Consider the following 57,671-nt stretch of genomic DNA (forward strand, 5'->3'; position numbering starts at 1 on the left):
CGGCGAACAGCGTGCGAAAGCGCAGGCTGCCTTGGGTCATCAGCAGGTTGAAGCTGTAGCGCACGTCTTCGGCGGTGATCGGCTTGCCATCGGCAAAGCGCGCCTTGGGGTTGAGGAAGAAACGCAGGGACAGGCCGTCCTCCGCGCGTTCCATCTTCTCGGCCACCAGGCCATACACCGTGTAGGGCTCGTCCAGGGAACGCAGGGCCAGGGGCGCATACAACCAGCCGTCGACCTGGGAGACGCCGATGCCTTTGTCGATATACGGCAGCACATGGTCGAAACGCCCGATCTCCAGCGCCGAGCGCCGCAGGCTGCCGCCCTTGGGGGCGTTGGGGTTGGCGTAGTCGAAATGGCTGAAACCGGCTGGATACTTGGCCGGTTCGCCGTACACGGTCATGGACGGTTGGGGCGCCGCGATCACGGCGCTGCTGGCCAGCAGCAGGGCCAAGGAGGTACTGAACAGTCTGGAAAAAGCCAATCGCATTGTCAGCCTTGAACGCCGGGTGGAGAAGAATAAGGATTTGTACGCTAACGGCATCAGCGTCGCCAGTCGTCACATGCACAACGGCCCACCAAGAGGCGGGCCGTTGTTTCAAGCAGCAGCGCGGACGGGATCAGTCCTGGCGGCTGGTGACTTCCAGCAGGTGGTAGCCGAACTGGGTTTTTACCGGGCCTTGCACGGTGTTGACCGGGGCGCTGAAGACGACGGTGTCGAATTCCTTGACCATCTGGCCTGGACCGAACGAACCCAAGTCACCGCCCTGGCGGCTGGATGGGCAGCTGGAGTTGGCTTTGGCGATTTCTGCGAAATCGGCGCCGCCTTCGATTTGGGCCTTGAGTTCGTTGCACTTGTCTTCGGTGGCAACGAGGATGTGACGGGCGGTGGCTTTGGCCATGGGGATTAACTCCTTGAGTAAAAACGGTGAGCGTACCGGATTCAGGCGGTTATTTCCTGGCAAAGTTCCGCTGGGGTTCAGGTTGGGGCGTTAAGCTTGGGTATTGGCGTGAGATCTAGAGCAGACTGATATCTACCTGATGTATAGAGATCACATGTGGGAGGGGCGGTGCGACGATTCGACTTGCTCCCGATGGCGGCCTGACAGCCGACCAGGATGTTGGATCAGACCGAGTACATATCCGTTGCTGCGGTAACGGCGACCTAGGGTTCCGCCCTTACGGCGGGTCACTTTTGGAAAAGAGCCCCAAAAGTAACCAAAAAGGCTCTTGCCCCAACACTCGGCACCTCGCCTAGGCTCGGTGTGCCCGAACGCAGGCTTGAATCCGTGGGCCGCCGTCATGGGCCATCCTTGGCCCAGGACGGCTAACCCGGCGTCCTGCCGGGTTACCCACGGATTCAAGCCTGCGTTCGGCCAGCGTGGTTGACGGGGCGCCTGAGATCAAGAGCAAAAGCCACAGCCACAGCAAAAGCAGTGTTACGTCTGACGTTGCCGGAGTCATCTGATGTCAGGTCGAATAAGCCCCCATCAATTCAAGACGATATAGTCATTCTGCTGAATGATCGGCCGATGGGCGCCTTGCATCAGGTGCAGGTAGCGGCCGTCCACCAGGTCGATGGGCAGGCAGTCGTCGATATCCATCACGCCGTCGGTGTGGGCCTGGGACCAGTGGCGCAGCATTTGTTGCTTGCCCTTGCTGGTCGCCTCCCGTTTGTTGCGGGCGACCACCAGCAGGTAGTGGTGGGCTTCGCCAAAGCTGTTGGCTTCATAACCGCCAAGGTTGATGAAGTACAGGTGATGGGCGTCGGCAGCGGGGGCCAGGTGGCTGAGTTCGACCTTCCAGCCGTCGACACCATCCACCGCCATCCACGAATCGATATGCACACCCTTGGGGCTGCCGAACCAAGCTTCACGCAATTGCGGGTAGGTGCCTTCCAGGGTGTCTGCGACGGCGAACACCACATCGTGCACTTCAATTCTTGCTCGTGGGTGCTTGCCCCCGAGCATCACGACAAACAGCATTGCAGGTCCTTCCTGGCGACTTGGCAAAGGGCAACCATACTTCGATTGAACCCTTTTGTCCGGTCAATGCCACACTGTTAATCCGCGAATTCATCAGGAGGTTGTCATGCGCACCATTGATCTGGCAGGCGTTCCCGTCCCTGTCATCGGCCAGGGCACCTGGCGCATGGGCGAAGACCCGGACCGGCGTCGCGCCGAAGTCGCGGCATTGCAACTGGGGATCGACGAGGGCATGACCCTCATCGACACCGCCGAGATGTATGGCGAGGGTGGCGCCGAGGAAGTCGTCGGCGAAGCCATCAGCGGCAGGCGCGACCAGGTGTTCCTGGTGAGCAAGGTCTACCCGCACAACGCCAGCCAAAAGGGCGTGCCCCGTGCGTGTGAAGCCAGCCTCCGGCGCCTGGGCACGGACTACATTGATCTGTATCTGCTGCATTGGCGTGGCCAGTACCCCCTTGAAGAAACCGTCGAAGCGTTCGAGCGCCTGCGTGAGGCTGGCAAGATCGGCCGCTGGGGCGTCTCGAATTTCGATGTGGCCGACCTGCAGGAACTCGCATCCCCGGCCTGCGCGACTAACCAGGTGCTGTACAACATCGAAGAACGCGGGATCGAATTCGACCTGTTGCCCTGGTGGCAACAACACCATTTGCCGCTGATGGCGTACTGCCCGATTGCCCAGGGTGGGGCGTTGCTGTCCAGTCAGACCCTCAAGCAGATCGCCCGCCGCCACGAGGTCACGCCCGCCCAGGTTGCCCTGGCCTGGGTGCTGCGCCAGGACGGTGTGATCGCCATCCCCAAGGCGGTCACCCCGGAGCATGTACGGCTCAATGCGGCCGCCGCCAAGATGGTGCTCGATGAGCACGACCTGGATGCCATCGATCGGGTGTTCGGCGCACCCAAGCGCAAGCATCCCTTGGCGATGGTGTAGTTGCCTGGCAGAAACGGTGCCGTCCCTGGCACCTGTTCCTGCTCAGGTCCGACCTAACCCGCTACCGGGCTGCGCCAGTCATCGGACCCGGATGTGCCGGACACTTCGTGGGTCCACACGATCTTGCCATAGGTGAAGTGCACGTCCTCCAGGTGAGTGAAATGGGCATTGTCCGGATCCTGGCAGTGGGGCATGCGTGACTGTATGTCCACGATCTTCGCCCTCTCCAGTTCAATCGTGAAGTAGTGCTCTTGGGTGCCGGCTGGCGACGTACGGAACCACTCGAGTCGGCAGGTGACGTCTTCACCGCTGGTCAAGGCGCTGAACAGCAATGGCGATGACTTATCGAAGACCTTGCTGATCATCAGCGGCTTATGGACCCTCTGGCCCGTCGGCTGGCCGGACTGCGGGTCGCGTGGAACAATCACCTGATGGGAGAAGGCCTGGACCAGAATCTGGTCTTCATGGCCTTCCTGGTAAATATTGCCCACCGAGTCCTTGGTAAATGTGCCTGCCGTAATCAAGCCTTGCTTGGAGCCAGTGACGGAAAGATACGCGGGTGTTGGCATGACGGGTTTCCTTGTCTGATTGATGAGGTAGTTCCAACGGTTAATCGTACCGGTTGGGAATGTGGCTATTACAAGAAGCGTGCCGGAAAGTGTGGGAACCAATACGGACTTGGCATGCTGTGGATATAGGCGTTGGATTTAAACGGGTGTTATGGTTTTTTTGGCTGTTTTGCGGAAAATGTTTGCGCATAAGTGCGCATTTAGTTGCTCATGTTGAAACGTCGCTCAGTAGTTGGTTTTCCGCTGGGGTTAGGTGAAATATATCTCTGTAGCTGCGCAAAAGCCTGCATATGCCTTGGTTTACGGGTGGTGTAGGAAATGTCTTAAGTGTGAGTCTGTTGCTTGCTGGATGTTATTGTCGTGGCTAAGGTTTACGAACTTCGCGGCGATTCAAGCGAAGGTTGATGGCAATCTAGTGTGAAAGTTAAATGCACTTAGTTTGTCGCTCGTGCCTTGGATAGTCGAGTGCGCTCCTAAATGGTCCATTCAGAAAAACTCTGCGCTTATTACCTCGAGGTTGCCCGGCAGCCCTGTTTGCCAGCGAACTTTGCCGGCAGTGATATGCGCTATTCAAATGAATATGAAACCCTGGAGTCCGAACTGGCAAAGTTGCAGTCCATGCATGGCGCCGGCCAGCCGGACTGGCAAAAGCTCCTGGAAATCAGCGAATGCCTGTTGCGTGAGCAGTCCAAGGATCTGCGCGTGGCCGTCTGGCTGACCTGGGCGCTTTACCACCGCGAGTCCTTTGCCGGACTGCTGGCTGGCCTCGGGTTGCTGCGCCATCTGTGTGAGCACCATTGGTCGGCGGTATACCCTGGAAAGCTGCGCACCCGCAGCGCAGCGTTCGGCTGGCTGGTCCTGCGCCTTGAGACACTGCTTGTCCAAGACCTTTCGGTTCAAGGCCCGCAACCCTTGTTCCAATCTATGCTTGAACACCTCACGCGCCTTGATGAACTCTGGACTGCACATTTGGGAGGCGACGCGCCGCTGTTGCTGCCGATTCGCAAACAATTGGAGCAGTGGTTGGCGCTTGCTGTGCAAGGCCATCCCCCTATCGCCGGGTTGAACGCCGCCGTTGCGCAAGTGCAACCCGCTGCTACGCCATCCTCAACGGCCAAACCGACGGTAAACAACGAAAAAGATGCGCATGACTTGCTGTTTGCCTTGCAGGAACAAGCTCGTCCGTTGTGTGCCTGGTGGTTACGCCAGGACGCCGCCGACCTACGGGCCTTGCACCTGAGTCGAACGCTGGCCTGGCTGTCCATCGTCCGCTATCCGGATGCCAACGGTGAGCGAGTCACCGCGTTGTGCGGGCCTGCCCCCGACAGACTCAAGTACTACCAGCAACGTTTTGCCCAAGGCCATCACGCCGAGCTGCTGCCTGAACTTGAGGCCGGCCTCTCAGGTGCGATGTTCTGGTTCGACGGGCTGTACATGCTCTGGCAATGCCTGGAAGCCCAGCAGGCGGAACTGGCCGTGAGCGAGTTGGAAGTGAGTTTCGCCCTGCTGTTGCAACGATTGCCGGACTTGCCGGCGTTTCGCTTTCAAGGGGGCGCTCCTTTTGCCGACGACGCCACTCGCGGCTGGATCGCATTGCATGTTTCCCATCACCTGCAAACCCCTGAGGCGCCCCGCGTGGGGGGCGATGCCGAGCCCTGGGAGATCGCCTTGCAGGATGTGCTACCGCGGCTGCGCAAGGATGGGCTCAAAGCCGCGGTACATGAGCTCAATCAAGGTCTGCATGCCGCTCGCAGCGATCGCGCCCGCTTTTATTGGCGGTTGGCCCTGGCGCGCTTGTGTGCACACGCTGGCAAACATGAACTGGCGAAGATCCAGCTCGAACAACTGGACCTCGAGCTGCAGCGCTCGGGCCTGGAGCGCTGGGAGCCGGAGCTGGCGTTTCAAGTGACACGCCTCTTGCACCGCTGCTGCGACCTGCTGCCACAAAACCATGCCGTGCGCGAGCGCAAGGAAGACACCCACCGCAGGCTGTGCCTCTTCGATCTGGAAGCGGTACTTGAATAGGCTTACGAGCCGCTTGAAAAGGAGATTTACCATGGCCAAAGAATGTTCGGTAGCACCCAAGGAACGCATCAATATCACCTTCAAACCCGCCATCGGCGGTGCGCGGGAAGAAGTCGAGCTTCCGTTGAAACTCCTCGTGCTGGGGGACTTCACCCAGCGTGAGGACCTGCGCAAGCTTGAAGATCGCAAGCCCATCACCCTCAACCAGAACACCCTCGATGAGGTGTTGGCCAAACAGGCGCTGAGCCTGACGCTGAATGTCCCCAATCGCCTCCAGGACGGCGCCGAGGTCGAAGACCTGGCCATCCAGTTACGAATCAATTCGATGAGGGATTTCAACCCGGCGAACCTGGTGGAGCAGATCCCCGAGTTGCACAAGCTGATGGCCCTGCGTGAGGCGCTGATGGCGCTCAAGGGACCACTGGGAAATACGCCGAGCTTTCGCAAAGCCATCGAACAGGCCCTGGCCGACGACGAATCCCGTGCCCGAGTATTGGCGGAGCTGGGCCTGAGCGGCCGGACCGCCTGACATTTTTCAGTAAAAGGACACTGGCGCCATGACGACTCAACACACCTCGATACCCGTACTCATCACTGACGAGCACAGCATTCTCGACAACATCATCGCCCAGACTCTGTTGAGTGCGGATGATGAGGCCTACGGCATAGCCAGGCGTGGCGTCTCGGCATTTATCGAAGAGCTGATCAAGCCGCAGAACAGCGGGGAACCGGTCAAGAAACACCTGGTTGACCGGATGATTGCGGAGATTGACGAGAAGCTCGGTCGGCAAATGGATGAGATTCTGCACCACCCGCGCTTCCAGGCCCTGGAATCCTCATGGAAAGGCCTGCAGTTGTTGGTCGAGCGCACCAACTTTAGAGAAAACATCAAGATCGAACTGCTGAATGTCTCTCGGCAAGACCTGTTGGATGACTTCGAAGACTCACCCGAGGTGATCCAGTCCGGGCTCTATAAGCACGTCTACAGTGCGGAGTACGGTCAGTTCGGCGGTCAACCTGTGGGCGCAATCATCGCTGACTTCTTTCTTTCCCCCAGCGCCCCCGATGTGAAGCTGATGCAATACGCTTCCAAGGTCGCCTGCATGGCCCATGCACCGTTTATCGCGGCCGCCGGGCCGACTTTTTTCGGCTTGGAAAGCTTCACCGATCTACCTGACTTGAAGGATCTCAGGGATCATTTCGAAGGTCCGCAGTTCGCCAAATGGCATAGCTTTCGCCAGAGCGAAGATGCCCGTTATATCGGGCTGACGGTGCCGCGATTCCTGCTGCGCACGCCTTACGATCCCCTTGAATGTCCGGTCAAGACCTTCGCCTACCGGGAAACCGTGGTGAACAGCCACGAGCACTACCTTTGGGGTAATACCGCCTACGCCTTTGCCACACGATTGACCGACAGTTTTGCGCGGTTTCGTTGGTGCCCGAACATTATCGGTCCGCAAAGCGGCGGCGCAGTGGAGGACTTGCCCTTGCATCACTTCCACAGCATGGGCGAAATCGAAACCAAGATTCCCACTGAAGTGCTGGTATCCGACCGTCGCGAATACGAACTGGCGCAAGAGGGTTTCATTGCCTTGACGATGCGCAAGGGCAGTGACAATGCCGCGTTTTTCTCCGCCAGCTCGGTGCAACAGCCCAAGCGTTTCGGCATCAGTGCCGAGGGCAAGGAGGCCGAGCTGAATTACCGCCTGGGCACTCAGTTGCCCTACATGATGGTGGTCAACCGCCTGGCCCATTACCTCAAGGTTCTGCAACGGGAGCAACTGGGCTCGTGGAAGGAGCGTACTGACCTGGAGCTGGAGCTCAACAAGTGGATTCGCCAGTACGTGGCAGACCAGGAAAACCCCAGTGCCGAAGTGCGTGGGCGGCGGCCATTGCGGGCGGCACGTATCGTTGTCAGTGATGTCGAGGGCGAGCCTGGCTGGTACCGCGTCAACCTGAGTGTGCGACCGCACTTCAAATACATGGGGGCGGATTTCACCCTGTCCCTGGTTGGCAAGCTCGACAAAGAATGAGCAGGGGCCAAGGGATGACCCGTAACCAAAGCCTCTTCGAGCGACTTGAAAGTCCGGCCGCAAAATCATCATGTGCAGTGACGTCCGTCGCAGCTCATCTGGGAAAGATGCTCAGCATCCGCGCTGGCAGTGTGCAGACACTGGAGGATTACGGTATGCCGGATCTCAATGACACGAGCCAGAGTCTGCATGAGTCATTGAGCCAGTCGCGCTTGTTGATCGAGCGGTTTATCCGGGCCTATGAGCCCCGCTTGAAGGATACGCACGTGAGGGCGTTGCCTTGTGGTGACGATCCTCTGGCGCTGGCGTTTGCCATTGACGCCACGCTCTGCGTCGACGGTGTGACGCAGCCCGTGGTGTTTACCGCGCGCCTGCAGGATGCTGGACAGGTTGAGGTCTTGCCTGATGTCCTTTAACCACTATTACCAGAGCGAACTCAGTGCGTTGCGACAGCTCGGGCGGCGCTTTTCCGAGCGCAATCCTGCTCTCGCGCCCTTTTTAGGGGAGGCCGGTCAGGATCCGGATGTGGAAAGACTGCTGGAAGGCTTTGCTTTCCTCACCGGTCGCCTGCGCCAGAAGCTGGATGACGAGTTGCCTGAGCTGACTCATTCCTTGATGCATCTGCTGTGGCCCAACTACATGCGGCCCATACCTGCGTTCAGTATCCTGCAGTTCGATCCGTTGAAACATGCGGGGCCCGGTGTGATGGTCGCACGGGATACACCGGTCGAAAGCGCTGCGGTCAATGGTGAACGCTGTCGTTTTCGAACCTGCTACGCCACCTGCATCTTGCCGCTGCAACTGAGCGCGCTGGAGTACTGCGTCCAGGGAGAGCAGGCGTTGCTGAGCCTGCGCCTGGACATGGGCGGCGAAGGCAATTTCAGCGAATGTGCGTTCGATCAATTGCGCCTGCATTTGTCGGGAGACCGCTACATCAGTCAAGCGTTGTACCTGAGCCTGTTGCGCGAGGTTGAGGGTATCGAGTTGCTGCCATTGGGCGGTGATGGGCTTGCGGTCCGCGGGGCTGATGGCCAGCCCCTGCTGTTGCGATTGGGTGGCGATCAGGTCAGTCCGGTAGGGTTCGCGGAGGAGCATGCGCTGATGCCTTATCCGCAGAATACCTTTCGTGGATACCGCCATCTGCAGGAGTATTTCGCCTTTCCTGAAAAGTACCTGTTCGTCGATGTGCGTGGCCTGGATGCGTTGCAGCGGTTGCCCCAGGACGTACTCAAGCAAATCTGCAGCGTCAGGCTGTGCTTCAAGTTACGCACCCGGTGCCAGGCAACCGGATGCCCCACGCTGGACAACGTGAGGCTGTACTGCACGCCCATCGTCAACCTGTTCAAACATGATGCGGTGCCGATTCGCCTGGATGGCAAGCAGGACGAATACCTGTTGATTCCTGGGGAATATGCGCGCGCAAACGCCTGTGTATTTTCCGTCGACAAGGTCACGGGCTGGCGCCCTGGCGGGCTGGGGTATCAGGCGTACGTACCATTTGAATCCTTTGAGCACGACGGCGTTATCGATGCATCGGCAGCGCCCACCAGCTACAGCATTCGTCAGCGTGCTTCGGCGCATCATGCCGGGCTCGATACCTGGCTGGGGTTCGGAAACGGGCGGGGGCATACCCAGGAAACGCTGTCGATCGAACTGACATGCACCAATCACAACCTGCCTCGGCAATTGCAGGCAGGGGAGATCAATCAGCCCTGTGAGCAGACACCGGAGGGCTTGTCATTTCGCAATATCTGCGCGCCGACTGCGAGTTTTGCACCGCCCCTGGACCAGGACTTTCTCTGGCGACTTATCAGCAACATGTCGCTCAACTATTTGTCACTGAGCGACATCAATGTCTTGAAGGTGGTCCTCGAAACCTATGACGTGCCGCGTTACCACGATCTGCAAGCGAAAAAGGTCAGCCAGAGAAGGCTGGGGGCCTTGCGATCCATCAGCCATACGGCCGTCGACCGCTTGCACCGGGGCATGCCGATTCGAGGGTTGCGGGTCGACCTGAGCATTGATTCCCAAGGTTTTCTGGGGGCGGGCGAAGCGTTTTTGTTCGCCTCGGTGCTCAACGAGTTCTTCGCGCTTTATGCCAGCCTTAATGCCTACCACGAGCTGCGTGTCATCAGCACACAAGGAGATGTGTACCTATGGCCACCTCAGATGGGGCAGCAGCCCCTGCTTTGAAGCAACTGTGCCGTGCCATCCGTGAATATTCGCTGTTCCAGGCGATTTCGCAGGTGATCAAGCGCCTGCGCGATGCCCATCCGCTACTGGATGACAACGCACTCTATGAGCGGCTGGAGTTTCAGGCCAACCCGGGTCTTGGTTTTCCCGGTCACGATATTGACCGGTTGGAGTTTTTTGTTGAACACGATCAATTGCGTGCGCGTCTTCGCCTCAATGTCCTGGGCCTCTGTGGCGCAGGTTCACCCTTGCCGGCCTTTTACGGTGAGCAGGCGTGTGCCGATGGAGCGGGCGGCCACGCGACTCGAGACTTCCTGGACCTGTTTCACCATCGTCTGCAACGGCTGATGCTGCCGATCTGGCGCAAATACCGCTACCAGGCGTGTTTCCAGGCGCAGGCGCGTGATGCTTTTTCCGAGCAGATGTTTGCGTTGATCGGGTTGAGGGGCCAGCGCATCCGTACCGCTGCGCAGTTGGACTGCAAGCGACTGTTGCCCTACCTGGGGTTGCTTGGCCTGCGGGCGCACTCGGCGGCGGTGATCGAGACAGTGCTGCGCTACTACTTCGAGCATGAGCGCGTGTTTATAGAGCAATGGGTGGAACGCACGGTTGCCATTGCTCCCCCGCAGTTGAACCAGCTTGGCTGTGCCAACAGCCTGTTGGGCTTCGACCAGGTACTGGGAAGCCGGATCACCGACTGCAACGGTAAGTTCCGGGTGCATATACAGGATCTGGATTGGCAGCGCTTCCATGGTTTCTTGCCGACGGGGTCGGAGTATCCACTGCTGTGTTCGTTGGTGCGACTGGCTGCACGAGACCCGCTGGAGCATGACCTGCGGCTGGTGCTGGCCAAGGAGGCGATCAGGCCGTTGCACGTGGGTGAACACAATGTCTGCAGGCTGGGGTGGACCACTTGGCTGGCACACGAGTGCGCCGATGGTGCGGTCATCGTGGCCAGCAATGCTCACTAGGGAACAATGATCATGATGAATGTAGACCTGCAACAGCTGATCCTGACATTGACGCCCGCAGTCCGTCAGGACCTGGAGCGCTCGGCCGAACGTTGCGTGACGCGAGGTGGCAGGGAGGTCCTGGTGGAAGACCTGCTACTGACCCAGCTGGAACGTCCCAGGGGGCTTTTGATACGAGCCTTGGCCGACGCCGGGATCGAGGCGCAGACGCTGCAAGCAACGCTGCAGCCCAAGGGGCAGGCAAGTGCCACGCGTAATCCGGTGTTCGCCCCGGCCCTCGTGCAGTGGTTACAACAGGCGTTGATGGTTGCCCATCTGGAGTTGCGCCAGAGCGTCGTGGACCACGGTGCACTGTTACTGGCGTTGTTGCGCCACCCGCTGCAGCACGCAGGCACCGGCTATCACGCGTTGTTGAGCCGTTTGGATGCACAGCGTATACACGGGTTTGTGCTGGACCAGGGGCCTGACATCTGCCCGGCAGCAGGCGGCGAGTCACTGCTGGCGCGCTTTACCCATGATCTGACACGCCAGGCCCAGGAAGGGCGTATCGACCCGGTGCTGTGTCGCGAGGGTGAGATCCGCCAACTGATCGACATCCTTATGCGGCGGCGCAAGAACAATCCGATCCTTGTCGGCGAGGCCGGGGTGGGCAAGACCGCGGTTGTCGAAGGCCTTGCCCTGCGCATCGCCAGCACGCAGGTGCCGGAGCCACTCAAGGGTGTGCGTGTGCTGACCCTGGACATGGCACTGCTGCAAGCCGGTGCCAGCATCAAGGGCGAGTTCGAGCGGCGTCTCAACGGCGTGATTGACGAGGTGAATGCCGCGCCGACACCGGTGATTCTGTTTATCGATGAAGCGCATACCCTGGTGGGGGCGGGGGCCGGCGATGCCGCCAACCTGCTCAAGCCGGCCCTGGCCCGCGGTGAGTTGCGGACCGTCGCGGCTACGACTTGGGGCGAATACAAGAAATACTTTGAAAAAGACCCGGCCTTGGCGCGGCGTTTCCAGCCTGTGCTGGTTGGCGAGCCCAGCGTTGAACAGGCGACTTCGATCCTGCGCGGGCTGGTTCCGGCCTACGAATCCAGCCATGGCGTGCATATACGTGACGATGCCGTCGTCGCGGCGGCGCAGATGAGCGCCCGCTACCTGGCAGGGCGTCAGTTGCCCGATAAGGCCGTGGATGTGCTGGACACCGCCTGCGCACGTGCGCGCATCAACCAGTTGACGGTGCCCGAGGCATTGGAACGCCTGTGTACCGAACAGGCTGAAGGCTCGCGCCAGCGCGAGGCACTGAATCGAGACAGGGATGCGGGGCTGCCAGTTGATGAGCAGTCTGCGCAAGCGCTGGGCCTGCGCTTGGCGGCTGTCGAGAGCGAACGTCAACATCGGCAGCAGCGCTGGCTTGCACAGCGCGCACTGGAGGAGCCGGTGCGCGTATGCCCTCGCCTGGTGGCAGAGGTCATCAGTACCTGGACGGGCATTCCGGTTGAACAACTGTCCCTTGAGCACAGTGCATCGGTGCTGGGGGTTGCCGATGCGCTGCGGTCGCGCATTCTCGGCCAGGAACCTGCCATACAGGCGCTTGACCGCAACCTGCGCGCGGTGGCTGCCGGACTGAACAAGGCCGATGCGCCGGTCGGTGTGTTTCTGTTGGTGGGCCCAAGTGGTGTGGGCAAGACCGAAACGGCGCTGGCCCTGGGTGATTTGCTGTATGGCGGCGAACGTTTTGTCACCACCCTCAACATGTCGGAGTTTCAGGAAAAACACGCCCTGTCTCGGCTGATTGGCGCACCTCCCGGTTATGTCGGCTATGGAGAGGGCGGGGTGCTGACGGAAGCCGTGCGCCGGCGCCCCTATTCGGTGGTGCTGCTCGACGAAGTCGAAAAGGCCGACCCGGAGGTGTTGAACCTGTTCTATCAGATCTTCGACAAGGGGCTGGTCAATGATGGCGAAGGCCGGGAAATCGATTTTCGCAATACGCTGATCCTGATGACTTCCAACCTGGGCAGCGATTGCATTATCGACTTATGTGCAGGCGGCCGACGACCTGGCACCCAGGTGCTGCAGGACGCAATTCACCCTCTGCTGCGCGACTATTTCAAACCGGCACTGCTCGCCCGCATGCGAGTCGTGCCCTATTACCCGTTGATGGGCGCTGTGTTGCATGACCTGGCAAGACTCAAGCTTGACCGTCTTGGGCGAAGGTTGCAGTCCCGCAAGCTGGCCTTGAGCTATACGACCGAACTGGTCACGCATATGGCTGAGCGGTGCGTCCATAGCGACAGCGGAGCGCGGTACATCGACCAATGGATCGAGATCCACCTGTTGCCGCAGATGGTCGATCGACTGCTTGGGGCGGTGGCGACGGGTGAGCCGCTGTCGCGGGCCCACGCCTGCCTGGATGGTGACGGGCTGCCGATCTGTGAGTTCAGCCAATGATGAACGATGTGCTTGCCCCTTTACCCCAGCCCCTGGCATACGCCGAGACGTTGTTGGCCTGGTTCACCCGAATGGGCATTGAGGGTGACGAGACAACGCTGCCAGGCCTGTGTGTTGCCGCGGCTGCGCAACTGAGTGAATGCGAACTCGGCCAGTTATATTGGCGGGACGAGGTCACGGGTCGGCTCGACTTGATTGCCCAGTATTTGCCTGGCGCATTGCCCCTCGGCGAGGGTGCTTGCGGCGCCGACTTTCAGCATCAGCAACTGTTGCGTCACGTGCTCGGCCATCCCAGCATCCTGAGCGTGGAGAACCTGGACGACAGTGTGTACGAAAGCGGTTTTCTACCCGCGACAGCTACGCCCTGGCACTCGTTGATATGCCTGCCGCTGTTCGGTCGCCACAAGGCCGTTGCCGGTCTATTGCTGTGCGCCAGCCAGCGGCCGAAATTGCTCCTGGACTACGGACCATCGTTAAGCCAACTGGCAAGCTTCGCCTTGAGTCAACTGGCGCTGTTGCGACGTGTGCGTCCGCCGCACAACGGCTCCCAGGCCAGGCCTTGTCTACCCTCGGCGCGTATGAAGTATGGGCTGATCGGCAACAGCGCAGCCATGGAAGAAACCTACCGGCTGATCGGCAAGGTGCTGAATGCGCCCTGCACGGTGCTGCTGCGCGGGGAGACCGGAACCGGCAAGGAGGTGGTGGCACGGGCCATCCATGCTGCCGGGGCGCGCCGTAGCAAAGCCTTTGTGGTGCAGAACTGTGCGGCCTTTCCCGAGGGTCTGCTGGAGAGTGAGCTATTCGGTTATCGCAGGGGCGCCTTTACAGGCGCCGAACGTAACCATGCGGGGCTATTTGACGCCGCCGATGGCGGCACGTTGCTCCTCGACGAAATCGGCGATATGCCGCTGTCACTCCAGGCCAAGCTGCTGCGGGTGTTGCAGGAAGGCGAGGTTCGCCCGTTGGGAGCCGATGCGGCCCATAAGGTCGATGTGCGAATTATCGCAGCGACCCATCGTGATCTGGCTGCAATGGTGGCGGAGGGTAGTTTTCGCGAGGACCTGTACTACCGACTGGCGCAGTTCCCGATCGAATTGCCGGCCTTGCGCGAACGCGACGCAGATGTGCTGCTGTTGGCGCGACAGTTCTCGCAATCGGCCTGCGCTGCGCTGGGGCTCTCGCCGGTGGAGTGGTCTGCTGCGGCCTTGGATCAACTGTCGTGCCACGCTTTTCCCGGGAATGTCCGTGAACTCAAATGTCTGGTGGAGCGCGCGGTACTGCTGTGTGACGACGCAGTGGTGCTGCCTGAACACCTGTCCCTGGCGCCCGGGTCGACCCCTGCAGCCGTCGGCGCGACGTTGCGCCAGCGCCTGGAGCGGGTTGAACGGGTATTCCTGATCGACTGCCTGCACAAGAACCGTGGCAACCGGACCCGTACGGCACGTGAGTTGGGGCTCGCACGCCGCACCCTGCTTTACCGACTTACACGCTTGAACATCCCTGGCGGCGATGTCCGAGGGGGATGCTGAATGGTGCACGTATGGCTTCCACTCTTCGCCGCCGGCCTTACTTTCATTGGAGATACCTGATGCCACTTCGTACTTGGAAAGCCTGGGGGCTTGTCCTGTGCTTGTTGAGCGGCTGCAACGCCAATTACGTTTTTGATGACGCTGACTACCGTCCGCTGGGTGACCCCCAGGCGACACGTCGCAGCGATTGAACAGCGGAGCCTTGTCATGCAACTAGTGTTAGAGGTGTGCAATACCGGAAGCGGTGAGCCTGCATCCTGTAAGACATTCGACGGCGTCGGCGGCGTGATCGGCCGCGGGATCGGCTGTGACTGGGTCATCCCCGACGCCAGTCGCTTGCTCTCCAGTCATCATGGCCTGGTCAGTTACCGGGATGGCCAGTATTTTTTTACCGACATCAGCAGCAATGGCATTGGCGTGTCGGGCAGCGCGGAGCGTTTGTGCAAGGGGCAGGCACGACTGATCAGCGAGGGTGATGTCTACCAACTGGGGCCAGTGGATATCCGTGCACGACTTGTGGCGCCCGGGAGACAAAATGGCCGGCAGATGTTTTTCGGCAACGATACGATTCCGGATGACGCGTTTTTGGTGCTTGACCCCTTGCACGCACTCGATACCGAGCAGGTGCATGGCAGCTCACCCGGGGATCCGGAGGCGCTGAAACTCTCGGCTGCGAGGGCGGCCTGCGCACTGTCCCACTGCCCCCTGGAACGGGATCACTTGATCGTGCCGAGATGGGCCGAGCCAGTAACGGAAGAGGCCTCGACTCAACCCGCCCAGGTGACTGCAGCCAGTCGTGCCCCATTCTGGTCGCAGTTCGCGGACGCGATGGGCGTGCCCCTGGATACGCTCGATACCCAGGCATGCGAAGCCCTGGCGATCAAGGTGGCTGGCCTGTTCAGGCAAACCATCGAAGGGCTGCAGCAGAGTCTGCGTACTCGCGATGAGCTGAACGGCGAGTTGAACCTCGGTTGGACCGTGCCTGCCATTAAGAGTCACAACCCCTTGAAGGATTGCACCGATACCCCGTCTGCCCTGGCCTCACTGTTGGGCCTCGCTGAGCCGGGCCCGCTGCCTGCAGAGGTAGCGGTCGCCCAGGCATTCCGGGAAATGCAAATCCACCAGCTGGCCTTGGTCGTGGCTTGCCGTGCTGCAATACGTGGCGCTGTGGAGGCATTTGCACCAAGCCATCTATTGCTGTGCTTCGAGCGCCAGGACATGCCGGCCAGGTTCTCTACCGATGGAGCCCACTGGCGGGCCTACCAGCGCCATTACCGACACCTTATCGACGAGCAACCCTTGGGCGAGCAGCTGTTGCGTAACGAATTTTCCAAAGCCTACGCGGAGCAGGTGCGCCTGGTCGCCACGCTGCATGCGGCTTATCCGGGATGACTGTCATGTATCGAGCTGCCGTTCTGTCAATGCTGTTTGTACTCGGCTTGCTGACCGGGTGTGCCAGCGTCTCACCGTATTCAACCCTGACCAAGCTGGACCTGGCGTTGAGCGCCAGCGAAGGCGTCAACCGCGATCTTCACGGTCGCCCGTCTCCCATCGTGGTGCGCCTGCTGGAGCTGCGGCACCCGGTGGCTTTCGAAAACGCTGATTTCTTCACCCTCTATAGCCGCGCGGAGCAGGCGCTGCCCAAGGACTGGGTCAACAGCGAGGAGTTGGAGCTGCGCCCCGGTGAGCGGTTGGCGCTGAAGCTCAGTGTCGAACCACAGAGTCGTTATGTCGGGGTGGTGGCTGCCTACCGGGACCTTCCCCATGTGCAATGGCGGCTTGTGCTGCCCGTCGCCCGGCAGCGCCTGACGCGTGTCGAGCTGATGCTCGACGAGTCCGGGGTTCGCGTCGTTACCCCTCAAGCCCGGAGGTCGGAGGATAGACATGCAGGTTCATAAAGTCGTGTGGCAGGAGGGCATGCTGCTGCGCCCCCAACACTTGCAGCACAACGACCGTTACTACCACCAGCAACTCAACCGTACCCGTTTGCTGGGCATTGATGGTTGGGGATTCCTGACCCTTGACGTCGACGTGCAGTACCTCAACCTGGGTAAGGTAGTCGTCAACCAGGCCAGCGGTGTATTTCCCGATGGCAGCTTGTTCGAGCTGAGCAGCGTAATGGAGCCACTGGTGTTGCAGGTTCCTGCCCACACCAGTGGGCAAGCCATTTACCTGGCGTTGCCGTTGGCCATCGGCAATCAGGTTGAAGTGCGCCAGCAGGAGCACAGTGATGTGCTGGCGCGCTACGTAAGCTGCGAAGCGGAGATCACTGATTCGAATGCTGGCTTTGATTCCCTTTGCCGGATCAACTGTGCACGCCCGGACCTGCGATTGCTGTTAGGGGAGCAAACCAGTGACACGTTGCAGGTGAAACTCCAGGTTGCCCGGGTGCTGGATTCGACTCGCGAGGGCGGCGTGCGGCTGGACGCGGATTTCGTACCGGCGTTTATCCATGTGCAGGGCTCAGGCTATGTCGCGTCATGTATCAAGGAAGTGCTGAGTCTGCTGGGCACCCGAGGCGATGCGATCGCCGCGAGGATCCGGGGAGGTGGTGGATCGGAGGGGGCCCAGGTCGGCGATTTCCTGATGCTGCAGCTGATCAATCGAACCGAGTTGGTGTTGCGTCACTTCCTGAGTCAGAGCCAGGTACGTCCGGAGGTGTTGTACAGGCAGTTGTTGTCGATCCTCGGCGAGTTGTCGACGTTCGCCACCGACAACAAACGCGCGCAACTGGAGACTCGTTACCAGCATGGTGAGCAGGGGGCGAGTTTTCGTGGGTTGATGGAAGGCATTCGCACCGTGCTGTCGTTGGTGCTGGAACAACACGCCACTGAGCTCCCGTTGGAGCCGCGACAGTATGGTGTGCTGGTCTGTCCGGTGAGTGATCTCAAACTGCTGGGTAGCGCAACATTCATTCTGGCGGCAACTGCCCAGTGCGATTCGGAGGAGCTGCGCCACCGCCTTCCGGCGCACTTGAAAATCGGCTCCGTGGAGCGCATCCGCGAGCTGGTCAATCTGCATCTGGCCGGCATCAAGGTCAAGCCACTGCCGGTGGCGCCCCGACAGATCCCGTTCCATGCCGGCAAGACCTATTTCATGCTCGAACTCAGTGCCCGTGATATCACGCAGCTGGAGCAATCGGGCGGTTTTGCCTTCCACGCCAGTGGCGAGTTTGCCGAACTCAAACTCAATTTCTGGGCCATCAGGAACTGAATGCCATGACAATGGACAGCGAATACCCGCAGGACGAAAAAACTATCCTGCTTGACCTCGATGGTCGCGCGCCCGCAGGGGCGCCGGTGACGGACTTCCCATCGCCACCGCGCTTCGAACGGTTGGAAGACCGGATGATCTACACCGCCAGCCTGCAAGGGGCACAGAGTTTCAAGATCGGGCCCAACGTCCTGGTGGCCTCCGCCTGGGAACTCTTGTCGCAGGTCGTTCGACTCAAGCGCAGTTCCGGCCGGGAAAGCTTGCAGGCCCTCAATGATCGGTTGTCGTCGGGGATCACGGCGTTTGAAGCGTATGCCTTGCACCAGGGTGCAGAGGACAGGCAGGTCATGTCGGCGCGCTATGTGCTGTGCAGCGTTATTGACGAAGCCGTGGTCACTACCCCGTGGGGCAGTCGCAGTGACTGGTCGAAATCCAGCCTGTTGAGCCGCTTTCACAACGAAACCTTCGGTGGCGAAAAATTCTTCCAACTGCTGGAGCGCTTATCCCGCGACCCCGTCAAGAACCTGGCAATGCTGGAGTTGATGTACCTGTGCCTGTCACTGGGGTTTGAAGGTAAATACCGCGTCATGGAGCGGGGCGGGCCGCAGTTGGAAGCGGTACGAGATGGCTTGTATCGACAGATCCGGCATGTGCGCGGTGAGCGCCCGCCGATGTCTGTGCCCGCTGCCGCAGCACAGGCACCGGGTGCCGGGCTGCGCATCTTTTCCCCTGCCGGGGTCGTCGTCTTCACGCTCGCCTGTTTGCTGGCCATGTACCTGGGCTTTGCCTGGGCATTGGGCAATGAACGCATGGCGGTGCTGCAACCTTTTCAATCTTTGGCGTCGGATCAGACACGGTCGCCGTTGTAACGCTGGGAGCAATGAATGAACGCATTCTTCAAGGGCGTGGGCACGGCGCTGCGCAAGACTTGGGTCTGGAGCCTGTTTGTGGTGTTCGCCAGTGCGTTGCTGGTGTGGTTTTTCGGGCCATTGCTGGCGGTGGACGACCATCGTTTCTGGCAGGGCGCTCCAGCTCGTCTGTTGACCATTAGCGGGTTATTCCTGCTGTGGGGGTTAGCGATGGTCATGGTCGACTCACGCCGTACCGCACGATTGAATCGGCGCGAGCACCAGGAGCGCCACCAACGCAAGGGGTTGATTGACGAAGAGCGGAGGCAGGTGCGGGGGCGTTTCAAGGAGGCGTTGCACACACTGAAAACCTCCCGTCGTTATGGCGAGCGCAATGAGCGTTGGCGCAACGACTTGCCGTGGTATCTGTTGCTCGGCCAGCAGGGCAGCGGCAGAACCTGTCTGCTGGCCGCCTGCGGATCGCAGTTCCCACTGGATCGGGAGGAAGCGATGGCACCGGGCGCAACCCAGTATTTTGATTGGTATCTCGCCGACGAAGCTGTCCTTGTCGAGAGCGCAGGGCGCTACCTGGCCCAACCCGACAGTGCCGTGGATGGGGCCGGTTGGGCGACGTTTCTGGACCAGCTCAGATTGCGGCGCAGGGCTCGCCCGCTCAATGGCGTGGTGGTGACGCTGGCGGTGGAGACGCTGCTTGGCAGCAATGATCGCGACCTGGACCTGCATGCGCGCCACGTGCACACCCGGTTGCAGGACGTACAGCAGATGCTGCATGTGGATGTGCCGATCTATCTGGTATTGACCCAGGCTGACCGGTTGCCGGGCTTTGTCGAGTTCTTTGATGCGTCCCAGGGCGACGGCGCCGAAGCCCTGCTCGGAGAACCCGTGGCAACAGGTCCGGCCGGTACCGCGATCATCCAGGTTCGCGAAGCGTTTGAGGCGTTTCTGCAACGCCTTGGAGCAGAGCTGATTGCGCGTTTGCATCAGGAACGCGATATCGAACGTCGCGGGCTGATGCTCGATTTTCCTCGGCAGGCTGCGCAAATCGGTGAACGTTTGTGCCTGTTTGTGGAGTCTGCGTTCTCCTCTCATCGCTTTCAGCGTATTAACGGATTGCGTGGCTTTTACCTGACGAGTGCGCAGACTGCCGACAGGCGTTCCTACTTCGTCCAGGGCCTGTTCAACCGGGTGATTTTTGCCGAGGCCAATCTCGCCGGGCTGCAGACTCCGGAACGACAGCGTATCCGTCGACACCAAGGGTTGCTGGGGTTGGCCGCCTCCCTGGTCATTGTCGCGGCGGGGTGGCTGTGGGCACACAGTTATTCGATCAATCACCAGCGGCTGGTGCAACTGGCGCAACTGCTCAAGCCACAGCCGCCCGCGTCACCCGGTCTGGACGATACCCTGGTGCTCCTGCGTGTGCTGGACGACCGCCTGGCTGCGACCCAAGTGTTTCCAGCGTTGGCGGATGCCCGTGCGGTGGAGCGGGGCGGCTTGTATCAAGGGGAGGCGAGTCGGCCACTGTTGGTCAGTGCCTATGAAGACTTGCTGCACCAGCAGTTGTTGCCGCTGGTATCTACGATGCTTGAAGAACAGGTACGGGCCAGCCTTGGCGACCGCGAGGGGCTTTTGGACATCCTGCGGGCTTACCTGATGCTCAGTCTTCGCGAGCGGCGCGATAAGGTTTGGCTGGCGCAACGCGTGGCCGTTCATTGGGCTGTGCGCTATGCCGGTGATGCTTCGGTGCAGAAACGATTGAATGCACATTTTGCACGGCTGCTTGAGCGCCCTTTCGCGATGCCCTTGAACGTTGAGCTGGTCGCCGAGGCCCGCCAGGAACTGCGCGGCGAATCGTTGGCGGGCGTGGTCTATCGGGCGCTGCGTGACCAGGCGCGTGACCTTGAGCCCTTGCGCCTGGCCGAGGGGAGGGGGTTCGCAGCGATCGAGCAGCCCATCCCCGGCTTCTATACCCGGCGGTATGTGCAGTATTTCGAAAGGCAGGGCTCTCGGCTGGTGAATGCCATTGCTCAGGACAACTGGGTACTTGGGGAGGACGCAGACCTCAGCAGCCTGGATTTGCGCCAATTGATGCTGGAGCTCGAGCAGCGTTATTTCAGTGAGTACGCCGACACCTGGAGCCAAGCCATCGGCCAGGTGCGCCTGCAGGAAAGTGACAGCCTGAGCCAGCATGCTGACGGGCTTGCCAGCCTGGCGTCAGCGCAGTCGCCGTTGGTGCAGCTGTTGCGACAGGTTCGGGAAAACACACGCCTGCTGTCGACCAACGACCCCCTTGAGGCCTTGAGCCCGCCCGCCGGCGAGCTCGAGACCAGCGCTTCCAGCGTGTTGTCCAGCCCGTTGCATGGGCAGGCAAAGCCTGATTCTGCCCGGCGTGCACTGCAGCGTCGGTTCGAGCACCTGCACCAATTGCTGGACGCGGATCAGAACCCTGGAGCTGAACTGACGCAGGCGTTGCGGCTGCTCGATGAATGGCATCTGCAACTGGCGGCCCTTAACCGCGAAGCTACCCCAGGGCAGGCGGCATTCATGATGGCCAGGCAACGAATGGAAGGGCAGCAGCCATTGCTGGGGAATCTGCGGGATGCTGCCGGGCGCCTGCCGTTGCCGGTCAAGGGGTGGTTTGAAGGCATTGCCGATGACAGTTGGCGGCTGCTGCTCGATGATGCCTATGTGTATATAAATCAGCGTTACCAAAGTGAGGTCTATGGCTTTTACGCCAAGGCGATCCAGCGTCGGTACCCATTCAACCCACGGTCCGAGAGTGATGTTGCCCTTGGCGATTTCCAGGACTTTTTCAAGCCGCGGGGTGGCATGGCGCGCTTTTATGAAAGCTACCTGCGGGCCTTTGTCAGTGCCGAGTCCGGTCGCTATCGTCTACGCGGCCTGGATGGCCGTAGCCTGGCGCTGTCGCGCTCATTGCTGGACCAGCTGACGAAGGCCCAGGTGATTCGCCAGGGGTTTTTTACTGAGGACCAGGGGGAGTGGGCGGTTCGCTTCACGCTGGCCCCCTATAGCCTGGACCAGGCGGTTAGCCGAGCGATCCTGAGCATTGGTGATCAACACCTTGAATACCGCCATGGCCCGATCGTGCCCATGGCTTTCCAGTGGCCAGGCGAGGCGGACGATGGCCGTAGCAGCCTGGTGCTGGAGCGGGGGGCGGAGCGGCCGCTGGGTATGGAAAAAAACGCTGGTCCCTGGTCGTTGTTCCGGTTTTTCGAGCTGATGCAAAGTGAGCCTGGGAGTGGCCGGGGTTCTCGGCTGCTCAAGGCTGAGCTCGCTGGCACGCGTGCCACCTTCCTGCTCAACAGCCATCGCAACCCTGGTCCTTTTCAGATGGCGAACTGGCGCACCTTCCGTTTGCCGGAGCAACTGTGAGGCATGTGCATGCCGATGGGTGCAGCGCCGGGCGAACGGCGCGAGGCAAGACACGCGCGCGCAATGAGGATGCGTTCCTCGACTGCCCCCGGCGCGGTTGTTGGGCGGTAGCGGACGGAATGGGTGGGCATCTGGCTGGGGATTTGGCCAGCCACTGGGTCATCAGCAGCCTGGCTTCGTTGCCCGACCAAGGCAGCTTTGACGAACGGATCGATGCCATACGACGCTGCTTGCGATGGCTCGACCGTCAAATGGGGCAAGCCACGACGGAACAAGCTGCCCACGGCATCATGGGCAGCACCGTGGTTGCGTTGCTGCTGGAGGGTAATCGCGCAGCCTGCATCTGGGTCGGGGACAGCCGTTGCTATCTTTGGCGGGGACGACGTTTGTACCAACTGTCGCGGGACCATTCCCTGTGGCAGCAACTGATGGACAAGCAGCAGTTGAGCCTGGAACAGGCCCTGGCGCATCCGGATGCCAGGGCGCTGACCCGTGCCATTGGTGGTCGGCAGCCATTGAGCCTGGCGGTGCTGGAGTTCATTACCCAACCTGGGGATGTGTTTTTATTGTGCAGCGATGGTTTGTATCAGGGGCTCAGCCATGGCGAGTTGGGCAGCGCCCTGAGTGTGGGGCCGCCCCGCCAGGTAGTGGATCGGTTGTTTTCCGACGTGCTACGGGGGGCGGCCCAGGATGACCTGACGGCCGTGGTAGTCCAGCCATGAGCGAGGTCGCCGGCCCGCCGAAACTGCTTGCGGGGCGCTATCAGCTGGATCGGCTATTGGGCAGCGGTGGCATGGGAGTGGTCTACCGAGCCCGGGATATGCTGCACGAGGCGTTCGGCGAGCCCAACGCGTGGGTGGCTCTCAAGTTGTTGGGCGATACGCTTGCCGAATCTTCCGACGGCCATGTATTGCTGTACAGCGAGTTTGCCCTGACCCGGAGCCTGCGGCACGATCACGTGGTCAGAACGTACGCTTTCGAGGTCGATACTCCGCGTCAGGTTGCGTTCTTCACCATGGAATTGCTGCAGGGCAGGACCCTTGACCGCATCCTCTCGGAGTGCCCGTATGGATTGCCGTGGCGGGAGTTGCAACCCATCGCCCTGCAACTGTTGGATGCACTGGCTTATGCCCACAGGCAGGGCGTTCTGCATGGCGATGTGAAACCGGCCAATATCATGCTGGGCGAGCAGGGAGTGCGGCTGTTCGATTTCGGCCTGGGCCATGCCGAGGCGGAGCAGGCTGCGGGGCTGCCCACCTTGAGTCGCAGTCGCTTTAAGGCTTGGACGCCCGGGTATGCGGCGCCGGAACTGGTGGCCGGGGGAAACATCTCCGCCAGGGCCGACTTGTATGGCGCCGCCTGCGTAATCTATGAGCTCGCCCAGGGACGGCGCCCCGGCGAGCATCAGTCGGATCAGCCATTGTCCAGGCCTCGGCAATTGCCTCGGCGGTGTTGGCCGGCATTGCGTTCTGCGCTGGCCCTGGACCCTGAGTGCCGAACCATTGCCGTCGAGGAGTTGTGCGAAGCGATGAATAGACGACGGCGCTACTGGTTTGTGTAGTGGGCGTGTCAATCAGCCAAATCATGCAGTTGGCAGTATTCGGTCCAACTCAAGCCGGCCATCTGGGCAACTTCCTTGTGTACTTCCAGGCGCCGCGCCTCGAAGTCAGCAGGGGACTGGCTGGTCAGCCTGAGGGTCAGCTCCCAGGCAAACAAACCCTGGCGTTCTGCTTCTGCCTCGAAGGCTTCATGCAGCCGTTCGGCGCGGTACTGTGCCAGGGTTTCACCCTTGGCCTGAGCGGCCAGTGGGTTCAGGGTGTTCAGTTCGGCAGCCACATCGGGATGTTCGTTCAGGAATCGATCCAGCGCGAGCTGGTGGTTATCGCCGGGAGGTGACAAGGGCGTGCTCCAAATCAGGTGGGACCAGGCCTCGGTTTCTGGCGCGAGGCAAGCCGTGTGTGCATAAGCAACACGGATAACGGGTATTGAAGCAGATTCCAGGACCGGTCCAGATCAGAAAATTAAATTATTGGAGATGCCCGGCTTTGACTGTCACTCATTGCTGGAAATTCACCGATACCCATGGCAAAGGACTTTCGCTCCCGGTGCCAGGACGTGTAGCGTTAGCCCCGGTGCTTCCGACCCTGCTTTCCAAGGGCAGCGGGCGATGGGCAGAGGGATGGGTCATGGCGCAAACGCTGTTCAAACTTTTCTTTACCCAGCGCCTGGCCGCTTTGGCCAGTGCCGATTCGTTGCGAGCGATCCGCGAAGGGCTGCTGTGGATCTTGCCGTGCCTGCTGGTGTCGGCGGCCTTTCTGATCCTGTCCGAATGCGCTCGGGTGTTGGGCTGCAGCCCGCAGGTGGTGAGCTTCCTGGCGGGGTTGCACAATCAGATCAGTTCGGTGATCCCGTGGCTGGTGGCCGCCTCCATTGGCTACATGCTGGCGATCCAGCACCGCCTGCCGCAATTGCCGGTGGCGTTCCTGTGCCTGGCCCATGTGGTCTTGGCGACGTTTATCCTGCGGGAATATCCCCGGGCATCGGCCACCTTCCTGCTGTTTATTGCTATTGCCTCGCCGCTGCTGAATGTACCGGCCTTGGCCTGGCTGCACCGTTTTCGCTGGACGCGCCTGGTCAACGAAGACCTGGTGGGGCACAACCTGCGAGGCACGATCAATATGGTGGTGCCAGGGGCCATTACCGCCCTGGCGCTGGTGGCAGCGCTGTCCTTGTTGTTGCAGATACCCTATGTGGCGCAGTTGCAGGGCCCCCAGGTGCTCGATGCGCTGGAATCGCCCTACTGCAGCGGTTTGTTTGTCACCCTGATGAACTCGCTGTTGTGGTTTTTCGGGGTTCACGGCGTCTATGCCATGCAACCGCTGTTTGATGTGCTGGACCAGGCCGTGGTGCTCAACGGCGCCGCGTTGGCAGCGGGCGAGCCAATCAGGTATGTGCTGAACGGTGGCCTGTTGGGCAGCTTTGCCTTTATCGGTGGTTCGGGCGGTGCGTTGTGTTTGTTGATCGCAATCCTGCTGTTTTCCAAGAGCCAGTCCATGCGCCTGGTGGCCGTGGCGAGTTTGCCGCTCTCGCTGTTCAACGTCAGTGAAGTCCTGCTGTTCGGCCTGCCGATCATCCTCAACCCGCGTCTGTTCATTCCGTTTCTACTGGTGCCTGCGCTGAACGCAACGGTGGCGCTTACCGTGGTGCAACTGGGCTGGGTATCCCCGGCGGTGGCCAGCGTCCCGTTTACCGCACCGGTGTTGCTCAATGCCTACCTGAGTACTCATGGCGACCTGGCGGCAGTCGCGCTGCAAGTGACGCTCCTGGGCCTGGGCACGCTGGTGTATGCACCCTATGTGCGCGCGATTCATCGCCAGGCTGCCGAAGGTGGCACGGTGTACCTCAAGTCCCTGGACATGACCTTCCGCGGCCTGGAAGAAAAAGGCCGGCTGCGCGAACTGGACCCGGTCCTGGCTTCCCACAAGGCCCTGGCGCGCCAGGCCAATGAACTGAATCGCATCCAGCAGATCAGCGATTATGAGTTCTATCTTGAATACCAGCCCCAGGTCTCGACCCGCACCGGGCTGTGTACTGGCTGCGAAGCGCTGATGCGCGCCCGCGATGCCCAGGGTACGGTGCATTCACCGTGGGAGTTCCTGCAATGGCTGGCCCAGGCGCGGTTGATGCCGGACGTGGATATGTGGGTGGCATCCCAGGCGATTCGCCAATACCAGAAATGGCAGAAACTCGGCTTTACCCTGCCGATGACCATCAATATTTCCAGCGCCACCCTGACCGACGCCGCCCACGGCGAGCGCCTGGTGGAGATCCTCGCCCAGGCCCATGGCCAGGTATCGGTGGAGATCACCGAAGACGCGCTGGTCAGCGATATCCCTGCCACGCGCCAGAACATCCAGAAACTGCAGGGCATCGGCGCCAAGGTCTATATCGATGATTTCGGCACCGGGTTTTCGGCCTTGAGTTACCTGCACCAGTTCCCGGTGGACTTCATCAAGATCGATCGCAGTTTTGTGGTGGCGCAGCACGATCCCAAGGGCGCCCAGGTCCTGACCGGCATGCTGCGTTTCTGCGAAGCGCTGAACCTGGGCGTGGTGGTGGAGGGCGTTGAGACCGCCGAGCAGTTGGCCTTCTTGAACACCGGCGCCGAGCTGATTATCCAGGGCTGGTATTTCAGCAAGGCACTGCCGGGGGACCAGTTGGAAAGCTTTGTGCGCCAGCGTGCGGCCATGGCGCAGGTCTAGTAGCCGCGTTGGGTTTGTTCGATCTCCTCGACCAAGCGATCGATACCCGCCAGGCGTGCACGGTTGTCGTGATCCCAGGGGTGAAAGCCGGGTTTGAAGTAGTGCAACCACGGCCGCAGCATGCGTGGGAAGACGCCCTTGGGGCCATAAAGAAATTTCAACATGCGCCAGAAGCCTTTGAGGTGCCCACCCGCCTTGCGGTCGGCAATCAACAGCCGCACATGAAAATCCAGCACCACCAGCCAGAAAAACACCGTAGTTGTCAGCATGGTTCCGGTGCGCAGCAGGTAACGCTTGGGCCCGGGTTTGATCACCGTGTTCCACACATCAAAGGCCACGGCCTTGTGTTCGGTCTCTTCCAGGGCGTGCCAATACCACATCTGCTGGTAGCCCCTGAGCGAATCGCCAAAGCGCGACGGGTCACTCAGGAGGATTTCCGCGAGCATCGCCGTGTAGTGCTCAAGGGCAATGGTGATCGCCAGGTTGAACGACGGTGCGAAGTGTTTCTTCTGCAGATCGAGAATGAATTTAAGCCGACGGTCCAGGGTGTGCGCCGGAAGCCCGGCTGCTTGCATCAGGTCGTTATAGGCCACATGTTCGCGGCTGTGCATGGCCTCCTGGCCGATAAATCCCTGGATCTGTTTCTTTAGCGCCGGATCGTCGACGCGTTGGCGGTAGTGACGCACGCTGTCCATGAAAAACAGCTCGCCCTGGGGGAACAGCAGCGACAAGGCATTGAAGAAATGCGTGATGAACGGGCCCTGTTCGTGCCAGTCGGTGATGCGTTCGGCGGGCAGGGCGAAATGGAGGTCGCGGCGGATCGGCAACATGATTCGTGCTCCTGTTCAGAGACGGGGCTCGTCGTTGGTTTCAAACACTGGCCTGCGTTGCTTGGGGGCCATGCGCTTGCTGGCCAGCACCACCAGCGCTTGATAGGCCGCCGGCAGGCAACGGGCGAGCAGGTCGAGGAAATACGCGTCGCGGCCTATCAGCACGCGACGCTTGTTTTTGCGCACGCCTTGCAGGATCACCTTGGCGGCCTGGTCGGCATCGGTGATGAAGAGTTTTTCGAAGTCGGCGCGGGCCTGCTGTTCGCTGTGGATCAGGAAGCCGGTCATGTTCGCGTCGATGCGGCTGCTGCGACAGATATCGGTGCGGATGCCGCCGGGGTGCACGCAGGTGGCCGAGACGCCGCAGCGTTGCAGGTCCAGCTCCTGGCGCAGGGCTTCGGTAAAGCCGCGCACGGCGAATTTGGTCGCGTTGTAACCGCTCATGCCGGGCTGGGCAAACAGGCCGAACACGCTGGACGTGTTGATCACATGGCCGTCGCCGCTGGCCTTGAGGTGCGGCAGGAACGCCTTGGTGCCGTGGACCACGCCCCAGAAGTTGATGCCGACGATCCACTCCAGGTCGGCGTAGTCCACGCCTTCGACCGTACTCGACAGGGCCACGCCGGCGTTGTTGAACACCAGGTTGACCTGGCCATGCTCGGCCACGCAGCGCGCCGCCCAAGCCTCCATGGCCTGGCGGTCGGACACATCCAGGACCTGGGTGGTAATCGTCACCGGCGCCAGGGTTGAGGTCTTGATCAGTGCCAGGGTCTGCTCCAGGCCTTGGGCGTTTTTGTCCGCCAGTGCCAGGTGGCAACCTTCGCGCGCGAGTGCCAGGGCCAATGCACGACCCATGCCGGATGCCGCGCCGGTAATCGCCGCCACGCGGCCGTTGAATGACTTCATGACAGGCTACCTTCTGCGGTGGAATGGGGCGTCGGCATCGGCCGGGTAGGGGCATTGACCGGCCCCAGGCCGGCCACGTAGTCCTTGAGCGCAAACTGCCGGGTCACCTGCTTGAAACGCCAGGTCGAGCCGGGCCACAGGGTGGTGTTCTTGCCGGTGCGTGGGTCGAGGTACCAGCTCTGGCACCCGCCGGTGTTCCAGATGGTGCGTTTGAGCTGGTCTTGCAGGTGCTGGTTGTAGGCGCTCTCCACTGCGGGTTTGACGTCCACCGTGGCGATGCGATGGCGCTGCATCTGCCTGAGCGCGTCGAGGATGTAGGTCACCTGCGCCTCGATCATCAGGATCATCGAGTTATGGCCCAGGCCGGTGTTGGGCCCGATGATCAAAAACAGATTGGGATAGCCTGGCACCGTGGTGCCCTTGTAGGCGTGGGCGCCGTCGCGCCAGGTGTCCATCAGGTCAACGCCGTCGCGACCGATGATGCAGTCGCGGGGCAGCGGGTCGGTGGCCTGGAAACCGGTGCCGAAGATCAGGCAATCGGCCGGGTGCTTGATCCCGTCGGCGGTGATCACGCCGTCGGCTTCGATGCGCAGGATGTTGTCGGTCACCACCTCGACATTGCTGCGCGACAGCGCCGGGTAGTAGTCATTGGAGATCAGCACACGCTTGCAGCCAATGGTGTAGTCCGGCGTCAGGGCCTTGCGCAGGGAAGGGCGCGGCACTTGTTTGCGAAGGTGGCGCAGGGCGACTTTCTGCACCATTTTCATCAGCTGCGGATGCAGCGCAAATCCCAGCACACGGCCTTCCAGTGCCCAGTAGAAGGCGCCACGCACCAGGCGCTGGGTAACAGGCAGGTGTCTGAACAGCCAGCGTTCGAACGCTGAAATCCCGCGGTCGGGCTTGGGCATGATCCACGGTGGAGTGCGCTGGAACAGATCCAGGTGCGCCACCTGCGGCGCAATCTGCGGCACGAACTGGATGGCACTGGCCCCTGTGCCGATCACCGCCACGCGCTTGCCCTTCAAGGCGTATGCGTGATCCCACTGCTGGGAGTGGAAGCGCTTGCCCTTGAAGGTTTCCAGCCCCGGAATCTCCGGCAGCGCCGGGCGTGCCAGGGCGCCCATGCCCGACACCAGCACCCGCGCACTGACGTGGCGGCCATCGCTGAAACTCAACTGCCAGCGTTGTAGCTGTTCATCGAACACCGCGCGCTTTAGGCCCATGCCGAAACGCAGGTAGGGCGCCAATCCGAAGCGCACCGCGCAGTCTTCCAGGTAGGCGCGGATTTCCGCTTGCGGCGCGAACTGCCGAGTCCAGTCCGGGTTGGGTGCAAAGGAAAACGAATACACGTGGGACTGCACATCGCAGGCGCAACCGGGGTAATGGTTGTCCCGCCAGGTGCCGCCGAGGGTGTCGGCCTGCTCGGCGATAAAGAAGTCGGTGAGCCCCGCTTCCTTGAGTTTGATGGCCATGCACAGGCCGGCAAAACCCGAACCGATGATGGCGATGTCGATGGAATCACTGTGGGCATTCATAGGCGGTCCTTCATGGGCATCGGATGTGCTCCTGTTTTTGTTGTGTCTTTTAGATAGAACACCATTGCAAAGAAAAATTGAATTAATTATTTTAAAAAAGATTTTAAATAATCTACCTGAAAATAGCGCCTACGCTAGGACCTTGTGCCTTATGTGCGACTTGTCCGACGGACGAGCGTGGTACGCACGCCGTTCAGGTCCAGGGTGTGGACGTTGGCCGAGGCCTTGATCAATTCCGGTCAGGTCGCCGGTCACAGGGAAGCCGAGGACGAGCTATGGCTGTGCAATGGGTGACTGCTGCAGGTGTGCTGGTGGGGGCAAGTGCGGTGCTATGGGGTTTCAGCGCCTGGATGACACGGCGCATCGAAGCCGCTGTTCCGATCAACGGGCGCTTCGTGGAGGTGAATGGCGAGCGCTTTCATTATGTGGAAGAGGGCGAGGGCCCGCCCCTGGTGATGATTCACGGGCTGATGGGCAGCAGTCGCAACCTGACCTATGCCTTGTCCCGCCAGTTGCGTGAGCACTTTCGGGTGATCACCCTCGACCGTCCCGGGTCGGGGTATTCCACGCGGCATAAAGGTACCGCTGCGGACTTGCCGGCCCAGGCGCGGCAAGTCGCGGCCTTCATCAACCAGCTTGGCCTGGACAAACCCTTGGTGCTCGGGCATTCCCTCGGCGGCGCGATTTCCCTGGCCTTGGCCCTCGATCATCCTGAGGCTGTATCGGGCCTGGTGCTGGTGGCACCGTTGACCCATCCCCAACCCAGGTTGCCGCTGGTGTTCTGGTCGCTGGCGGTGCGACCGGCGTGGTTGCGACGTTTTGTGGCCAATACCCTCACCGTGCCCATGGGCCTGTTGACTCGACGTTCGGTGGTCAAGGGCGTGTTTGCGCCGGACGCCGCTCCCGAGGATTTCGCCACCCGGGGCGGCGGCTTGCTGGGTATGCGCCCCGACAACTTTTACGCCGCCTCCAGCGAGATTGCGCTGGTCAACGACTGCCTGCCCGGGATGGTCAAGCGCTACCCCCAACTGGCCCTGCCCATCGGCCTGATCTATGGCGCGCAGGACAAGGTGCTGGACTACCGCCGGCATGGCCAGGCCCTCGCCGATAAAGTGCCCGGCCTCAAGCTGCAAGTGGTGGAAGGGCGCGGCCACATGCTGCCGATCACCGCCACGGCGCGGGTGGTCGAGGCCGTGCTGCACGTGGCCAAGCGCGTGCGCCCGGTGGAAACGGCCACGGTCCTGCATCCGCCCTTTGCCTTGGCGAACAAATAATCGTGGCCCTCATCGCCGGGTCGAACGTCGCAAATGCCTGCCCTAGAGACCTGACCAAACAGCTGAAAAACAGACTGTCCAGTCACGTAAAAAAGGCCTCGAAAAAGTAGTTGACGACCTAACGATTCCGCGCTATTTATTTAAAAAAATATTTCAATATTTATTTTGAAATGATTTTTGAAATGCCTAAGAGCGAATAAAAATGAAAAAAACGTCTTTTATCGCATGGTTGATTTCCCGGAGCACCCAGCGCTCCCTGAACCTGTTTTCCGCCTGCCTGCCAAGGAGGCTGCCATGAACCGGACTCTGGCAGCGCCAAGCGTTTGGACCGACGGCAAGCGCCACCTGTGGTGGTTGGGCATCCTGCCATTGGCCACCCCTCTGTTGTCCGGCGCACTCGCCATTGCCACCGGCATCCAGCAACTGTGGTGGATCGGCGTACTGGTGATCTTTGGCCTGATCCCCCTGATCGACGGGCTGCTCGGCGAAGACATCAGTAACCCGCCCGAATCCGCCGTCAACCACCTGGAATCCCAACGCTACTACCGCTGGATCGTCTACACCGGTGTGCTGTTCGTCATCTCGTCGGTGGTGATTACCGGATGGCTGGCCGCCGGCGGCATCGACTGGATCATCCGGGGCGGCCTGCTGCACGCTACCGCCAACCTTGAACCTTCCAGCTGGCTGGCCAACGCCGCCGGTTACATCACTGAGCGTGCGCAACTGCATGGCCAGCCAAGCTGGTTTACCTACCTGGGCATGGCCATGTCCACGGGGGCTGCCACCGGTATCGCGATCAACACGGCCCATGAACTGGGGCACAAGCCCAATGCCCTGGAAGTGTTCCTCGCCAAGGTCACCCTGGCGCCGACCTTCTACGGGCACTTCTACACCGAACACAATCGTGGCCATCACGTACGTGTTGCCACGCCGGAGGACCCCGCCAGCTCGCGGCTGGGCGAGAGCTTCTGGGCTTTCCTGCCGCGTTCGGTGTGGTTCAGCGCACACTCGGCCTGGAACCTGGAGCGCGAGCGCCTGCGCAAACTCGGCCTGCCGGCCTGGCATTGGAAAAACGCTGTGCTCAGTGCCTGGATGTACAGCGTGGTGTTGTGGGGCGCGATGATTGCCTGGCTCGGGGCAGCGGTGATTCCGTTCCTGGTTATCCAGGGCATCTACGGCTTCTCGTTGCTGGAAGTGGTGAACTATGTAGAGCACTACGGCCTTAAACGCCAGAAGTTGCCCAACGGTCGTTATGAACGGTGTTCGCCTCGGCACTCCTGGAACAGTAATCGGATTGTCACCAATATCTTTCTGTTCCAACTGCAGCGGCACTCCGATCATCACGCCAACCCGACGCGCAGTTATCAGTCGTTGCGCCACTTCGATGAGTCGCCGCAACTGCCTTATGGTTACGCGAGCATGATTGTCTGGGCGTATGTACCGTACTTGTGGCGGCGGCGCATGGATCATCGAGTCCTTAATCATTATGCCGGGGATATCACCCTGACCAATCTTCAACCTTCACAGCGTTTGAAGTACCTGGAGAAGTACAGCGGCAGTGCCAAGCCGTTTTGATCTGAAGTAACACTTAGTTTTGTTGTGTGCTCGGGGCCTGATTGCCGCGCAGGATTTTATCGCCCCGAGAAAGTGCTTTGACCCGAAAAAAAATAATGAAAGGGAAGGACGTACACCATGCAAACACCTGCCAAGTTCACCACCCATATCGTATTGGCCGTGCTGGGCCTGATCACCTATCACCAGGCCCAGGCCGCGCGTATCGAACCGGCGGGCAGCGCCTTTACCGCCCAGGGCCCGATCAGCTTCTCCAAAGGCGCGCTGATCAGCGCCGATTGCACCATCAAGGTGGCCGGCAAGGTCGCTGCGGACGGTTCCTCGGTCAATGTCGACAAAGTCGAATTCGACGGCGGCCTCAAGTGCAGTCGCGTCGAAGCCATCAACTTGCCGTGGATCCTGGTCGCCAAAGATACCAGGAGCGGTTCCATGTCGAAGATCAGTGTCGATGTTCACGCTTTCGGCCTGGGCGGCAAGTGCGGGCCTTCCACCGCCGATGGCACCTGGGATAACGCCACCGGCAAGTTGGAAGCCGCCAATGTACCGATTGGCGAAGACTGCAAGATCAAGACGGTGTCGATCAAGATGCCGCCGAACTTCAAAGTTGTTGAGTAACGTGCTTCGGTAATTGAATTGAAATTTGGCTGGAAAGGGAAGTTCTGCAGTTTCACCGTGACCTCTCGTTCATGGCCATTACCCCCCTGGCGAAATGACTCGCCATAACATGTGAGGAAAAACAATGAAAAGCTTGAAAACCCTCGTATCGTTGTCTGCTTTGGCTGTTTGCATGGGTGCTGCGTCGATGGCCAATGCCTATAGCATCACCCCGGTGAACTCGAGCTTCACTGCGCCAGGCACCATTTCGGTGAAGTCGCCATCGTCGTTCCAGGCCACTGTTAACTGCGGCGCAACTTTTACCGGGAACGTCGATGCCAGCGGTGTGGCAAAAATCACCGGTGTGGCGGTGACCGGCGGTGGTCTTTGTGCGCTGCCGAAAATCACCGGTCTGCCATGGACCTTGACCGCCACCGGTGCCGCTGCGGGCTCGGTCAGCAACGTTGGTTACACCATCGCCGCGTCGGTTCTGTATCCGGCGTCCAATTGCGGTCCGTCCACCATCACCGTGGGCTACAGCGGTGGTGTACTGACCGCCTCCAACCAGACCCTGAGTGGTAGCTGCACCGTGGTGAGCCTCAGCGTTACCCCAAGCCCGACATTTACCATCGTGCCTTGATGGGCAACTGACACACCGGGCTGATCACCTGTTGAAAGACTGGCGCCTCGATCGGGCGCCAGTTTGTGAACTGCCGGAAGCAAAACGAACCGGCGGGGCCGGCTCAGAGAAATAACAATAAGGAGTGCCGCATGAATAATAAGAAACAACACGTGCAGGTTTTGCTGGGGCTGGCACTGATAGGCGGGGCGATGGTGAACGCGCCTGCACAGGCCGGCGGTTTTTCAACACCGACCTACGGCGCACCCGGTTGGGGCCGGGCATTTGCCGGTGGCTCGTTGTTCAAGAACGATCCCAGTTCCGCGTACAACAACCCGGCGGCCATGGCGTTTGTCGAACACAACGTGGCGCAATTTACCGTCGACTACGCCCGCATCAAGATCAAGTACAAAGGTGACGCCTCTGATTATGCAGGCAACCCGATTTCCAATACGCCCTTGGACGCCAATGGTTTTCCCGACGTCGCATCGACCACGGTGAATAACAACGACGGCGGCCAAGGCGGGTTCACTGCCTGGTTGCCAACCGGTTTCATGGTCATGCCCCTGGGGGATCGGTTCGCTTTCGGCCTGAGCCAGGTAGTGCCGCAGGGTATGCGCTCCACTTGGGATCAGGACTCGAAACTGCGCGACTTTGCAGTGGACACCAAAATTGAAACCGTAGGATTGACCGGATCCCTGTCCTTTAAGGTGAATGATCAATTTTCTATCGGCGGTGGCGTGATCGTGCAACACAGCAAGGGCTTCGTCAGTCAAAACGTGGACTTGTTGTCTGCCGCCGCGGTGTCCGATTCCGTGCTGGGCGGGATCAATTTTCCGTCTGATGTCGGCAGTGCCTTGATGCGTGTGAAGGTCGACAACATTTCAGCGGGCTGGTTTACCGGCATTGTTTGGAAACCCACGGAGCGAGACACCCTTGGCTTGAATTACCACGCCAAGATCAAGAACAAGATGACCGGCAAATATAATATTTACGCCGATCAGTTTTCCTACAACCTGATGACCCAGCCAAGTCCGTTTGGCGGTAGCGGTACGTTGGTGAATACCGCTTATCCAGGGTTAGAGCTGGCACCGGACGGCGCCCATGCCAGTGTCCAACTGGACATTCCTGCCACGGCCGGCCTGGACTGGGTACACCAGTTCAACGATCGCTTCACGATGGGGGCCAGTGTGACCTGGACTGAGTGGTCCTCTTTCAAAGACCTGACGCTCGAGTCCGGTGGCACCACCATTGTGTCCATTCCCTACAACTACAAGAACACCTGGATGTACTCCCTCGGCGGTGACTACCGCTTGACCGATGAGTTGACCTTGCGTGCAGGTGTAGCCCTTGACCAGACACCTACACGCAATTCGACCCGCGACCCGCGAATCCCGGATGGCGACCGTACATTCCTGTCGTTGGGGGCTGGTTACGATGTGAAAGCAATCAAGGGCCTCAGTCTTGACTTGGCCTATTCCCACCAGTTCGTGCAAGAGGTCAAGCTCAAGACTCAAAACGTCGATCGCCTGGGTGGCGCAAGCCTGAATGGCAAGGCGGAGTCGTCGGGCGATGTGGTGAGCGTGTCGGCCACCTACGCGTTCTGATATTTCATAGAGGGTGATGGAAAAGGCACCAAGCGCATCTTGATGCCTTCACCCTCATTCCACGTCAACAGTTCCTTGAGTATTGGCATTCCAGGCTGATTCATTCAGCCGCTATTTTTTCGTCCAGGTATTAAATAAAAATTTCAAAACAAAATTTGAATTTGTCTTTCCAAGTTTGTAGTGTGGCTTTACGCCGCAGGTCGATCCGACCTTTCGCACGTAAACCACGCCCTGAATCGAGTAGAGGTATCCCCATGGTTATCTGGTTATTGGTGGGTGTCGCAGCCGCGATTGCCCTGGCGTATCGACAAGCTGCCGCCATCCTGTGGTTGGGCGCTGGCCTGATCTGGCTGACAGCGGGTTACCTGTTCAATGGGGTGGCGGCTTTCGGCGCCACCGTCGCGGCAGTGCTGGTGGTATTGCCGGCGTTGTTGATGAGCCTCAAACCGTTGCGCCGCGCGCTGTTGACCGGCAAGGCCCTCAATCTGTTTCGCACGATCATGCCGGCGATGTCCGACACCGAGCGCGCCGCCATCGAGTCCGGCACCGTGTGGTGGGATGCCGAGCTGTTCAGCGGCAAGCCCGACTGGCAGCGCCTGCTGCAAGCGGCCCCGGCGAGCCTGAGCGCCGAGGAGCAAGCCTTCCTCGACAATGAAGTGGAAACTTTGTGCGATATCGCCAACGACTGGGAAACCACCCAGGTCTGGCAGGACATGTCCCCCGAAGGCTGGCAGTACACCAAGGACGCCGGCTTCCTTGGCATGATCATTCCCAAGCAGTACGGCGGCAAAGGCTTCTCCCACTACGCCCATTCCCAAGTGGTGATGAAGCTGTCGACGCGCTGCTCGGCGGCGGCGATTTCGGTGATGGTGCCCAACTCCCTGGGCCCGGCCGAGTTGCTGTTGCACTACGGCACCGACGCCCAGCGCAATTACTACCTGCCGCGTTTGGCCCGGGGCGAAGACATCCCGTGCTTTGCCCTGACCAGCCCGTATGCCGGCTCCGATGCCGGGGCGATTCCCGATCTGGGCATCGTCTGTAAAGGCACCCATGAAGGCCAGGAAGTACTGGGTTTCCGTGTGACCTGGGACAAGCGCTATATCACCCTGGGACCGATCGCCACGGTGCTCGGTCTGGCGTTTCGCGCGGAAGATCCGGACGGATTGCTGGGGCCGAAAGGCTCTCTCGGCATCACCTGTGCCCTGATCCCCACCTCCCATCCCGGCGTAAACAGTGGTCGCCGGCACTGGCCGCTCAATGCCGTATTCCAAAACGGCCCGACCACCGGCAAGGATGTGTTCATCCCGCTGGAGTGGGTGATCGGCGGCCGCGAACAGGTCGGCAACGGCTGGCGCATGTTGATGGAGTGCCTGGCCGCCGGCCGCGCCATTTCCCTGCCGTCGGCCAACGTCGGCCTGGGCAAGGTCGCGGTGCGTGGTACCACGGCCTACGCGGCGATGCGCAAACAGTTCGGCTTGCCCATCGGCAAGTTCGAAGGGGTGCAGGCGCCGCTGGCGCGCATGGCCGGGCACCTGTATGCCTGCGATGCGGTGCGCAAGGTCTCGGTGGCTTCATTGGATGCCGGTGAGAAACCCTCGGTGATCTCGGCCATCGCCAAGTACCACGTCACCGAACGCGCGCGGATGATCGTCAACGACGGCATGGACATCGTCGCCGGCAAGGGCATCTGCATGGGCCCCAATAACTTCCTGGCCCGTGCCTATCAGCAAAGCCCCATCGCCATCACGGTGGAAGGCGCGAACATCATGACGCGCTGCCTGATCATCTTTGGCCAGGGCCTGATTCGTTGCCATCCCTATGTGTTCCGCGAAATGGAAGCGGCGCGCAACCCGGATCGGCGCAAGGCGCTGGAGGAATTCGACAGCGCGATGTTCGGTCATGTGAGCTTTGTATTGGCCAACACCGTACGTGCGGCGGTGCATGCCCTGACCGGCGGGCGCCTGATTTCCGCACCGGCCAAGACCGACCCGGCGCTGGCAACCTACTATCGCCAGGCCAATCGTCTGTCGGTGGTGCTGGCGCTGATCTCGGATATTTCCATGGGCGTGCTGGGCGGTGCCCTCAAGCGCAAGGAAAGTATCACCGGGCGTTTGGGCGATATTCTCTCGCAGCTGTACATCCTGTCTTGCGTGCTCAAGCGCTTCGAGGATGACGGCCGGCCCCAGGCAGACCTGCCGCTGGTGCATTGGGCGGCACAGGACGCATTGCTGCGTGCCCATGAAGCCCTTGCCGAAGTGCTGGACAACTACCCCTCCACAGCGGCGGCGGCGGTGCTGCGTGGCTTGACGTTCCCGTTCGGTATTCCGTTGCGCAAACCTTCGGATCAGCTGCTGGCCCAGGTGGCCGATGTGGTGCAGATCCCCGGCGAAACACGCGACCGCCTGCTGGCCAATTCCTACATTCCGCGTCCGGAAATCGACAAGCTGGCCTACGGCGAATTGGGCTTGCGCCTGCTGCCGCAAGTCGAGCTGATCGACGCCCGGCTCAAGCCGGCCATCAGGCAAGGCCTGCTCGAACCGATGCCGATTGCCGCCACGGCCTTCACCGCCTGGCGCGTCAAGGCGCGGGCGCTGGACCTGATCAGCGACGACGAAGACGCCTTGCTGGCGCGCTATGTGGAATACGCCGACCACGCTATCCAGGTGGATGACTTCCCCCAGGACTTCGGTTTGCTGGAGGCGTTGCAGCAGCGCAGGCAGGCGTTGGAGCCGGTCGCCAAGCGGCGCAGCAGCCAAAGCGAAAACGCCTCGGTCAACTAGGACAAACGCGGTCAATGTGGGAGAGGGATGGGTCCAATGCCAGTCATGTAGGAGCGAGCAAGCTCGCTCCTACATGACTGGCATTAGGGCTTGCCCCCTCCGACATGGATCGGGTTTACACGGCAAGTTTGTGTTGTGAGTGGATCTATCTATGAGTGACAGCTACCTATCGTTCGTCAATTCCCCCTGGGGCCGTCGCCTGGCCCAGGTGGTGGGCTTGCCCCAGCCCGTGCCGTTGCAGCGTCACCGCAGCGGCCAGCCAGGCCTGGCCAACCCGGTGATTGTCGCCGGGGCAGGGCGCCTGGCTGCGCAGGTGCAACAGGTGTTCAGCGCCACCGACACGGTCACCGCCACCCCGGCGACGCTCAAGGCGCCGTCCACGGTCAAGGTGCAGGGCGCAGTGTTCGATGCCAGCGGCATAACCGGCTTGCAACAACTGGGCGAGCTCTATGAGTTCTTCCACGCCAACGCCAAACGCCTGGGCCAACATGGCCGCGTTGTGGTGCTGGGCACCGCGCCGGAACACTGCACCGAGTTGCCCCAGGCCATCGCCCAGCGTGCGCTCGAAGGCTTGGTGCGTTCATTGGCCAAGGAGTTGCGCCGGGCGATCACCGTGCAGTTGTTGTACGTGGCTCCGGGAGCGGAAGACGCACTGGACAGCAGCCTGCGTTTCTTCCTGTCGCGGCGTTCGGCCTATGTGTCGGGGCAGGTGGTGCGCCTGGAAAAACCGGTGGATGGGCAGGTCGCCGTCAATTGGGACAAACCCTTCGCCGGCCGACGCGCGCTGGTCACCGGTGCTTCCCGAGGCATTGGCCTGGCCATCGCCCAGGTCCTGGCCCGCGAGGGCGCCCATGTGGTCTGCGTGGACGTGCCCCAGGCCCGGGACTCGCTGCAACAGGCGGCCGCGAGTGTGGACGGTTCAGCGCTGCCTTTGGACATCACGGCAGCGGACGCCGCTGTCCAGTTGCATGCCCATGTCGGCCAATACGGTGCCTTCGATGTGGTGGTGCACAACGCCGGGATCACCCGCGACAAGACCATCGCCAAGATGACGGAGGCGGCCTGGCGCAGCGTGCTGGCGGTCAACCTCGAAGCACCGTTGCACCTGAGCAGTGCCTTGTTGGATAGCCAGGGCCTGAATCCGGGGGGGCGTATCGTGTGCGTGTCGTCGATCTCCGGCATTGCCGGCAACCTCGGGCAAAGCAACTACGCCACCTCCAAGGCCGGCGTGATCGGCCTGGTGCAAGGCCTGGCCCCGCGTGCGGCGGCGCAACAGGTCACGGTGAACGCGGTGGCGCCGGGGTTTATCGAGACCCAGATGACCGCAAAAATTCCGCTGATGATTCGCGAAGCGGGGCGGCGCATGAACTCGATGTCCCAAGGCGGGCAGCCGATCGATGTGGCCGAAACCATTGCCTGGCTGGCGCACCCGGCGTCGGGCGGGGTCAATGGCCAAGTCGTGCGCGTGTGCGGCCAAAGCCTGCTGGGAGCCTGAGTCCATGGACTACGTGACGCAGATCATCGACCCACCGCCATCACGCACGCGCCTGTTGCTGGACGGCGTACGTGGCCTGCGCAAACCCAAGCTCGACGGCGCACCGCTGTTGCCCAGGGAGCGCCTGGTGCGCTCGGCGGTGGAATTGTCCGCTGCGGGCATTGCGGCTTACGGCCGTGCCTGTGGCTTTCGCCGCGAACAAGGCGTGCCGCTGTCGTACCCCCATGTGCTGGCGTTCCCCCTGCACCTGATGCTGCTGACCCGTCCGAGTTTTCCGTACCCGGCCAGTGGCATGGTGCACCTGGCCAACCGCATCCGGCAGCACCAGCGCCTGCAGGAAGGCCAGGCGCTGCGCCTGGAAGTCTTTTGCGAACGTTGGGTGGCCCACGCCAAGGGCCAGGCGCTGAGCATCGCCACCCGTGCCTACAGCAGCGGCAGCCTGGTGTGGGAAAGCGACAGCCTGTACCTGCGCCGCGCGGTGAAAGGTCCCGTCGGCGAGCCATGGGAGGACGCGCTGGCGTTGCAGGAGGAGGGCCTGTTGCGCACCCAGCGCTGGGTGTTGCCGGCCGATCTGGGGCGGCGCTTCGCCAAGGTCTCCGGGGACTTCAACCCGATCCACACCTCACTGATCGGCGCCAGGCTCTTCGGTTTTCGCCGCGCCATCGCCCATGGCATGTGGACCCTCGGCCGCGTATTGGCCGCTCAACAACCCCCCGGGGGCCTGGGTCAGGCCGAAGCCCATTGCGACTTCAAGCTGCCGATCTTCCTGCCCGGCCAGGTCGCCCTGTGGCAACACCCCGTGAGCGGCCCGCAGCGCGAATTCGAAGTGCGCAATTTCGCCGGCGACAAACCGCATATGCGCGGGCTATTTGTCTGGAATGAGAGCCCTACATGAGTGACTACAGCTTCAATCCGGCCCCGACCCGCCGCGTGGCGATCATCGGCGGCAACCGCATCCCGTTCGCCCGTTCCAACACGGTGTATGCCCACGACAGCAACCAGGACCTGCTGGTGGCGGCGCTGCAAGGCCTGGTCGACCGTTACAATCTGCACGGCCAGCGCCTGGGCGAGTTTGCCGCCGGCGCGGTGATCAAGCATTCACGGGATTTCAACCTGGCGCGTGAATCGCTGCTGTCGACCACCTTGTCCCCGCAGACCCCGGCCTACGATGTGCAGCAAGCCTGCGGCACCGGCCTGGAAGCGGCCTTGCTGGTGGCGAATAAGATCGCCCTCGGCCAGATTGACGTGGGCATCGCCGGTGGTGCCGACACCACCTCCGACGCGCCCATCGGCATCAATGAATCCCTGCGCCACACCTTGCTCGCGGCCAACCGCGCCAAGGGCATGGGCGACAAGGTGAAGGCGCTGCTGAAGGTGCGTCCGTCGATGTTGTTCAAGCCGCTGTTGCCGCGCAATGGCGAGCCGCGTACCGGTTTGTCCATGGGCGAACATTGCGAAGCCATGGCCCAACGCTGGCAGATCAAGCGCCTGGCCCAGGACGAGTTGGCCCTCACCAGCCACCAGCGCCTGGATGCCGCGTATCAGCGCGGTTTCTTCGACGACCTGATCAGCCCCCATCGCGGCCTGGCGCGGGACAACAACCTGCGCGCCGACGCCAGCCTGGAGAAACTCGCCGGCCTGTCCCCGGCCTACGACCGCCAGCACGGTACCCTCACGGCGGGCAACTCCACGCCACTGACGGATGGCGCCTCGGTGGTGCTGCTGGCCAGCGAAGATTGGGCGGCGGCCCATGGCTGGCCGGTGTTGGCCTACCTGCGCACGGGCGAGACGGCGGCGGTGAATTTTGTCGACGGCAGCGAAGGCCTGCTGATGGCGCCGGCCTACGCCGTACCGCGCATGCTCAAGCGCGAAGGACTGAGTTTCGCCGACTTCGATTTCTTCGAGATCCACGAAGCGTTTGCCGCCCAGGTGCTGTGCACGCTCAAGGCCTGGGAAGACGCCGACTACTGCCGCGAACGGCTCGGCCTGGAGGCGCCGCTGGGGGCCATCGACCGCGCCAAAATGAACGTCAACGGCGGCTCTCTAGGCTGCGGCCACCCGTTTGCCGCCACCGGTGGCCGGCAATTGGCGGCGCTGGCCAAGGCCATTCACGAGCGGGGCGGCGGTCGCGGCCTGATTTCCATCTGCGCGGCGGGCGGGCTGGGCATTACCGCTATCGTCGAAAAGTAGCCCCATCAAAAACAACAATAAGGAGACTGCCATGAACGCTATCAGCCTGGAACACACCGAACGGGTCTGGTTGAACGCTTACCTGCCCGGCGTCCCGGCGGACATCGATGCCGGTATCGAGGACTACCCGTCGTTGCGCGAGGTGTTCCTGGAGCACCTGGAGAAATTTCGCGAGCGGGTCGCCTACGTCAGCATCGGCACCGAAATGACCTACGCCGACTGGCAGGTGCAAGGCATTGCGTTCGCCGCCTGGCTGCAGGGCCAGGGCGTACAGAAGGGCGACCGCGTGGCGCTGATGATGCCCAACTGCTTGCAGTACCCGATCTGCCTGCTGGGCACGATCCTGGCCGGCGCGGTGGTGGTCAACGTCAACCCGTTGTACACCGCCCATGAGCTCAAGCACTTGCTCAAGGACAGCGGCGCCGAAACCGTGGTGATCTTCGAAAACTTCGCCCACACCCTGGAAAAAGTCATCGCCGGCAGCAGCATCAAGCGCGTGGTGGTGGCCGCCATCGGTGATCTGCTTGGCAGCTTCAAGGGCGCGGCGATGAACTTCATCCTGCGTCGCGTGCAAAAGCAGGTGCCGGCGTTCAACCTGAGGGGCTCGGTGCGTTTCAACCAGGTGCTGAAGCAGGGCCGCGCGCTCAACCACTTCCCGGTGGACATGCACCTCGACGACCTGGCCTTCCTGCAATACACCGGCGGCACCACCGGGGATGCCAAGGGCGTGATGCTCAGCCATCGCAATATCATCGCCAACCTGTTGCAGGCCAAGGCCTGGGTCGGCGACCAACTGGACCAGGACAAGCAGGAAACCAACGTCACCCTGCTGCCGCTGTACCACATCTTTTCCCTGACGGTGAACTGCCTGATGTTCATGTGCCTGGGCGGGCGCAACATCCTCATCGCCAACCCGCGGGATGTGAAGCGGGTGCAGATGATCCTGCGCAAGGAGCGCTTCAATGGCATTGCCGGGGTCAATACGCTGTTCAACGGCTTGCTGGAGAATAAGGAGTTCTGCGCCCGGGACTTCTCCGACCTGCGCATGGTGATCGCCGGCGGCATGGCCACGCACACGGCGGTGGCCAAGCGCTGGAAGGACGTCACCGGGCTGCCGATCATCGAAGGCTACGGCCTCACCGAATGCTCGCCGGTGGTGAGCATCAGCCCGATCGACATTGCGCGCATGCGCGAAATGGAATTCACCGGCAGCATCGGCGTCCCGCTGCCGTCGACCTGGGTACGGTTTATGCGTGAAGACGGCGAGCTGGCCGATATCGGCGAGCAAGGCGAACTGCAGGTGCGCGGCCCACAGGTGATGCAGGGCTATTGGAAGCGTCCGGACGCCACCGCCGAAGTGCTCGACGCCGAGGGATGGTTGTCGACCGGTGACATCGGCGTGATGGATGAACGCGGCTATATCCGCCTGGTGGACCGCAAGAAAGACATGATCCTGGTCTCGGGCTTCAACGTGTACCCCAATGAAATCGAAGACGTGGTGGCGCTGCACCCGGGCGTCGGCGAAGTGGCGGCCATCGGCGTGGAAGACGGCGTGACGGGGGAGAAGGTCAAGATCATCGTGGTGCGCAAGGACCCGAACCTGACCCAGGAACAGCTCCTCGCCCATTGCCGCGAATACCTGACGGGCTACAAGGTGCCCAGGTATGTGGAGTTTCGCAGTACCGAGTTGCCTAAAACGACAGTGGGCAAAGTGCTGCGTCGAGCCTTGCGCTAGAAAAGCAGGAACTGATTCGGACAGGCTTGCCACATAAGGACTACTTGCAACCCAGCGTTATCGCTGTGTATCTGCGTCCTGGTGCGACGCTGGACAGGCAGGTGAACACTTTTTGGCCAAACCGGACTGGAGACATCAAACGATGTTGGCGCCTGCTCTTGATAAACCTGTTACTTCCTCACGCCTGGACTCGGAGGTGGATCAGGGCAATAGCTCTTCCCCAAAACCAACGGCGAATTCGTCCGCCACTCCGCAAAAGAGCGCCTCAATCAGCTTTCAGTCGAGTGACACCCCGCTGTCGCCGGCGTTTTACGCGAACGCGGATACCGCCGGCTTCGAGGCGCGTGACCGTGCACAGCAGATCAAAGCAGGTTATTGGCCCCTGGGGGTTATGAGCAATTTCAAGCTGTTCGTCCGCCACTGCTTTGGCGCCCAGCGCCCTCCAAGTCCCGACCCGTTCCCCTGCAGGCCCTGCTACGGTTTCGGTAGCAAGAGCAATGCGGACCTATCACGCATGCTGCTCGACAGGTTCGATGACTTCAAGGCACCCAATGGGTTCATCACCAAGGACGGCCTGAAGGATATGGCCGGCAAACCGCTGACCGGCGATTATGAAAAAGACCAGAATATCCGCCTGGCACGGGAACTGATGAGGCGTGGAGACCTGGTCGATGATATGGACCGTCACCATATCACCGGCGGGCTGGATGGCCTGATCGATCGAAACAACCTCAACATCACGATGTTTAAAAACCAGAATGACAAAGAGTTGGCCCGAGAGCTGATGCGTGATGTCGATCTGTTCAAGGCCCCGCAGTGGCCCTTCCACCTCAGCCTCGAAAAACTGCATGAAGTTGCCAACTGGACCGTTACCAGGCATCCCTACTTCGGTCGCCAGGCCTGGCTGGCGAAGGAACTCCTCAGGCGTCCCGACATGCTCGACAGGCTTCACTTCCGCTGATTGAGAGGTGTGCAGGTGATCTGAAAGTCGGGAGGGGGGCTTGCCCCTCCCACAAGGGTTTTGCATTGCGCTTCAGAGCGAGTTTAGGTTGACCCAGCGTTCTTCACGGGCCGCCACACGAATCGCCGTCGCCAGCCGTTCCACCTCCCACGCCGCGTCAAAGTCGGTGCCATTCGCGCCCTGGCCGGCCAGCGCCATGATCAACTCCTGCACCTCCAGGGTCTTCAGCTCGTTGTAGCCCAACTGATGCCCCGCCGCCGGGCTGAACGCTGCGTAGCCGGGCAGGGCAGGGCCGGCCAGCAAACGCTGGAAACCGTCCTGGCCGACACGGCACAGGCGCAGTTCATTCAAGCGCTCCTGATCGAACGCCAAGGTGCCCTTGGTGCCGCTGATCTCGAAACTCAGGTGGTTCTTGTAACCGTGCTTGAGCCAACTGCTGCTCACCGTGCCGCGCGCGCCGTTGGCGAAGCGCAGCAGGGCGTGCACCTGGTCATCCACGGCGATGGCTTTCTGCTCGGCGCTGCCTTTGACGGCCGGGCGTTGGGCGTGGACGGTCTGGGTGTCGGCACACACGGTGGTCACATCGCCCACCAGGTAACGCGCCATCGACAGCAAGTGGCTGCCCAGGTCCGCCAGGGCGCCACCGGCATGCTCCACTTCACAGCGCCACGACCACGGTGACGCCGGGTCGGCCATGAAGTCTTCGCTGAACTCGCCCTGGAAGCTGATGATGTCGCCGAGGTCACCCTCGGCAATCAATTGCCGCGCCAGGCCGATCATCGGGTTGTGCTGGTAGTTGTAGCCGACCCGCGTCACCACCCCGGCTTCGCGGGCGGCCTGGCGCATGGCATCGGCCTGCTCCAGGCTGACCGCCAGGGGTTTTTCGCAGTACACCGCCTTGCCCGCTGCAATGGCCGCCATCGCCATGGGAAAGTGCAGGTGGTTCGGCGTGGTGATGGCCACCACATCCACGGCGGGGTCGTCGATCAGCGCCTGCCAGTCGCCGTGGGCCTGGGCAAAGCCCCAGGCCGTGGCACAGCGCTGGGCGCGTTCGGTGTCGGCATCGGCCAGGGCGGCCAGCTTGAGGTGTACCGGCAGTTCAAATACCGCCCGGGCATTGTTGAAGGCCAGTGCATGGGCGCGGCCCATGAAGCCTGTGCCGATCAAGCCGATTCCGAGTTCACGCATAGCCGTGGTCCTTTGGATTATTGTTTTCAGGAAGGCTATTAATGGAATAAAAATTCCCATATTTCAATAGATGGAATAAAAATTCATTAATCAGCCTGGCTGATACCCGCCTATTCAGGCATGGCCAAACGCCGTCAGTTAACAAAAGATAACGTAGCACCGATTGTCAGACGATTCGAAAGCCCGATAGGATGGCCCCTGCTTCCTTCAGGCGCTCTAGATTGCAGGTTTCAGGGCCCGGGAAGGCGAGACGACCTAACAATAATAAATGGGAGAAAGGTCTATGAGTGAGCCTGTCATGGGTTGGGTTGTTTGCCGCCCACGCGCCGCACGCAGGGTTGCGTTGCTGGCCGCAGCGCTCTCGCTGTTTGGGACTGTCGCGTTGCCGACCGTCGTCCAGGCCGCCAGCGATACCTCTTTTGCGATTGAATCCCCCAAGGCCGCCAAAGGCCTGATGATCGATGTCGTCCATGCCGGCAAGCGCCTGGTGGCGGTCGGTGATCGTGGGCACATCCTCTATTCCGATGACCAGGGCAGCACCTGGACCCAAGCCAAGGTCCCCACCCGGCAACTGCTCACGGCGGTGTATTTCGTCGATGACAAGCAGGGCTGGGCGGTGGGCCATGATGCGCAAATCCTCGCCAGCACCGACGGCGGTGCCACCTGGACCCAGCAGTATCAAGACCTCAAGCGTGAAGCGCCGTTGCTCGATGTGTGGTTCAACGATGCCCACCACGGCCTGGCCGTGGGCGCCTATGGGGCGCTGATCGAAACCACCGACGGCGGCAAGACCTGGGAAGACGTCAGCGACCGCCTCGACAATGAAGACCAGTTCCACCTCAACGCCATCGCCCGGATCAAGGACGCCGGCCTGTTTATCGTCGGCGAGCAGGGCAGCATGTTCCGCTCCAGCGACGACGGTCAGACCTGGGAAAAACTCGAAGGCCCCTACGAGGGCTCGCTGTTTGGCGTGATCAGCACCGCACAACCCCAAACCCTGCTGGCCTACGGCTTGCGCGGCAATCTTTACCGCTCCACGGATTTCGGCAGCACCTGGGAACAAGTCGAGCTCAATGCCGCACGCGGCGCCCTGGAGTTCGGCCTGTCGGGGGCCACCTTGCTCGAAGACGGTTCGCTGGTGGTGGTCGGCAACGGCGGCAGCGTGGTGGTCAGCCATGACGATGGCCAGACCTTCAGCGTGTTCAATCGCCCCGACCGTATTTCATTGTCGGCCGTCACGGCGGCAGGCAACGGCAACTTGATTCTGGTCGGGCAGGGTGGTGTTCGCGTCGCCACACCCACTGGCGCCGAACCGACAAAACAATAAGAAGGCGGGGAACGCATGAGCAGTCATCACAACGATAAAGCGACCTTTCTTGAGCGCCTGATCTTCAATAACCGCCCGACAGTCATCGTGATCTGCCTGCTGGTGAGCATTTTCCTGTTCTGGCAGGCGACGTTGATTCGCCCGTCCACCAGCTTTGAAAAGATGATCCCCCTCAAGCACCCCTTCATCGAAAAGATGATGGAACACCGCAACGACCTGGCCAACCTGGGCAACACGGTGCGTATCTCGGTGGAGGCCAAGGACGGTGACATCTTCACTAAGGAATACATGGAGACCCTAAGGCAGATCAACGACGAGGTGTTCTACATCTCCGGCGTCGACCGTTCGGGCCTCAAGTCGCTGTGGAGCCCCAGCGTACGCTGGACCGAAGTCACCGAAGAAGGCTTCGCCGGCGGTGAAGTGATCCCGCAGAGCTACAACGGCTCGACGCAAAGCCTCGATCAACTGCGCAACAACGTGCTTAAGTCCGGCCAGGTCGGACGGCTGGTGGCCAACGATTTCAAGTCGAGTATCGTCGACATCCCGCTGCTGGAGTCCTACCCGGACCCGCAGGACCAGGGCAAGCTGCTGGCCCTGGATTACCGCAAGTTTTCCCATGAACTCGAAGACAAGATCCGCGACAAGTTCGAAGCCCAGAACCCCAACGTCAAGATCCACATCGTCGGCTTCGCCAAGAAGGTCGGCGACCTGATCGACGGCCTGGTGATGGTGGTGCTGTTCTTCGGCGTTGCCTTCGTCATCACCCTGGTTCTATTGCTGTGGTTCACCAACTGCCTGCGCAGCACCATCGCCGTGTTGAGCACCACACTGGTGGCGGTGGTCTGGCAACTCGGCCTGATGCACTTCTTCGGCTTCGGGCTGGACCCGTACTCGATGCTGGTGCCGTTCCTGATCTTCGCCATCGGGATTTCCCACGGTGTGCAGAAGATCAACGGTATCGCCCTGCAATCCAGCGAGGCGGACAACGCCTTGACGGCCGCGCGGCGCACCTTCCGGCAACTGTTCCTGCCGGGGATGATCGCGATCCTCGCGGATGCCGTGGGCTTTATCACGCTGCTGATCATCGATATCGGCGTGATCCGCGAACTGGCCATCGGCGCGTCCATCGGCGTGGCGGTGATCGTGTTCACCAACCTGATCCTGCTGCCGGTGGCGATTTCCTATGCGGGTATCAGCAAGCGTGCCATCGCCCGGAGCAAGAAAGACGCGCACCGCGAACATCCGTTCTGGCGCCTGCTGTCGAAATTCGCCAGCCCCAAAGTCGCGCCGGTCTCGGTCCTGCTCGCGCTGGTCGCCTTTGGCGGCGGCCTCTGGTACAGCCAGAACCTGAAGATCGGCGACCTCGACCAGGGCGCGCCGGAGCTGCGCCCGGATTCGCGCTACAACAAGGACAACAACTTCATCATCAGCAACTACTCCACCAGCTCCGACGTGCTGGTGGTGATGGTCAAGACTAAGGCCGAAGGCTGCTCGCGCTATGAAGCCATGGCGCCCATCGACCAGTTGATGTGGAAGATGCAGAACACCGAGGGGGTGCAATCGGCGATCTCGTTGGTGACCGTGTCCAAGCAGATGATCAAGGGCATGAACGAGGGCAACCTGAAATGGGAAACCCTGTCGCGCAACCCGGATGTGCTGAACAACTCCATCGCTCGCGCTGACGGCCTGTATAACAACAATTGCTCCCTGGCACCGGTGCTGGTGTTCCTCAACGACCACAAGGCCGAAACCCTCGACCGCGCCGTGCATGCGGTGCAGGACTTCGCCAAGGAGAACAACAAGGCCGGCCTGGAATTCATCCTCGCCGCCGGTAATGCCGGGATCGAAGCGGCCACCAACGAGGTGATCAAGGAGTCCGAGCTGACCATCCTGATCCTGGTGTACCTGTGTGTGGCGACCATGTGCATGATCACTTTCCGCTCCTGGGCCGCGACCCTGTGCATCGTGCTGCCGCTGGTGCTGACCTCGGTGCTGGGTAACGCGCTGATGGCGTTCATGGGTATCGGCGTCAAGGTCGCGACCTTGCCGGTGGTGGCGTTGGGCGTGGGGATCGGCGTGGACTACGGCATCTATATCTACAGCCGCCTGGAGAGCTTCCTGCGTGCGGGGTTGCCGTTGCAGGAAGCCTATTACCAGACGCTCAAGTCCACCGGCAAAGCGGTGCTGTTTACCGGCCTGTGCCTGGCCATCGGTGTGTGCACCTGGATTTTTTCGGCCATCAAGTTCCAGGCCGACATGGGCCTGATGCTGACCTTCATGCTGTTGTGGAACATGTTCGGTGCGCTATGGCTGTTGCCGGCGCTGGCGCGGTTCCTGATCAAGCCTGAGAAGCTGGCGGGGCAGAAGGGTAATTCGCTGTTCGCCCACTGAGCCTGCAGCCTGTGGCGAACGCGTAAGTGCCGCCGCCACAGGCTATTGCCGGTCTCACGACTCGAAGGACAGGAACCAGCGTTCAGCCAGCTGTTTGCCGATCAAGCCTCGATGCACATTGACGATGGCCTGGGGACTTTGCGCCTTGGCCAGCAGGCTGTAATAGCTCTCGCGGCGTTGCTCACGGGTTTTCAAATGGGCGGCCGTGTAATCGGCCTTGGGCGTATTCGCGCCGGGGTAGTGAAAGTGCGCGTACCACAGCGTAAAGCCTTTCGCGTCGTTGATCGCGTACTCCTGGATGAAGTCACGGCGTGGGCCACCCAACTGAATACGTTTGCCCAGCAACGCAACGTTCGCCTGTTGCTGGTCGATGAGGTATTCGAGGTTGGCATGGGTGGGCGGCAGTTGCAGGCACAGTTGCAAACGTAACGCCTGGCCTTGGCTGTTCAACCGCGAGTAGGCCTCGCGCAGTTGCACCACCAGCGCTTGGTCGGCGGCGCTCCTGCTAGCCTCGGGTTGGGCTTCGATGGCACGGTGCAGCTCTGTGGCCAAGGTGTCATAGCGCACGGCTTCATACTGCAAAATTTCCTGCACTTCCTGCGGGTGCCTGGAGATTTTTCGATAGGCCTCCCCCCGGTTCAAGTGGTCCTGAAGCATGGCCAGGAGTTTGCGTGCCTGGCCCTTTACTACGCTCAGGCTACGGGTCGGCGCCGGCGGTTGTGGGGCCGGCGCCTGGACGAATTCAACCCATTCATCACCGCTTTGTGAATACATCCCCAGCAACTGGTCGCTGCCCTCGGCGCGAACTTCGACGATATCCACGTTGCCGATGGGCTTGAGTTCACCGATGAATGTGCCTTTGCGGCGGGTCTTGATCACGCGCTTAGGCGCAGCGCCGTGGCTGCTCATCGGGCGTTTTGGCAAGCGCTTGGGCGCTTGTGCCGCCGGTTTGATTTCGCTGGCCAGGCGCTGGCTGGCGTCCTGGTAGAGCGCCTCGACCAGCGTGAACAGTTTGCTGCTGTAGGTGTGGTCGAGGACTTCGGCATCGAGGATGCCAAGGCCCTGCAAGGCGTCGAGGGCACTGCCATAGTGCTCCACCAGGCTCTCCAGTACATTCAGGCGGTCACTGCCCGGCAGTTCAAGGCTGTTGAGTTCGCTGTGGGTGCGTACATGCTCCTGCAACGGATCGACGATGGTGTTCAAGGCATTGAACAGAGGATGTTCAACGTCTTTGACAATCAAACGCTTCAAGCAGCGAATGTGCAGGTCCTTGACTGCCAGGGCGCTGATTTCGTTCGACCGGTCGGCCGTCAATCCAGTCGCACTCTCGGCGCCGGCAGGGCTCAGCTCAAACAGCTGTTCCAGGGAGCGGTCCTTGAGCTCCAGCCAATGAATGCTGCGTTCATTGATCTCCAGCAGCCGCTGGAGAAACTGCCGGTAGCTCGCCGGCTCACCAAGCACCGCCAGGTACAACGCCGGGCCTTCGCGGGTAAAGCGTTGATTGGCGCGATAGAGGGCTTGCCGGTCATTTTCTGCCACGACCACATGCTTGCGCGTATTTTTGACGGTATTTTCCAGGATGCGCTCGAGCGGTGTAAGCGGTAATGCGATGCCCAGTTCGCCCCGTTCCTTGGCGCTGTCCAGGATCTTCTGAAATTCCGCTGTCTGGCTGTGCAGCGCGCTGTCAAATTGTTTTCGGATCCGGGCCCGTTGGGTTTCTCCGATCGTCGGGTCCTTGTCGGCTTTGTCCATGGCCGCTTGAGCTTCATCGGCGGAGCTCTGCAGCGACGCCTGGCCTTTGAGAAATTGCTCATACTCGGTTTGCAATTGGCTGATACGCATCGCTTTACGTTGGCGTTCGGCGGCAATGCGGCCCAGGGGCATGCCACCGCGCAGGCGCAGGCGGGTATCGATCGTCCACGTGCCGGGCGTCTGCGTCCTTAGGTAAGGGCCGCTGCGATCAGGGTCGGCGGGATCCACAATCACCACGCTGGCGTCGTGCCCCAGGCTGACTTGAAACAGCTCACCGTCAACCCGTGCATGCCAGGTGGTGCCGATCAAGTACAGCCCCTTGCGCGGACCGTTGAGCACCGGCTGCGGCAACGTGGCAGGTGGTGTGACCCTGAAGGTTTGCAAGCGCATGCGCTGGCTGTGGGTGAGGCGCTGGTGGGCCTGGGCAAAGCTGAAATCCAGGGCGGTGTGGTTGCCCTGCGGCAGCTCGCCGGGCAGGGCGACGGTGCCTTGGCGAATCTGGGCCGGCGCAGGCACCGGCCATTGTTCGGCGCTGCGCCGTGGCAGCGCGGTGGCGGAGGCGGGCGGTGTGACCGCCAACGGCAGCGGGCGCCGTGTGATGGGCGTTGCCGGGAAGTCCAGCAGCAACAGCGCGACGTTCAGCAACAGGTCGATGCTGCCCTGTTCACGGACCTTGGGGTTCTGGCTGCCGAGCGCCTGGATGTCTTGCGTCAGGCTGGTCGTGATGGCCAGCAACCACCCCATCAGCATTGCCGGGCCGCGCAGCACGGGTTGTATAACACTGAAGAACAGCAAACCGCTGCCTTCGCGCAAGGTCTGCCAGCGACTTTCACTGTTGGACACGGAGGCTCGGTCAGCCTGTTGTACCAAGGCGCGGGCGTTATCGCTGAACAGGTACTGCATCAGGCTGCCCGTGACCAGGCACTGCTGCAATTCTTCGTTGATACCATCGAGTGCCAGGGTCGCCGGCGGCGGCGTTTCCCTGGGGGCGAACTCATCGCCCTGGCCGAACCGCAGGTAATGGGGTTCGTGAAAACCTCCGTTGTCGTAGATCGGCCTGGTGTTGTCGGGCAGCCAGGTCAGGATGCTGGCTTGCATGTCGCCAGGTGCGGCGATCGCGGCCAGCAGGTCGGCGTGGCTGGCGTACTCGTGCAACGGTTGGGCATAGAGCGGGCGAAACAGCAGGTGCGGGCCGCTGCTGACGTCCTGGAACTCAATGATGTACATGTTGCTCACCACGTCCGGTTGGGCGGCGGGGCTGTGCAGCAGCGCCAGATGACGAATCACCACTGCACGGCCGTCGAGTTGCTGCTCGCTGCTGGTGGCCTGCATCAGGCACTCGACCATGCGTGCGCCCACGGGCGTCACACCGGCTTCGCGCTTGAGGCTCAACTCCAGCGCCAATAGCGGCAGTTGTACCGACAGGTGTTCAGCGAACAGCGTTTCCTGGGCGCGGGCCTTGGCCGTATCGCTGAGCAACTGGTCCTTGAGGTAATGGGGGTAATGCTGGCCGATATCCACTCGCTCAACCAGGGCGATAACGTAGGCCGGTGTCAGCCACGCCGGTAAGGGGGTGCCCTGGCGATGGGCGAGGGTGAACTCGCCGCTGGGACGACCACTCAGGTTTCTGATGGCCAGCTCCGTGAGGCTCATGCGCACGTGCTCGACAATCCCGGCACCACCCGGGTAACCGGCGGCAACCACGAACGTCAGCTGCACATCATCCGGGTTAAGCCCCTGTGTCGGGATCTGGTCTGGACCGTTGCCGACGGCTGTTTCACGGCCCATTTCGCGTTGTAGGGCCGCAACGGTAAAACGTTGGATGTCTTCAATGTCGGTGGCAAGGGCCGGGTCCTGTGCGCGTTGTTTCAGGCCCGCCAGGGCCAAGGTGTAATGGCGGTAGCGGGCACGGTCGGCGGGGCTGGCGCCACGCAGATTCTGCGGTAGCTGCGCACGCACGCTGGCGAGTGTTTGCGCAGGGGCTTGCAGGGCGTCGAGAAAGCACAGCCCTGGGTCGGTGATTTCCAGGTACAGCGTGTGCAGCGTCTGCAGGTCTTGGCCGAGTGGCAGTTGCAGGGCGCCCAGGCGCGTGAGTTGCTGGTTCAGAATCATCGACGCCTGGTGGTCGAAGATGGAGCCTTCGGGTTCGTAACGATTACAGGTAATCGTGCTGGCCTGGTAGTGCGCCGCCAGGCGCTCGCCCCAGGCCTGCAAGAGCGCGTCCATTGAGGCAAAGGATTCGACTTGCCCGTTTGGCGCACACAAAAGGGCCGGCGCCACGCCGTTGATGGCGCGGGTCAGCACCATGTGTTCGGTCAGTTGGCGATCGGCCTGGCCATTGCTGCTCAGCGTGGTCTCAAGCCCATAGGCGAGCACGCTGTGGTCGCCGTGTTTGGCCAGGCGTTGTGCACGGTCCGGGGTGGTGATGAGTTGGTCTAGGGTTTGCCAGGCGGCCTCGTCCAGTTCCGGCTGGCGCAGGGTGCTGGCGCGCAAGGTGCTCCTGAGCATGTCGCTGAGCCAGCGCCAGCGGCTGACTGTTGTGTCTGACGGGGCATTCCAGTACTCGGCCAATGCGTCTTGCAGGGCAATGGGCAGGGTGGGCGGCAGCGTCTTGATCAGCGCCTCAATGACTTTCATGTCCGGCCCAGGGGTCTCGGTGCCGGGTAGCTTGAGGCGCTTGGGCGGGACATCCGACAGGTAGTAGGGCAGATGGTCGACTTCGTTGAAGTCCAGTGGTCCACCTTCGGCCAGGTAGCGCTGGATAACCGTCATCAAGGGGGCCAGGGTCCAGCCACCTTTCCCGGTGGGGGTTGCCAGGCGTGTGCGCGACAGGTCGATGATCAAGTCGGGGTATGTTTCGGCAATGGCTGCGCCGAGTAAGGGTTGGATCACCGCCTCCAGGGAGGGGCGACTGGCAAATTGGGCACTGACGGCCTGGGCGGTCAGCGCATGAGTAGTGGGTGTTGCGTGCATCGACATAAAAATCCTTTTTATGGGCGGTCAGCCCGACGCGGGGTTTATTCAGGTATCAGGACGAGGAACAGTTGTTGGTCCAGCGGCCGGTTGATGGGGCTGTAGAGGTCATTGACGATCACGTGGCTGTCCGGGCCTGCCTTGGCGATCAGGTCCTTGAAGGTGGTGAACCGGTGTTCCGGGCGTTTGAGGTGGGCGGCGGTGTAGTCGCCGCGCGGGCTGTCGGCGCTGCTGTAGTGAAAATGCGCGTACCACAGCACGTCGACGCGGTTCTTTTCGCGAATGGCAAACTCCGAGACATAGTCATTCGCGGCAGTGCGCTGCGGGCCATGCACCAGGCCGATATCCACGGCGGCATGGCGACGCAGGTAATCAATGTTTTCCTGGCGCGGACGCTGGGCCTTGTAGCCTTCTATGCAGTGTTGCTCACCCTGACGGCGCAGGTCCGTTGCACGCATGCGCAGGCGCTCCAGGGCCTGGGGGACATCAGGCTTATCCAGGTGATGGGCCTGGATTTCATCGGCAATCGCCTCGATTTTCCTGGCTTGGTGGCCGAACATGTCATTCCAGTCTTGTGGGTTGACGTCGTCACGGCGCTGCGGGTCGGCCAGTTTGCGTTTCTGAAACTCGATGGATTTTTCCAGGGCGGTGATTTGATCGATCAGCCGCTGAGCTTCCGTACGCAGGGTCGCCAGGGCTCGCTGGCGTGGCACGGGTGCCGGGCGCTGCGGCGGTGCGTCGACGATTTCCACCCAGCCTTCATGGGGATGCTCCATGAACCGCGCGCTGATTTCGTCGGTCAGCGGGTTTTTGACCACAATGGTTGGAAAGGGCATCTCGGCGTCGGGGGGCAGCAGGTTGCCCACCAGTGTTCCTTTGTCCCGCGACCGGAACACGCGCTTGGTCGGGGATGGCAGTTGCGCTGGTTTGAAACGCACGAACTGGGCAGGCAGGAATTCATCCTCGCGCAGTACATCCGCCAGGTCTGTCTCGGCCGCGGCGCGCAGGGTTTCCAGGCGCTCGATCAACAGCGGCATATAGCGCGGACGCAGCAGTGTCGAGTCCAGTTCCATCAGCATGCGGTAGGCCTGGAGGCGCCGGCTGTAATGCTCGATCACGTTCACCAACACCTCTTTGCGCTCGGCAGAGGTGAAGCCTTGGGTGGTCAACAGGTCGATGTACGAGTGCTCTACGGAGACCTGAGGGAAGTGCAAGGTCTCCAGCCGCGCCATAAAGTATTCTTCCTGGGCGGTGGCTGGCTCCCTCAGCTCATCAATGCTCAACGCCGCCAGCAGGTCGAGCGGCTCGACAATGGCACAGAGGCGGTTGTAGAAGCGCCGATGGGGCATGGCATTGAGGAACTTCAGGCGCTCTGCCGGCCCGGTCTTGAGGCGGTTCGCCATCTCTTCCAACGTCATGTCGATAGCAATCAGGGACTGGGCATGGCGCTCGGAGGTGGCAAAGTGCATTTCAGTCATATCGAGCAACCGCTGATTGGCCGGCTCGTCGCGCTCCATCCGCAACAGGTCGTTCATCAGCTCGCCCCGATCAGACACAAACGTGGCGGTGTGCAGTGACGCCAGGAAGCTGACATCCACCTCCTGCGCCGCCAGCAGGGTTTGGTACTGTTCCAGGCAACTGGACTCATAATCGAACTTGCCATCGGCCGCCTTGACCTGCGCGTAGGCGTCGATTATCGCGCGGCGATTTTGCTGTAACTGCTCGGTGACCGGGGCGTACTTTTCATAGGCCACGAGAAAGTGCAAGCGAGCCCGGGTCCTGTTACGCGCCTCAACGGCGTGGGCGCTGACGGCTGACGGGTCATTAGGGGACAGGCGCAGGCGTTGCATTGCATGGGCCAACTCGCGGTCGCGCACTTCAAATTGTTTCTTGGTTGCCGTCACGGTGTCGAACAAATGGGCGGTTTGGTCAATTTGTTCAAGGATCTGGCTTTCCAGGCGAGTGACCTTCAGCCACGCCTCTGCACGTTGCTGTTCAATTTGCGCCAACTTGGCCTTGAGTCGGTTTTTCGGCCCCCCTCCACGCAGTTTGAGACCCAGGTCCAAGGCCCAGCGTCCTTGCCCGTCGTAGCTGAGCTTAAAGCCTGGGTGCAGGTTTTTTTGTGGATTGACGATGAACACTTCGCCTGCGTCGGGAACGATGCTGACCTGGAACAGCAGGCCGGCTACCGAGGCATGCCACTGCTGACCAATGCGGTACAACCCTTTGAAGGCACCCAACTCGACCGGAGAGGGAGCGGGCACCGGCCAGGCTACGTGGTGCTCGAGCAACGCGTTGAACAGACGGCGTCGGGAACCGTCACGCGCGGTGGAGTGGATGAAGTCCACCTCGGTACGATCACTCGCAGGCGGCTCGGACGGCAGGCCAACCGGGCCTTGTTCAATCTTTGGCGCAACGTGTGCAGACGGCGTGGGAGGTCGTCGCAGCAAGGTACTCAAGGCCTTGGACACGGGCGGTTTGGCTGGGGTGAAAGCGGGCTCGATTGATGGATGTTGCGCCGACGCCCTGTGTATCAGTAACAGGCCGATATTGAGCAGGACATCGACCCAGGCCAGTTCGCGTGCGACCGGGTCATCGCCGTGCAAGGCCTCCAGGTCATGTTGCAGGCTGACGGCCAGTTGTACCATCCAGCCCGCGACCATGGCGGGGCCGCGCAGCAACGGCAGCAATAGTGCGTTGAACAGCAGCCAGCCACCCTCCAGCAAAATCGCCCAGCGGCTTTCGGCGTTGGACACGGCGTCACGGTCGGCCAGGTCGACCAGCGCCCGCGCGTTGCTGCCGTACAGGTATTGGGTCAGGTTGCCAGCGGCCAACGACTGGGCGAGAGACCCCAGCACTGCATCCCCGTTGCTATCGTCCGCCAACTGCGCGGGTGCCGGTGCCGGCCATTGCACGGTGTCGTCGCCCTGGCCAAAACGGATGATATGCGGGCTGACAAAGCCGTTGTTGCTGTAGATCGGCCGGGCGTGGTCGGGTAGCCAACTGAGCACACTGTCTTGCAGGGGGCCAGGCTCAGCAATGGCGCCCAACAGCGCGTCACGGCTCGCAAACTGGCGTAGCGAGTCCGGATACAGCGGCCGGTAGAGGATATGCGGACCGACCTGACGGTCCGACGCCTCGATAATGAACATGTTGTTGACCACATCCGGCTTGGAATGCGGTGTGCGGTGGAAGGCCAGGGCGTGAATCACAATGCTCAGGTCGTCGACCACCCGGTCTGCGGCGCTGCGCTGCATCAACGCCTGCACATAACGGTAGCCTTGCCAGGTCATGCCATGCTCGCCCCGTATCTTGTGCTCCAGGGCCTGCAGTGGCAGGCGCACGCGCAATGCTTGGTCGAACAACGCTTCACGGCGTTGGGCTTCACTGTCGTTGCCCAACAACAGGGCCCTGAGGGTGGTGGGGTAGCGTTCGCCGATATTGGTGCGAGCGATCAGCCCCTGGGTGCTGGTGAACAGGCCTTTTTCTCCCAGCAGGTAGTCGGCGTTCATCCAGGCCGGTATCGTCGCGCCGGATTT

Annotated in this window: 42 protein-coding genes (2 of these 42 cut by a window edge); 31 read left to right on the plus strand and 11 right to left on the minus strand. The window is 61.2% G+C overall.

From position 1 onward, the window contains the following. The 3 genes from PspCFBP13509_RS19085 to PspCFBP13509_RS19100 form a co-directional block, all read right to left on the minus strand. Nucleotides 1–487, minus strand: partial view of an extracellular solute-binding protein gene (locus PspCFBP13509_RS19085; RefSeq protein WP_065927155.1) — the 5' portion only. Its footprint begins 1,373 nt before the window's first position; the window shows 487 of its 1,860 coding nt (coding positions 1–487); the start codon lies at nucleotides 485–487; its stop codon lies off the left edge, out of view. 130 nt (nucleotides 488–617) lie between these two features. Beyond that, complete coding sequence (locus PspCFBP13509_RS19090) at nucleotides 618–899, minus strand: peptidylprolyl isomerase (protein WP_044274278.1); 282 nt, start codon at nucleotides 897–899, stop codon at nucleotides 618–620. A 588-nt stretch (nucleotides 900–1,487) separates the two neighbouring features. Continuing rightward, on the minus strand, nucleotides 1,488–1,982 hold the full coding sequence (locus PspCFBP13509_RS19100; RefSeq protein ID WP_137212509.1) for a DUF1543 domain-containing protein: 495 nt from the start codon (nucleotides 1,980–1,982) through the stop codon (nucleotides 1,488–1,490). A 106-nt stretch (nucleotides 1,983–2,088) separates the two neighbouring features. Between PspCFBP13509_RS19100 and PspCFBP13509_RS19105 the strand changes: the two genes are divergently transcribed. After that, the gene (locus tag PspCFBP13509_RS19105) at nucleotides 2,089–2,910 is read left to right on the plus strand and encodes an aldo/keto reductase (protein ID WP_065927153.1); all 822 of its coding nucleotides are present in this window, start codon (nucleotides 2,089–2,091) and stop codon (nucleotides 2,908–2,910) included. Between the two features lie 53 nt (nucleotides 2,911–2,963). Here PspCFBP13509_RS19105 and PspCFBP13509_RS19110 read toward each other — a convergent pair whose 3' ends face one another. Next, nucleotides 2,964–3,479 carry an Hcp family type VI secretion system effector gene (locus PspCFBP13509_RS19110; RefSeq protein WP_065927152.1) on the minus strand — a complete coding sequence of 172 codons (516 nt, stop codon included), beginning with the start codon at nucleotides 3,477–3,479 and terminating at the stop codon, nucleotides 2,964–2,966. Nucleotides 3,480–3,956: 477 nt separating this feature from the next. Between PspCFBP13509_RS19110 and tssA the strand changes: the two genes are divergently transcribed. From tssA to PspCFBP13509_RS19190, 16 genes are read left to right on the plus strand one after another with little or no spacing between them, the layout of a single operon-like run. Next, entirely contained in the window at nucleotides 3,957–5,504 is a 1,548-nt protein-coding gene (gene tssA, locus PspCFBP13509_RS19115; RefSeq protein WP_074847002.1) for a type VI secretion system protein TssA, read from the plus strand. 31 nt (nucleotides 5,505–5,535) lie between these two features. After that, the gene (tssB, locus tag PspCFBP13509_RS19120; RefSeq protein ID WP_065927150.1) at nucleotides 5,536–6,033 is read left to right on the plus strand and encodes a type VI secretion system contractile sheath small subunit; all 498 of its coding nucleotides are present in this window, start codon (nucleotides 5,536–5,538) and stop codon (nucleotides 6,031–6,033) included. A 28-nt stretch (nucleotides 6,034–6,061) separates the two neighbouring features. Beyond that, nucleotides 6,062–7,537, plus strand: coding sequence for a type VI secretion system contractile sheath large subunit (gene tssC, locus PspCFBP13509_RS19125; protein ID WP_065948203.1), 1,476 nt, complete (start codon nucleotides 6,062–6,064; stop codon nucleotides 7,535–7,537). Between the two features lie 14 nt (nucleotides 7,538–7,551). Next, entirely contained in the window at nucleotides 7,552–7,953 is a 402-nt protein-coding gene (gene tssE, locus PspCFBP13509_RS19130) for a type VI secretion system baseplate subunit TssE (protein ID WP_065927190.1), read from the plus strand. Next, nucleotides 7,943–9,730, plus strand: coding sequence for a type VI secretion system baseplate subunit TssF (gene tssF, locus PspCFBP13509_RS19135; protein ID WP_137212510.1), 1,788 nt, complete (start codon nucleotides 7,943–7,945; stop codon nucleotides 9,728–9,730). Before tssE ends, tssF begins: the two co-directional genes overlap by 11 nt. Then, nucleotides 9,694–10,701, plus strand: coding sequence for a type VI secretion system baseplate subunit TssG (gene tssG, locus PspCFBP13509_RS19140; protein ID WP_065927147.1), 1,008 nt, complete (start codon nucleotides 9,694–9,696; stop codon nucleotides 10,699–10,701). The genes tssF and tssG overlap by 37 nt, the downstream gene beginning before the upstream one ends. 12 nt (nucleotides 10,702–10,713) lie before the next feature. Next, a complete protein-coding gene (locus PspCFBP13509_RS19145; RefSeq protein WP_065927146.1) occupies nucleotides 10,714–13,140 on the plus strand; it encodes an AAA family ATPase in 2,427 nt (808 codons plus the stop codon). Further along, a complete protein-coding gene (locus PspCFBP13509_RS19150) occupies nucleotides 13,137–14,669 on the plus strand; it encodes a sigma-54 interaction domain-containing protein (RefSeq protein ID WP_137212511.1) in 1,533 nt (510 codons plus the stop codon). The genes PspCFBP13509_RS19145 and PspCFBP13509_RS19150 overlap by 4 nt, the downstream gene beginning before the upstream one ends. A gap of 59 nt (nucleotides 14,670–14,728) precedes the next feature. After that, nucleotides 14,729–14,860, plus strand: coding sequence for a type VI secretion protein (locus PspCFBP13509_RS31785; protein WP_074846997.1), 132 nt, complete (start codon nucleotides 14,729–14,731; stop codon nucleotides 14,858–14,860). A gap of 16 nt (nucleotides 14,861–14,876) precedes the next feature. Then, complete coding sequence (gene tagH / locus PspCFBP13509_RS19160; protein ID WP_065927189.1) at nucleotides 14,877–16,061, plus strand: type VI secretion system-associated FHA domain protein TagH; 1,185 nt, start codon at nucleotides 14,877–14,879, stop codon at nucleotides 16,059–16,061. Between the two features lie 5 nt (nucleotides 16,062–16,066). Next, nucleotides 16,067–16,567, plus strand: a complete 501-nt coding sequence (tssJ, locus tag PspCFBP13509_RS19165) for a type VI secretion system lipoprotein TssJ (protein ID WP_074846996.1) — start codon at nucleotides 16,067–16,069, stop codon at nucleotides 16,565–16,567. Next, nucleotides 16,554–17,882: a type VI secretion system baseplate subunit TssK gene (gene tssK / locus PspCFBP13509_RS19170; RefSeq protein ID WP_065948209.1), complete on the plus strand. Its 1,329-nt coding sequence runs from the start codon at nucleotides 16,554–16,556 to the stop codon at nucleotides 17,880–17,882. The genes tssJ and tssK overlap by 14 nt, the downstream gene beginning before the upstream one ends. A 5-nt stretch (nucleotides 17,883–17,887) precedes the next feature. Continuing rightward, nucleotides 17,888–18,751 (plus strand): type IVB secretion system protein IcmH/DotU, encoded by an 864-nt coding sequence (icmH, locus tag PspCFBP13509_RS19175; protein ID WP_137212512.1) that lies wholly within the window; start codon nucleotides 17,888–17,890, stop codon nucleotides 18,749–18,751. 15 nt (nucleotides 18,752–18,766) lie between these two features. After that, nucleotides 18,767–22,141: a type VI secretion system membrane subunit TssM gene (tssM, locus tag PspCFBP13509_RS19180; protein WP_137212513.1), complete on the plus strand. Its 3,375-nt coding sequence runs from the start codon at nucleotides 18,767–18,769 to the stop codon at nucleotides 22,139–22,141. Nucleotides 22,142–22,146: 5 nt separating this feature from the next. Further along, a complete protein-coding gene (locus PspCFBP13509_RS19185) occupies nucleotides 22,147–22,863 on the plus strand; it encodes a PP2C family protein-serine/threonine phosphatase (RefSeq protein WP_074848182.1) in 717 nt (238 codons plus the stop codon). Then, nucleotides 22,860–23,702 (plus strand): serine/threonine-protein kinase, encoded by an 843-nt coding sequence (locus PspCFBP13509_RS19190; protein WP_065927139.1) that lies wholly within the window; start codon nucleotides 22,860–22,862, stop codon nucleotides 23,700–23,702. Before PspCFBP13509_RS19185 ends, PspCFBP13509_RS19190 begins: the two co-directional genes overlap by 4 nt. Nucleotides 23,703–23,710: 8 nt before the next feature. Here the strand turns inward: PspCFBP13509_RS19190 and PspCFBP13509_RS19195 are convergent, their stop codons facing one another. Further along, the gene (locus PspCFBP13509_RS19195) at nucleotides 23,711–24,040 is read right to left on the minus strand and encodes a DUF6388 family protein (RefSeq protein WP_065927138.1); all 330 of its coding nucleotides are present in this window, start codon (nucleotides 24,038–24,040) and stop codon (nucleotides 23,711–23,713) included. A gap of 287 nt (nucleotides 24,041–24,327) precedes the next feature. Here PspCFBP13509_RS19195 and PspCFBP13509_RS19200 point away from each other — a divergent pair, with 287 nt between their 5' ends. Then, complete coding sequence (locus PspCFBP13509_RS19200; protein ID WP_137212514.1) at nucleotides 24,328–26,403, plus strand: EAL domain-containing protein; 2,076 nt, start codon at nucleotides 24,328–24,330, stop codon at nucleotides 26,401–26,403. Here PspCFBP13509_RS19200 and PspCFBP13509_RS19205 read toward each other — a convergent pair. Genes PspCFBP13509_RS19205 through PspCFBP13509_RS19215 form a run of 3 tightly spaced genes read right to left on the minus strand, consistent with a single transcriptional unit; the run spans nucleotide 26,400 to nucleotide 29,674 of the window. Continuing rightward, nucleotides 26,400–27,233 (minus strand): metal-dependent hydrolase, encoded by an 834-nt coding sequence (locus PspCFBP13509_RS19205; RefSeq protein WP_137212515.1) that lies wholly within the window; start codon nucleotides 27,231–27,233, stop codon nucleotides 26,400–26,402. The two genes, PspCFBP13509_RS19200 and PspCFBP13509_RS19205, sit on opposite strands and share 4 nt — an antisense overlap. Before the next feature lie 15 nt (nucleotides 27,234–27,248). Further along, nucleotides 27,249–28,139 carry an SDR family NAD(P)-dependent oxidoreductase gene (locus PspCFBP13509_RS19210; RefSeq protein ID WP_065948212.1) on the minus strand — a complete coding sequence of 297 codons (891 nt, stop codon included), beginning with the start codon at nucleotides 28,137–28,139 and terminating at the stop codon, nucleotides 27,249–27,251. Continuing rightward, a complete protein-coding gene (locus PspCFBP13509_RS19215; RefSeq protein ID WP_137212516.1) occupies nucleotides 28,136–29,674 on the minus strand; it encodes a flavin-containing monooxygenase in 1,539 nt (512 codons plus the stop codon). Before PspCFBP13509_RS19215 ends, PspCFBP13509_RS19210 begins: the two co-directional genes overlap by 4 nt. Nucleotides 29,675–29,949: 275 nt before the next feature. Between PspCFBP13509_RS19215 and PspCFBP13509_RS19220 the strand changes: the two genes are divergently transcribed. The 11 genes from PspCFBP13509_RS19220 (at nucleotide 29,950) to PspCFBP13509_RS19270 (ending at nucleotide 44,501) form a co-directional block, all read left to right on the plus strand. Next, on the plus strand, nucleotides 29,950–30,948 hold the full coding sequence (locus tag PspCFBP13509_RS19220) for an alpha/beta fold hydrolase (protein ID WP_137212517.1): 999 nt from the start codon (nucleotides 29,950–29,952) through the stop codon (nucleotides 30,946–30,948). Nucleotides 30,949–31,242: 294 nt separating this feature from the next. Further along, nucleotides 31,243–32,523 (plus strand): alkane 1-monooxygenase, encoded by a 1,281-nt coding sequence (locus PspCFBP13509_RS19225; protein WP_065948215.1) that lies wholly within the window; start codon nucleotides 31,243–31,245, stop codon nucleotides 32,521–32,523. A 117-nt stretch (nucleotides 32,524–32,640) separates the two neighbouring features. Next, nucleotides 32,641–33,135 carry an alkane oxidation protein activator PraA gene (praA, locus tag PspCFBP13509_RS19230; protein WP_065927131.1) on the plus strand — a complete coding sequence of 165 codons (495 nt, stop codon included), beginning with the start codon at nucleotides 32,641–32,643 and terminating at the stop codon, nucleotides 33,133–33,135. A 124-nt stretch (nucleotides 33,136–33,259) separates the two neighbouring features. After that, nucleotides 33,260–33,754 carry an alkane oxidation protein activator PraB gene (gene praB, locus PspCFBP13509_RS19235; protein WP_027608591.1) on the plus strand — a complete coding sequence of 165 codons (495 nt, stop codon included), beginning with the start codon at nucleotides 33,260–33,262 and terminating at the stop codon, nucleotides 33,752–33,754. 131 nt (nucleotides 33,755–33,885) lie between these two features. Then, complete coding sequence (locus PspCFBP13509_RS19240; protein ID WP_065927130.1) at nucleotides 33,886–35,340, plus strand: outer membrane protein transport protein; 1,455 nt, start codon at nucleotides 33,886–33,888, stop codon at nucleotides 35,338–35,340. Between the two features lie 254 nt (nucleotides 35,341–35,594). Beyond that, nucleotides 35,595–38,120, plus strand: a complete 2,526-nt coding sequence (locus PspCFBP13509_RS19245) for an acyl-CoA dehydrogenase (RefSeq protein WP_137212518.1) — start codon at nucleotides 35,595–35,597, stop codon at nucleotides 38,118–38,120. A 151-nt stretch (nucleotides 38,121–38,271) separates the two neighbouring features. After that, on the plus strand, nucleotides 38,272–39,615 hold the full coding sequence (locus PspCFBP13509_RS19250) for a 3-oxoacyl-ACP reductase (RefSeq protein WP_137212519.1): 1,344 nt from the start codon (nucleotides 38,272–38,274) through the stop codon (nucleotides 39,613–39,615). A 4-nt stretch (nucleotides 39,616–39,619) separates the two neighbouring features. Further along, a complete protein-coding gene (locus PspCFBP13509_RS19255; RefSeq protein ID WP_137212520.1) occupies nucleotides 39,620–40,510 on the plus strand; it encodes a MaoC/PaaZ C-terminal domain-containing protein in 891 nt (296 codons plus the stop codon). Continuing rightward, nucleotides 40,507–41,805, plus strand: a complete 1,299-nt coding sequence (locus tag PspCFBP13509_RS19260; RefSeq protein ID WP_065927126.1) for an acetyl-CoA C-acetyltransferase — start codon at nucleotides 40,507–40,509, stop codon at nucleotides 41,803–41,805. The genes PspCFBP13509_RS19255 and PspCFBP13509_RS19260 overlap by 4 nt, the downstream gene beginning before the upstream one ends. 31 nt (nucleotides 41,806–41,836) lie before the next feature. Further along, nucleotides 41,837–43,540 (plus strand): AMP-binding protein, encoded by a 1,704-nt coding sequence (locus PspCFBP13509_RS19265; protein ID WP_065927125.1) that lies wholly within the window; start codon nucleotides 41,837–41,839, stop codon nucleotides 43,538–43,540. Nucleotides 43,541–43,682: 142 nt separating this feature from the next. Next, nucleotides 43,683–44,501, plus strand: a complete 819-nt coding sequence (locus PspCFBP13509_RS19270) for a hypothetical protein (RefSeq protein ID WP_137212521.1) — start codon at nucleotides 43,683–43,685, stop codon at nucleotides 44,499–44,501. Between the two features lie 72 nt (nucleotides 44,502–44,573). On the opposite strand, the gene PspCFBP13509_RS19275 is transcribed toward PspCFBP13509_RS19270, so the two are convergent. Continuing rightward, complete coding sequence (locus PspCFBP13509_RS19275) at nucleotides 44,574–45,689, minus strand: Gfo/Idh/MocA family protein (protein WP_137212522.1); 1,116 nt, start codon at nucleotides 45,687–45,689, stop codon at nucleotides 44,574–44,576. A gap of 298 nt (nucleotides 45,690–45,987) precedes the next feature. Between PspCFBP13509_RS19275 and PspCFBP13509_RS19280 the strand changes: the two genes are divergently transcribed. After that, on the plus strand, nucleotides 45,988–47,016 hold the full coding sequence (locus tag PspCFBP13509_RS19280; RefSeq protein ID WP_174562745.1) for a WD40/YVTN/BNR-like repeat-containing protein: 1,029 nt from the start codon (nucleotides 45,988–45,990) through the stop codon (nucleotides 47,014–47,016). Nucleotides 47,017–47,031: 15 nt separating this feature from the next. Further along, nucleotides 47,032–49,407 (plus strand): efflux RND transporter permease subunit, encoded by a 2,376-nt coding sequence (locus PspCFBP13509_RS19285; RefSeq protein WP_137212523.1) that lies wholly within the window; start codon nucleotides 47,032–47,034, stop codon nucleotides 49,405–49,407. Between the two features lie 54 nt (nucleotides 49,408–49,461). Here PspCFBP13509_RS19285 and PspCFBP13509_RS19290 read toward each other — a convergent pair whose 3' ends face one another. Both PspCFBP13509_RS19290 and PspCFBP13509_RS19295 read right to left on the minus strand, forming a co-directional pair. Beyond that, on the minus strand, nucleotides 49,462–54,132 hold the full coding sequence (locus PspCFBP13509_RS19290; protein WP_137212524.1) for a dermonecrotic toxin domain-containing protein: 4,671 nt from the start codon (nucleotides 54,130–54,132) through the stop codon (nucleotides 49,462–49,464). A gap of 44 nt (nucleotides 54,133–54,176) precedes the next feature. Further along, a protein-coding gene (locus PspCFBP13509_RS19295; protein WP_137212525.1) for a dermonecrotic toxin domain-containing protein crosses the window boundary here: on the minus strand, nucleotides 54,177–57,671 show its 3' portion. It continues 1,383 nt past the right edge of the window; the window shows 3,495 of its 4,878 coding nt (coding positions 1,384–4,878); its start codon lies off the right edge, out of view; the stop codon is at nucleotides 54,177–54,179.

This window comes from Pseudomonas sp. CFBP13509 (assembly GCF_005233485.1).
In the GTDB taxonomy this organism is placed as follows: domain Bacteria; phylum Pseudomonadota; class Gammaproteobacteria; order Pseudomonadales; family Pseudomonadaceae; genus Aquipseudomonas; species Aquipseudomonas marginalis.

Bases quoted from the DNA above. Each gene is read 5' to 3' on its own strand.
- tssC (WP_065948203.1), top strand. From the start codon at position 6,062: ATGACGACTCAACACACCTCGATACCCGTACTCATCACTGACGAGCAC.
- tssK (WP_065948209.1), top strand. From the start codon at position 16,554: ATGCAGGTTCATAAAGTCGTGTGGCAGGAGGGCATGCTGCTGCGCCCC.
- icmH (WP_137212512.1), top strand. From the start codon at position 17,888: ATGACAATGGACAGCGAATACCCGCAGGACGAAAAAACTATCCTGCTT.
- tssE (WP_065927190.1), top strand. From the start codon at position 7,552: ATGACCCGTAACCAAAGCCTCTTCGAGCGACTTGAAAGTCCGGCCGCA.
- PspCFBP13509_RS19275 (WP_137212522.1), bottom strand. From the start codon at position 45,689: ATGCGTGAACTCGGAATCGGCTTGATCGGCACAGGCTTCATGGGCCGC.
- PspCFBP13509_RS19240 (WP_065927130.1), top strand. From the start codon at position 33,886: ATGAATAATAAGAAACAACACGTGCAGGTTTTGCTGGGGCTGGCACTG.
- PspCFBP13509_RS19270 (WP_137212521.1), top strand. From the start codon at position 43,683: ATGTTGGCGCCTGCTCTTGATAAACCTGTTACTTCCTCACGCCTGGAC.
- tssJ (WP_074846996.1), top strand. From the start codon at position 16,067: ATGTATCGAGCTGCCGTTCTGTCAATGCTGTTTGTACTCGGCTTGCTG.
- tssB (WP_065927150.1), top strand. From the start codon at position 5,536: ATGGCCAAAGAATGTTCGGTAGCACCCAAGGAACGCATCAATATCACC.
- PspCFBP13509_RS19150 (WP_137212511.1), top strand. From the start codon at position 13,137: ATGATGAACGATGTGCTTGCCCCTTTACCCCAGCCCCTGGCATACGCC.
- PspCFBP13509_RS19110 (WP_065927152.1), bottom strand. From the start codon at position 3,479: ATGCCAACACCCGCGTATCTTTCCGTCACTGGCTCCAAGCAAGGCTTG.
- PspCFBP13509_RS19105 (WP_065927153.1), top strand. From the start codon at position 2,089: ATGCGCACCATTGATCTGGCAGGCGTTCCCGTCCCTGTCATCGGCCAG.
- PspCFBP13509_RS19285 (WP_137212523.1), top strand. From the start codon at position 47,032: ATGAGCAGTCATCACAACGATAAAGCGACCTTTCTTGAGCGCCTGATC.
- tssG (WP_065927147.1), top strand. From the start codon at position 9,694: ATGGCCACCTCAGATGGGGCAGCAGCCCCTGCTTTGAAGCAACTGTGC.
- PspCFBP13509_RS19215 (WP_137212516.1), bottom strand. From the start codon at position 29,674: ATGAATGCCCACAGTGATTCCATCGACATCGCCATCATCGGTTCGGGT.
- PspCFBP13509_RS31785 (WP_074846997.1), top strand. From the start codon at position 14,729: ATGCCACTTCGTACTTGGAAAGCCTGGGGGCTTGTCCTGTGCTTGTTG.
- PspCFBP13509_RS19210 (WP_065948212.1), bottom strand. From the start codon at position 28,139: ATGAAGTCATTCAACGGCCGCGTGGCGGCGATTACCGGCGCGGCATCC.
- PspCFBP13509_RS19290 (WP_137212524.1), bottom strand. From the start codon at position 54,132: ATGCACGCAACACCCACTACTCATGCGCTGACCGCCCAGGCCGTCAGT.
- PspCFBP13509_RS19220 (WP_137212517.1), top strand. From the start codon at position 29,950: ATGGCTGTGCAATGGGTGACTGCTGCAGGTGTGCTGGTGGGGGCAAGT.
- tssM (WP_137212513.1), top strand. From the start codon at position 18,767: ATGAACGCATTCTTCAAGGGCGTGGGCACGGCGCTGCGCAAGACTTGG.
- PspCFBP13509_RS19250 (WP_137212519.1), top strand. From the start codon at position 38,272: ATGAGTGACAGCTACCTATCGTTCGTCAATTCCCCCTGGGGCCGTCGC.
- PspCFBP13509_RS19145 (WP_065927146.1), top strand. From the start codon at position 10,714: ATGATGAATGTAGACCTGCAACAGCTGATCCTGACATTGACGCCCGCA.
- PspCFBP13509_RS19280 (WP_174562745.1), top strand. From the start codon at position 45,988: ATGGGTTGGGTTGTTTGCCGCCCACGCGCCGCACGCAGGGTTGCGTTG.
- praA (WP_065927131.1), top strand. From the start codon at position 32,641: ATGCAAACACCTGCCAAGTTCACCACCCATATCGTATTGGCCGTGCTG.
- PspCFBP13509_RS19245 (WP_137212518.1), top strand. From the start codon at position 35,595: ATGGTTATCTGGTTATTGGTGGGTGTCGCAGCCGCGATTGCCCTGGCG.
- tagH (WP_065927189.1), top strand. From the start codon at position 14,877: ATGCAACTAGTGTTAGAGGTGTGCAATACCGGAAGCGGTGAGCCTGCA.
- tssF (WP_137212510.1), top strand. From the start codon at position 7,943: ATGTCCTTTAACCACTATTACCAGAGCGAACTCAGTGCGTTGCGACAG.
- PspCFBP13509_RS19090 (WP_044274278.1), bottom strand. From the start codon at position 899: ATGGCCAAAGCCACCGCCCGTCACATCCTCGTTGCCACCGAAGACAAG.
- tssA (WP_074847002.1), top strand. From the start codon at position 3,957: ATGGTCCATTCAGAAAAACTCTGCGCTTATTACCTCGAGGTTGCCCGG.
- PspCFBP13509_RS19255 (WP_137212520.1), top strand. From the start codon at position 39,620: ATGGACTACGTGACGCAGATCATCGACCCACCGCCATCACGCACGCGC.
- PspCFBP13509_RS19260 (WP_065927126.1), top strand. From the start codon at position 40,507: ATGAGTGACTACAGCTTCAATCCGGCCCCGACCCGCCGCGTGGCGATC.
- PspCFBP13509_RS19190 (WP_065927139.1), top strand. From the start codon at position 22,860: ATGAGCGAGGTCGCCGGCCCGCCGAAACTGCTTGCGGGGCGCTATCAG.
- PspCFBP13509_RS19205 (WP_137212515.1), bottom strand. From the start codon at position 27,233: ATGTTGCCGATCCGCCGCGACCTCCATTTCGCCCTGCCCGCCGAACGC.
- PspCFBP13509_RS19265 (WP_065927125.1), top strand. From the start codon at position 41,837: ATGAACGCTATCAGCCTGGAACACACCGAACGGGTCTGGTTGAACGCT.
- praB (WP_027608591.1), top strand. From the start codon at position 33,260: ATGAAAAGCTTGAAAACCCTCGTATCGTTGTCTGCTTTGGCTGTTTGC.
- PspCFBP13509_RS19100 (WP_137212509.1), bottom strand. From the start codon at position 1,982: ATGCTGTTTGTCGTGATGCTCGGGGGCAAGCACCCACGAGCAAGAATT.
- PspCFBP13509_RS19200 (WP_137212514.1), top strand. From the start codon at position 24,328: ATGGCGCAAACGCTGTTCAAACTTTTCTTTACCCAGCGCCTGGCCGCT.
- PspCFBP13509_RS19225 (WP_065948215.1), top strand. From the start codon at position 31,243: ATGAACCGGACTCTGGCAGCGCCAAGCGTTTGGACCGACGGCAAGCGC.